We start from the raw sequence: 57,671 nt of genomic DNA, 5'->3' as shown, positions 1-57,671 counted from the left end.
GATGCCCTTGGGCGCGTATACGTCCACGACGGCGCCGGTCGAGCCGTTCGCCTTGATCCAGCCAAGCCCCGATATGAATATGTCCTTCGGTCCGCCTGGCGGAATGCGCAAATTGTGCCGTACGAGCGGCGGCATGTCCGCGAGTTCTTCGCGGGAAGGCGGAGACAGCATCTCGCCGCGATGGTTGTCGTACAGCTCGTCCGCCCGCTCCTGCTTGGTACGGTGAACGGGAATGCCGGACGACAGGTACGCGGTGAACGACTGACGCTCGCCAGCCGTGAAGTCGAAGCGGGCCAGTCCGCCGAAGAACAGCGTCTGCTTTTCATAGAATTGATAGGTCAAAGGCTTCAGCGGCTTGTCCGGCAGCAGCGCATGCAGCGTCTCGCGAGGAACGATCTCAGACAAGCGCGACTTGTACACGATGCCCGGCATGTCGATGATGCTGCGGCCGTCGTCCAGCGGAATGCTGATCGCGTCCAGCGTCGTGCCGGGATAACGCGACACCGTCAGTTCCCTGCGCAGATCGCTGTAATCGGCGATGAGCCGGTTGACGAGCGTGCTCTTGCCGACATTGGTCGCGCCTACGACATAGACGTCGCGGTCGCCCCGCAGCTGTCCGATCGCCTCGACGACCCGGTCGAAGCCGATGTTGCGCCGCGCGCTGCACAGGACGACGTCGACGATGCGAAGGCCGCCTGCCTTGGCTTGCTTTTGCACCCAATTGCGCAGGCGGTTCCAGTTGGTCACCTTGGGCAGCAAGTCGATCTTGTTCACGACGAGCAGCACCGGGTTGTTGCCCACGAACCGCTGCAAGCCCGAGATCGTCGAGCCTTCGAAGTCGAACAGGTCGACGATGTGCACGACGAGACTGTTCGTAGAGCCGATGCCGCCGAGCAAACGCAAAAAATCGTCCTGATCGACGGCGACCGACGAGGCATCGTTGTAATGTTTGATTCGGAAGCAGCGCTGGCAGATGATCGGCTCGCGCTCGCGGGCGGCTTCGGGCACGAAGCCCGGCCTCGATGCGTCCTGAACCTGCAGCGCTACGCCGCAGCCCGCGCATTTTTTCGTACTCCAATTATCTTCAAGTGTCGGCAATGCTACTTGTCCCCCTTATCCGGCCACAAGCCCTGCTTGGTCAGCCTTGACAGCGCGATCTTCTCGATGCGCCGGTTCATTCTCGTGCCCCAGCCTTCCTCCGTTCTCGCGATCGGCGTCACGAGAATCGTATGCAGGCCCATCCGGCGTCCGCCGAGCACGTCGGTCATCATCTGGTCGCCGACGACGACGGCTTGTTCGGCCTTCAGCTCCAGCAGGCTAAGCGCCTGCTTGAACGCCTTGTTGAACGGCTTGCGCGCCGCCGGGATAAACGGAATGCCGAGCGGTTCGGCGAACTTCGCCACGCGCATCAGGTTGTTGTTCGATAAAATGACGACCTTGAACCCGAGCGACTTGACCTTGTCCAGCCAAGCGATCAGTTCGGGCGTCGCAAGCGCGGTTCGCGCGCTGACGAGCGTATTGTCCAAATCGGTAATAATGCCGCGTACGCCCATGCTAGACAGCGACGCCAAATCTATATCGAAGACGGTGCCCACGAGTTGATGGGGCAGCAATCGTTCAAACATGCAGCAATGCTCCAGTCATTATCGGATTGTTCAAAATATACCACACCCGCCCCGGCCTTGCAAAAGGGAGCGCCGCAGCACGGCGCTCCCTTAAAGGCAAAACCTTAAAGTGACTTGCGGATCTTGTCGGCCATGAGGTTGAATTGCTCCACGTCGGCTTCGCCCCCGGCTTGGCCGCCATAGCGGGCAGACTCGAACTGGCGGAGCACGCCTTCGAATTCGGGCCGAAGCGAGGAGAACCGTCCGCTCCAGGCGGTAAACGACTCGCGCAGCGTATCGTGCTGGCTGCGCTTCAGCCCGCGTCTGCCGAGAAACGCGATCAGGCGCTCCATCTCGCGCACGATCCGCTGGTTCGGCGTCGCGCCGCGGTAACGGACGCGTCGCCATACCGTCGCCGTCCAGTCGCGCCGGCGGACCAGCAGCGCGCCGACGGCGACGACGAGCAGCGAGACGCCCCCGATCGTCCATGCCGTGCCTGCCCAGCCGCCGCTTGGCGCCGCCGTCTCCGCCTCTTGGGCCGCCGAACCGTCGGCGTCGACCGGCAGATCCGGCGTGGCGACCGGCGTGGGTTGAGCAATCGGCTGCGGAACGGTAAAGCCCGAGGTCGGTTCGAACGGAACCCAGCCTACGCCTTCGAAGTATACTTCGGCCCAGGAGTGGGCATCCGCGTTGCGGACGGTGTACGTACCGGCGCCGTTCGGATCCGGGACGTACCCGAGCCCGCTGCGGAACCCTTCTTCGTCCAGCCGGTTAGAGCCGGTGGCATAGCCCTTGACCCACCGCGTCGGCAAACCTAAGGAGCGAGCGAGCACGACGAAAGCGGTTGAGTAGTAATCGCAGTACCCTTCCTTGATCTCGAACAGGAAGGCGTCCGCGATATCTTTGCTTTTCTGAAGGCTTACGTCCGGCGTGTTCGTGTACGGATAATTATTTCTAAGATAGCTCTCCAGCGCCTTCGCGGCGTCGTAATCGTTGGCTGTATCCGCCGTAATCGAGGCGGCCAGCTCCGAAACCCGGCTCGGAACCTCCGGCAGCTGCTCGTCAGGGGCCAAGTCGATCGGCGCCTCGGCCTCCTTCGCCCGGGTCGTCCGCAATTTGTCTTCGTCGATGACGATCATGTCGGATACGACCGTATAGGATTCCACCGTCACGGAGCGCTGGAATTTGAGCTCCTGCTCTTCCTTGTTCCAGGTCAGCCTGGCGTTGCCGCTCACGCCCTGCCACTCCGGCAGGCTGCCGATCGCGCCGGCGCCGAACAGAACGGGAAGCCTGTCTTTGCGCAAAATGTGGAACGTCTGCGTAACCTGCTTCGTCTCGATGCCCTCGAGCGTCGGTTTGTCCGCTGGCAATTCGGCTTCTCCGGGAGCCGCGGACGTCGTTTCCATCCCCTTGCGGTCGGTCCATCCCTGTCCGGTGTAAACGGCCTTCGTCTCGCCACGCCAGTAGGCTTTTTGGCTCGTGTCCACCGTCATGACCGGCGAGTAGTCGAATTCGAAGCCGCCGCCGATCTTGGCGTCGCTTCGTCCGTAACCCGACTTGGAAGAAGGACCGGAACCCTTCCCGCTGCTGTCTCCGCCGCCGATATAGCCGCCCTCTCCGGAAAAGGCCGGCACCTCCTTGTTCTGTGCCTGGAGCCATAGGGTGTACGGATCCTCCAGCAGCACGGGGGCGCGCGGCACCGCGATGCCGGCGAGCATGAGCAGCCCGATGACGATGATGGCAGGCACGGCGAGCTCGAACGGGCGCTCGGCGAGCGCGCTCCAGCTATCAAAGTGTCTTTCTCTCAGCTGCCTGAGATGAAGGACGACGAGCCATCCGAGTCCGGCCACCACGGCCCAGGCGATATTCGTCCACAGCTCGAGCGGAAAAAGGAATCGATGATGGCCAGCGTGGCGATCGACATCAAAATAAAGCCGATGGCCCTGATCTTATTCGTGCCCAAGTACGCCATATAATGAATGATCAGCACGACGCCGGCCGCGATCTCGAAAAACGGATGAAACGGCTTGCCGTTCACGATCGCGAACGCGCGGAGCGCCTCCCACCCCTTCAAAGCTTCCGGCCAGCCGGTCCAGACGTAGGGCGTGAAAATCAGCACCGCTGCAAGCACCGCGGCTAACTGCAAAACGATCCTGAGCGCGAACGCGCGGCTGACCAGAAGTTCGATCGCCGCCGCCGCCGCTACGGAAGCGTAGACGACAGCGTACGTTTCCGGCCACCAGTAATTTTTAAAAACTTGAATCAGCTGAAGCACGATCACGATTACGAAAAGCCGGTGGAGCCGCTCCAGCACGAGCCTCCGGAAGTAGCCGCTCTCTACCCGCCTTCCTGCGCTTGCGATCATCGTATTCAAGCGGTGCCCGCCTCCAATGCCTTCGGAAGATCTTCCAGGCGCGTAATCGAGCAAAGCTCCCATTGCCGGCCGCGGAAAGTCCGCGCCCACTGCTGCAGACGTTCGGGCGGCTCGGGCGGCTGCGTCCGCTCCGCGATATGGATATGGCTCGGGCCGGTCCGTCGCGCCGACAGTCCCTCGAGCGCGAAAAGCGTCTCGTCCTCCATCGACGGACTGACGAGTACGTAGCTCGCCCCTGCTTCGAACTTCTCCGCCGTCTTGCGGAGCACGCGGTCAAGCGCGTCCTCTCCGTCGGCCTCGACGTCGACGAGATGCTCCATCAGCAGCTCCCGGTTCACCGGCGTCTTGCCGGCGCCGAACCATGCGATGTCCTTGCCGGCTGACACGAAGCCGACCGGCATTCCCCTTCGCAGCGCGAGATTCAGCAGCGAGGTCGCCGTCGATACGGCTAGCTCGAACGCGTCGGCGCTGCGGTACGCGCCCGCCCGCCGGTCCAGCACGATGACGAATCGGGGCAGCGCCTCGCGCTCGTATTCCTTGGATTTCCACTGCCCCGTGCGGGCGGTAGCGTTCCAGTGGATGCGAGACATCCGGTCGCCGTGGATGTAGTCTCTGACGCCGTCGATCTGCGTCGTCTCCCTCGCCCAGAGGGAGCTGGCGCGCTGTTCGATCTGGCCGGTGCGCGCCTTCCTCAGATGACGCCACTCCTGCAGCTCGACCGCGCGGGGGAGCACCTTGATCTGCAGCTCCTCCCGGAATGCGCCTTGATGCTCGAACAGCCCGAAAATGTCCCGGGTCGAGCATTTGGTCTCCAAAAACTTGTAGCGTCCTCTCCGGAGCGGGGCGGATTCGTATTCGACCTGGCCGCGCCGCTTGTAGTCGGGCACGAAGGACAGCTCGTACTCCTGGAGATCCGAGCCGCTTAAGCGGACCAGCCGCTCGCGCACGATGACGTAAGGCAGCGGCCAAAAGCCGGGAACATGCATCTGCAGGCGAACCTTGAGCCGAGACCCGGCCGCGAACAGGCCGTCTTGGCCGGAACCCGCGCCGAGCGCGCGCTTGCCCTGAATGCCGCCGATGCCGCTCCACCGTCCGAGCAGCAGATAAAGGCCGAGGCCGTTCATGATGACGAACAGCATCAACGACGTTTTGCCGCCTTGAAAAACGACGAACGATAAGGCCATTAAGTACAAAATCCCGCAGAACCAGCCGAAGCGGACCTGAGGCAGGCGCTTCATGCTCAACGCTCCAGCGCCACCGGCACCGGCAGCTGCTTCAGGACTTCCTGCAGGACGCCTCCGGCCGTAGCGCCTTGCATGCGGGCTTCGGAACGCAGGTGGAGACGGTGCGCGAGGACGAACGGCGCGGATATCTTGATATCGTCCGGAATGACGTAGCTGCGGTGCTGAAGGAAGGCATACGCCTTCGCGCAGGCCGCGAGCGCCACCGAGGCGCGGGGGCTGGCGCCGAGCAGCACCGAAGGATGCTTGCGCGTCGCGCGGATCAGCTGCACCAGATAGTCGGCCACGCCGCCGTCCAGGTGGCAGCCTGCCGCCAGCCGCTGAATGCTCACGACGTCCTCCGCCATGGCGACGGATTCGAGTTGATCCGCCGCGCGCGAACTGCCGGGCTCGAGCACCAGTCTTTTCTCCGATTCCTCGTCCGGATAGCCAAGAGAGATCTTCATCAAAAAACGGTCAAGCTGCGCCTCCGGTAAGTTGTAGGTGCCTTCGAATTCGATCGGGTTCTGCGTGGCGAATAAAATAAAAGGCTGCGGCAGCGGGTAAGTGACGCCGTCGACGGACACGTGGCGCTCCTCCATCGCCTCGAGCAGCGCGGACTGCGTCTTGGTCGTCGCCCGGTTGATCTCGTCGGCGAGCAGCAGGTTGGACATGACCGGTCCAGGCCTGAATACGAACTGCTCCTGCTTCGGATGATAGATGGATACGCCGGTAATGTCGGTGGGCAGCAGATCGGGATTGCATTGGATCCGATGGAACGAACCGCCGATCGATCGGGCGAGCGCCTTGACGAGCTGCGTCTTGCCGGTGCCCGGCACGTCCTCGATCAGCACGTGCCCTCCCGCGACCAGCGCGGTCAGCAGCCAGGCGATCTCGTCTTTTTTTACCGTATATGCAAGATTCCATGTTGCGTCTGATCGAATCTAACAGTTGCATGGCGGTCTGTTGTTCCATTGAGGTCCCTCCTAATGGGATCTGGCGGTAGTCGGACGCTACTCTACTATTATACTTGATGGGGATTCGGGACTACAATTTTGCAAAACTCCAAATAATCATAGAAAAAAAAGCCAATTCGCGCTAGGCGAACCGGCAGTTGGAAATAAGCATGGCGTCCCAAAAAGCGATACGGAGCGCGGCAACCCGCGCCCGCAGGCGAATCGCTTCGACTTGCGGGCAGGCGCAATTCAACGCCTCGTCTCTCCGACCGCAGCCGCCTAAAATTTACCTAAACATCGTTCATCCCTTCGGCTTGACCGCCAGCGCCGCCAAAAACGAGAAAATGATCGCCGCGGAAATGCCGGCGCTCGTAATCTGGAAGATGCCGGTGATGATCCCGATCCACCCGACCTCCTGCAGCTCGCTCAGCGCGCCGTGGACGAGCGCGTTGCCGAAGCTGGTGATCGGGACGGTCGCGCCGGCGCCCGCGAAGTCGACGAGCGGATCGTACAGGCCGAGGCCGTCCAGCACGGCGCCAGCTACGACAAGCGTAGCCATCGTATGCGCGGGCGTCAGCTTGGCAACGTCGAACAACAGCTGGCCGACGATGCAGATCGCCCCGCCGACCAGAAATGCCCACAAATATTGCATCGGAAGTCCTCCTTTGGATCGATTAGCGTTCGATGGATACGGCATGCGCGATGCAGGGAATGCTCTCGCCCTGCTGAAAGGACAGCGGCGAGAGCAGCGCGCCCGTCGCCACGACGAGCAGCCGCTTCAGCTCCCCCCTTCGCGATCCGCTTGAGCAAATGTCCGTACGCGACGGTCGCGGAGCAGGCGCAGCCGCTGCCGCCGGCTTGAACGGCCTGCTTGGCGAGGTCGAAGACGAGCAGGCCGCAGTCATTGAACTGCGTCTCCGCGATCGGCACGCCGTGCCGCTTGAGCAGGTCGGCGGCGATCGGATGGCCGACCGACGCCAGGTCGCCGGTCACGATCATGTCGTAGTAGCCCGGGTCGCGCCCGGTCTCCTGCAGATGCGCCTGAATCGTGTCCACGGCGGCCGGCGCCATCGCCGAGCCCATGTCGAACGGATCCTTGAGGCCGAGATCCATGATCCGTCCGATCGTGGCCGAGGTGATTCGAGGCCCGTCGCCCTCCGCCGCGACGACGGCAGCGCCCGCGCCGGTCACCGTATATTGCGCGGTCGGCGGTTTCTGGGAGCCGTATTCGGTCGGGTAGCGGAATTGCTTTTCCGCCGTGCAGTTGTGGCTGCTCGTACCGGCTATCGCGTAGCGGGCCGCTCCCGTAGACACGAGCAGCGCGGCCAGCGCCAGCGACTCCATCGAAGTCGAGCAGGCGCCGAACACGCCCAAGTAAGGCGCGCCCATCGTGCGGGCGGCGAACGTGCTGCTGATGATCTGGTTGATCAGGTCGCCGCCCACGTAAAAGTTAATCTTGTCCTTCGACAGCGCCGCCTTGGAAAGCGCGATATCGGAGGCTTGCTCGAGCATGAGCCGCTCCGCCTTCTCCCAGCTCGGCTGCTGGATCGTCATATCGGGATGCACGAGATCGAAATCGCTCGCCAGCGGCCCTTCGCCTTCGTCAGGGCCGACGACGGTACCCGTGCCGACGATGACCGGGGGGCTTTTCGAAGATCCACGTTCGCCTGCCCTGCAGCATCAGTGACTCACCCCCAGGATCCAGTAGACGATCCCGACGAAAAAGGCCGCGACGGTCCCGAATACGATGACGGAGCCCGCCAGCTTGAACATGTTGGCGCCGACGCCGAGCACGAGCCCCTCGCTGCGATGCTCGATCGCCGCCGAACACATCGAATTGGCGAAGCCGGTGACGGGAACCGCCGTCCCCGCGCCCGCCCACTGCGCGATCTTGTCGTATACGCCCAGGCAGGTCAAGATGACGGAGATCAGGATCATCACCGCGACGGTCGGATTGCCCGCTTGGCGGCTCGTCATGTCGAACGCGGCCATAAAAAAATGCTGCACGCCTTCGCCGATGAAGCAAATGAAGCCGCCCACCAAAAAAGCGCGGACGCAATTGGCGAAAACGGGCCGGGAAGGCTGCCGGCTTTTGGCGAATTGCTGGTATTCCTTGGGCGACATGGACAACGGCTTGTAAGAAGCTGGACCTCTTCCGGCCTCTTTGGTCGCCATGGCTGCCATCCCCTTTCCGGTTCGGACTGTAGTCCCAATCATTATTTGCCGAGGTGATGAAGGTTATGGATGGGAAAAGATGGGGAGATTCGCTGCGAAACGATCGGCGCTGCCGTCCTTTTTCCCCCTGACAGGCACGGATGGGCGCCGGCCCACATAGAATGGTAATGGTCGCGCGTCAACCTGAACTTACAACCGGAGGAGGCCTTCACGTGCCCGGATTCTTTACCTCGATAGCGCTCTTCATCAAGCAGCTCTCCTTGCTCGTCTCTTACGTCAAAAACAATGCATTCCCCCAGCCCTTGTCCGAGCAGGAGGAAAGCAAATACTTAGGCCTTATGGCAGAAGGCGACGCCAGGGCGCGCAACCTGCTGATCGAGCACAATCTGCGGCTGGTCGCGCATATCGTCAAAAAGTTCGACAATACGGGCGAGGATCTCGAAGACCTGATCTCGATCGGCACGATCGGCCTTATCAAGGCGATCGAGAGCTTCCAGGTCGGCAAAGGCACGAAGCTCGCCACGTTCGCGGCGCGTTGCATAGAGAACGAAATATTGATGCATTTGAGATCGCTCAAAAAAACGCGCAAAGACGTTTCCCTTCACGATCCGATCGGAACCGATAAAGAAGGCAACGAAATCACGCTGCAAGATATTCTGGGCAGCGAGCCCGACGACGTCGTCGAAAAGGTGCAGCTGAAAATCGAGAAAAGCAAAATCTATCAAAACCTCGATATTCTCGACGAACGGGAGCAAGAGGTCATCCGGGGCCGGTTCGGTTTGGACGGCAAAGGCGGGGACGAACGTACCCAGCGCGAGATCGCGCGGGAGCTCGGCATCAGCCGAAGCTACGTTTCGCGGATCGAAAAGCGGGCGCTCATGAAGCTGTACCACGAGTTTTACAAAGCAAAAAAATAAATGGACGGCAAGAAGGCTGCTCCCGCGCGGAGCGGCCCGCTTCGCCGATAAATCTCCATCGCGAACCTGCCCGCCACCGCCTGCTCCCGGCATAACCTGGAGAGACGACGGAGCGCTTCATGAAGCATCGGTAAAAGTAACGATCGTGTCGGCAAGCGCAAATAAGCAAAGCGCCGGTCGACGGGACCGGCGCTTTGGCGTGCTTTATAAAGTGCAGCGGAATCGCCGCGAAATCCCGGCTATTCCCGCTCTACATGGACCAGCGCGATTTTCTTTAACGCATAAGTTCCGAAAAGCTGCTCTTCTTTAAGAACGTTCAGCTTCACGAGCCCCGCCAGCTTCGACGGATCCGCGCGGGAAACGAGCCGCCACAGCTCGTCGTCGGGGAGCGCCGCCTTCAGCTTCTCGTCGTCGTATTCCCTTCGTTCCTGCTGCACGATCTTGACGTTGTAGCCTCCGATCTCCGCCTGAGACAGCCCCTCCGCCTCGCAATACGTCAGGATTTCCCCGCGCAGCTCCGACAGCTCTTTTTCGATTTCCTTCTGTTTGCTTTTGAGGTCGTAAAACCGCTTCACCGCAGCCTTGTCCAAACGTCCCACACCTCTCGTCTTTTTTGGTTCATATATATGACGGGGGGCGCCGGTATAGACAAATGTTGCCTGCCTGAGGCCGAATTCGGTTCAACTGATCCGGAACTTCGTATAGCTGCAGCCGTCGGCCGATTTTTTCACTTCGAGCACGGCCGGGATCGCCTGCTTGAGCTCCTGTACGTGCGAGATGATGCCGATCATCCGTCCGGTCTGCTGGAGCTGGACGAGCGTGTCGACCGCCTTGCTCAGCGATTCCTCGTCGAGCGAGCCGAAGCCCTCGTCGATGAACATCGTCTCGAGCGACACGCCGCCCTCGTAAGCTTGAATGACATCGGCCATACCGAGCGCCAAGCAGAGCGACGCGTTGAACTTCTCGCCGCCGGAGAGCGTCTTCACGTCGCGCAGCTGCCCGGTGTAGTTGTCGAAGACGTCCAGGCCGAGACCGCTTTGCTTGCCGTGCTTTTCCCGACGGTCGCTGCGTACGAGATAGAACTGTCCGCCGGATATCGTCCGCAGACGCAGGTTGGCCGCCGACAGGATACGATCGAGAAATTCGACGAGCAGGTAGCGCTCGAACGAAATCTTGTGGCGGTTGTCGCCGCGCACGACGTCGTACAGATCCTTGACGAGCTGGAACTCCCGCTCCGACTTCCGCCATTTGTCTTCGGCTTCCAGCAATTTGGCGCGACCTTCGGCGCCTTTGTCCAGATGCGTCTGCGCTTCGCGCAGCGACGATCGCGTCGCCTCCGCCTGCATCTCCATCCGCTCCGCTTCCTCTGCGAGCGCGGCCAGGTCGGCTCGTTCCTTGCCTTGGAGCTGGACGCCCAGCTCCTCGATCTGCCGCGCGACCGCCGCGAGACCGGCCAAAAATCGCTCAATGTCCGCCTTCATGTCCGCCATATCCCGCTCCGGCAGCTTGGCCGCCCGGTAGTCGGCCTCCGAAGCGAATCCCGCCCGAACCAGCTCCGCGCCAAAATCGCCCTGCGCCTCCGCTTGACGCGCATTCGCCTCGGTCAGCTGCCGCTCCGCGCCTTCCAGATGAGCCGCCGCCGCGGCCTGGCGTTCGCCCGCCTGCCGCAGCTGCTCCTGCGCAAGCCGCCACGCCGCGTCCAGGCGTTCCTTCTCCTGCTCCGCCTCACGGAGCAGCCGCTGCAGCGCCTCGAGCGTCCGGTGCCCCTCGGGCAGCCCGGCCAGCGTTCGTTCGTAGACCGCCTGCTCCGCGGCATGCGCCGTACGCCGCTCCTGCGCGACGGCCGTGCGGCGCTCCTTGTCCGCGACCGCGGCTTCTAGCGCGGTCTCCGCCTCCGCCAACTTGCGCCGCAGCTCGTCCAGCGCCGCCTGCTCCGCCTTGAGCCCGTCCACTTGGACGCGCATCCGCTTGCCGTTCTCGACGAGCTCCGCGTATGCCGTCTCGGCCTGCGCGGGGTCGCGTCCGCCGCGTTCGATCTCGCCCGCTTTGTCCCGCAACTGCGCATCCGTGTGCTCCCGCTTCGCCTTCGCCGCCAGATACTGCGTCTCCCGCTCCGCCTTGTCCCCGCGCTGGCGGTCCAGCGCCTCGCGCGTCGGCATGTCGGCCGGCGGCTCGGCCGGACGGGGATGCGCCTCGCTGCCGCATACGGGACACGGCTTCCCCTCGTGCAGATGCGCGGCCAGCTGGCCGGCCTGGCCTTCGAGCCATCCCGCCTCCATCGCCAGGTAGCGCTTCGCGGCTTCCTCGTGCGCGAGGCGAAGCCCCGCTTCCTCTTCCGCTTGCGTGACGGCCGCGCGCCCGAGCAGCACGTACTCGCGCAGCAGCGTCGCCTCCTGCAGCATCCGCTCGAAGCGCTCGGCGAGCTCCGGCAGTCCGCGCACCGCCGCCTCGGCCTGCCGCGCGCGCTCGGCCAGCGCCTTGCGCGCTTCCTGCCGGGCGGAGGCGGCGGCCTCTGCCGCCTGCTGCTCGCCCAGCGCCGCCGCGGCTTCGCGCTCGAGCCGGCCAAGCGACGCGCGACGCTCCTCCAGCTCGCGAACGGCCGGCAGGTCGCGAGAGAGCCGCTCAAGCTCGCGCACGAGCGCTTCGCGCCGCTCGCCGCGCCGCTCCTCCTGCGCATGGCGCTCCCCCGCGGCGGCAAGCTCGCGAGTCGCCCGCTCCGACGCTTCTACGGCCGACTGCCGTAGCCCCTCAGCCGCTTTCGCCTGCGCCTGCGCGCTCTCGCGAAGCCGCTCCCGGACCTCGAGCGGCAGCGTCTTCTCCGCCAGCGCGAGCCGTCGTTTTTTCCCTTCGACCTCCGGGATTCGCGCTTCGAGACGCTGGCGTTCCGCCGTCTTGCGGTCCAGCTCGCCGTAAAGCTCGTTCACGCGCGCGGCCGCATGATATCGCTCGACCAGCGTCTTGTGCAGCCGGCTCTCCTCTTCGAGCCTTGCTTGCCGGACGGTTTTTTCGCCTTCGTAATAAGCCATCTCTTCGTCCAGCGCCTCGAGCACCTGGTGCACGTTGAAGTGCTCTTGACCGAGCACGCGCACGAGCGCGGAGCCTTCCCGCTGAGCCAGCGACAGCTTCAGGTTGGCCGCCTGCATGTCCAGATCGCGCTTCGCCAGCTCCCATTCGGACTGGAACGCTTTGCGCTTCTCGTTCAAATACTCGGCGACGAACTTGAACAGGTGCGTGCGGAAGATCCGCCGCAAAATCTCTTCTTTGTTTTCGGTATCCGAAGTGAGCAGCTTTCGGAATTCGCCCTGCGGCAGCATGACGATCTGGCTGAACTGCTCCTTCGTCAACCCGAGCAGCGTCTGCATCCGTTCGTTGATCTGCCGGACGGCATGGCGATCGACCATCATCGTCTCTTCGCCGCCGGTCGTCTCGACGAACTCGTACTTTTCGCCGGTCGCGCTCTTGTTGCCCGTCTTCACGTGCGGCAGCTGCCGCAGGATGCGGTACGTCCGGCGCTTGAGCTCGAACTCGAACTCGACGGACGTGTACAGCTCGTCCGAGGCGAATTGGCTGCGCAGCATGCGGACGTCGCTGCGGTCCTCGCCGCTCGCCTCCCCGTACAGCGCAAAGCAGATCGCGTCGAAGATCGACGTTTTGCCGGCGCCGGTATTGCCGGACACCAGAAACAGGCGGTTGCCCGACAGCTCCGCGAAGTCGATGACCTCCTTGTCCTTATACGGCCCGAACGCCGTCATCGTCAGCCGTACCGGCAACATGTCGCTCATCCTCCTCTTTTTCGATATCCCGCAGCGCCGCAAGGAACAGACGCTCCGTCTCGTCCGACGCTTCTCCGCCCTTCGCTTCCAGGTAAAACGCGCGGAACAGCGTCAGCATGTCCATGCCGGCTTTGCCGCCCGGCGCTATCCCTTCCTCGGAAGAAGCCGCGACTTGCTGCATCGCCAGCTCCCGCTCCACGTGCATCGCGTTCGGGTAGACCGACCTTACGCGCTCCATCGGAGATAGCACCGGCTGCTCGTCCAGCAGCCTGACGTATATGTAATCCTCGCTAGGCGCCTGCCTTTCGATTTCCTCGATATATCCGGTTACCGTGCGCATGTCGCGCCGCGGCACGAGCGCCCGCTTTTCGACCGAGACGCCGCCCGTTCCGTCCATCTGCACGATCAGGTACCCCTTCTGGTGGCGCTCCTCGGAGATCGAGTACTTGAGCGGCGATCCCGCGTAGCGGACCGTCTCCGAACCGACGAAGTGAGCCTGGTGCAAATGCCCGAGCGCCGTATAATGAAAGCCGCGGAAATGCGCCGCGCTCACGTGCTCCGTGCCGCCGATCGAGAGCGGCCGCTCGGAATCGCTCGTATTGGGCTCAGACTCGCCGCGCGGCGTCACGAAAGCATGTCCGACGAGCACATGGCGCGCCTCGGGGTCCATAGCGCCGCGGATTCGATCCGCGATCGCGGCCATCGCCCCGTCGTAGGAGCGAATCGTCTCGTCCCTCAGCGCGAGGCGCACCGCTGCCGGATCTGCGAACGGCACGAGGTGGAAATGTACCGGCCCGTCCGCGTCGCGCAGCACGACCGGGCCCGTCGAAGGGTCGAACTCGCCGGCCATGTGCAGGCCCGCCGCCTTCATAAGGCCGCTCCCGAAGTTCAGCCGGCTCGGACTGTCGTGATTGCCCGAGATAGCGATCACCGGCGTCGCAAGCTCCAGCACGATGCGCTGCAGCGTACGGTCCAGCAATCCGACGGCCTCCGTCGGCGGTACCGCCCGGTCGTACAGATCGCCCGCGATCACGACCGCGTCGGGCCGCTCCTCCTCGATATCGCGCATGAACTGATCGAGTATATATCGCTGGTCTTCGGTCATGTATACGTTCTGGATCAATTTCCCGAGATGCCAATCCGCGGTATGGAAAAATTTCAAAGACGAACACCTTCTTGTCATTCTTTTTGTTCATTATACAACACCGTCGGCGCGCGAAGCGTCGCGGAAAGCATTTCTACTCCGTTACATTATCGGTTCGTCATTGCCATCCCCTCTATGACTCGTCATACGCGATTGTCATCGAAAATCGTGACTGCCGGGCGAATAATCCCATGCTAGCATGGGATTATTCCGTTTAATCGAGAGGAGAAAGAACAAAAAATGTCGTTAACAGGGTACGCTTATCTAAAGGAAAATTGGCTCGGCATTCTTGTCGCGATTCACGTGATCTCCGCGGTCGTCGGCATCGGACCGACCTACTTCGGCCATGTCCTGCTGCGCAAAGGCCAGACGCTCGGGCAACTGCGCGATTCGCTGAGGCTGTCCGCCAAACTTGAGATGTTCCCCAAAATTCTCGGCTCTCTTGCCGTACTTTCCGGTCTTCTGCTCGTCTGGCTCGGCGACTATGGCTGGGACCAGTTCTGGATCGTCGCCGCGATCGCCGATTACGTGCTCATCCAGATCGTCGTCATCGCCTTCATGTCCCGGGCTGCGGCCAACGTCGCGGCCAGAGCGCATGCCGACACCGGCCCTGCCGACCGGCAAGCTTCCTCAGAGCTCCAAGCCGGCGTAGCCAAGGTCAACGCGATCAACTACGCGGCAACCGTCCTCGGCATCGTTCTTTTTCTGCTCATGTTTTTCAAGCCCACGCTTTAGCGCCTATTTACCGTCCGGGCCCGATGCCGGCGATCGTCCCTTTCCGGGGACGGCCGCCGGCATTTTGCCGTGAACACCATGACAAATAATTGGCGGAGGTCTATAATACGTTAAGCCGGACTAATAACTACGCGATGTTCCGCGAGGCGCACCGCCGCGCGGACGGCCCGAGGTGTGATTCATTGACTTACATTGTATATGACCTGGAGATGACCGTTCGCCGGAAAAAAGGACAGATCGCCGAGATCATCGAGATCGGCGCGGCCAAAGTCGGCCTCGTCGAAGGCGTTCCGGGCATCCTCGATACGTTCCAAGCGTTCGTCCGTCCGACCGTCGTGCCGACGCTTTCTAACGATACGACCGCCTTCACGGGCATCACCCAGGACGACGTGGACGCCGCGAGCCGACTTCCGGAGGCGATAGCCGCCTTCGTCTCCTGGATCGGTCCCGACGAGTATTTCCTGTGCGCTTGGGGACCCGACGACTTGCGCCAGCTGCTGCAGGAATGCCGTCAGATGCAGATCGACACGAAGTGGATGATCAATCACAACAACCTGCAGAAAATGCTGTCCAAAGTGTTCAAGCTGGAAAAGCACCAGCAGATGGGGCTCAAGGCGGCGCTCGAAATGCTCGAGATTCCGTTTTCCGGCTCCCATCACCGGGCGCTCGACGACGCGCTCAATACGGCGCAGGTGCTCGTAAAGCTTTACGACCGCTTGTCCTTCCGGCGCAACAAGCCGGCCGAGGAGCCGCAGACCGAGTCCGAAGTCGTCTACAAAACGGGCCACTTCGAGAACTTGCCGTTCGCGGCGCTGTCGGGCCTGTTCCCGCCCGACTCCGACCAATGACGCGCCGTCGTCGACCCCCGCCCTCTGCCTCCCGGCAGGGGGCGTTCGCGCAGTGTCTGTCCGCACGTCGTCAGGGTGCGATCGCCTTGGCGGCACAGTAGCCGTTTGACGTCATCATGTGATAAAATTGTTTCTATTCGCACTTGTCCTACCCAAGTCCTAGCACGGCATTCATAAGAAACGGGGGATTATCACCATGGCTTCCAAAATGCGCTCCGATATGATCAAAAAAGGCTTCGACCGCGCGCCGCACCGCAGCTTGCTGCGCGCGGCCGGCGTCAAGGAAGAAGACTTCGGCAAACCGTTCATCGCCGTCTGCAACTCCTACCTCGACATCGTTCCGGGTCACGTTCACCTGCAGGAGTTCGGCAAAATCGTCAAAGAAGCGATCCGCGAAGCCGGCGGCGTCCCGTTCGAGTTCAATACGATCGGCGTCGACGACGGCATCGCGATGGGTCACATCGGCATGCGCTATTCCCTCGCGAGCCGCGAGATCATCGCCGACTCCGTCGAGACGATGGTCAACGCCCACTGGTTCGACGGCATGGTCTGCATCCCGAACTGCGACAAGATCACGCCCGGGATGATGATGGCCGCGCTGCGCGTCAACATCCCGACGCTGTTCGTCAGCGGCGGCCCGATGAAGGCCGGTCGCACGAAGGACGGCCGCGCCATCTCCCTCACCTCCGTCTTCGAAGGCGTAGGCGCCTACATGACGGGCAAGATCGACGAGCAGAGCCTGACCGAGCTCGAGCAGTTCGGCTGTCCGACCTGCGGCTCGTGCTCCGGCATGTTCACGGCGAACTCCATGAACTGTCTCGCCGAAGTGCTCGGTCTCGCGCTGCCGGGCAACGGCACGATCCTGGCCGTCGCGCCCGAGCGCCGCGACTTCGTCCGGAAGTCCGCCGCTCAGCTGATGGAGCTCATCAAGAAGGACATCAAGCCGCGCGACATCGTCACGCTCGATTCGATCGACAACGCGTTCGCGCTCGACATGGCGATGGGCGGCTCGACCAACACCGTGCTGCACACGCTCGCGCTGGCGCACGAAGCCGGCATCGAGTACCCGATCGAGCGCATTAACGAAGTGGCCAAGCGCACGCCGTATTTGTCCAAGCTGGCGCCGGCTTCCGATCACCACATCGAAGACCTGCACAACGCGGGCGGCGTGAGCGCCATCATCAACGAGCTGTTCAAAAAGGAAGGCACGCTGAAGGGCGACGTCATGACGGTGTCGGCCAAGACGCTCCGCGAGAACGTAGAAGGCGCCGAGATCACCGACCACGCCGTTATTCGTCCGATCGACGACCCGCATACGAAGGAAGGCGGCTTGTCCGTCATGTTCGGCAACCTCGCGCCTGGCGGTTCGATCATCAAGGTCGGCGCGGTGGACAAATCGGTCGGCGGCTATCACCGCGGCCCCGCCATCTGCTTCGATTCGCAGGACGACGTGCTCCGCGGCCTGGCCGAGGGCAAGGTCAAGGAAGGCCACGTCGTCGTCATCCGCTACGAGGGCCCGAAGGGCGGCCCTGGCATGCCCGAGATGCTCGCGCCGACGTCGCAGATCGTCGGCATGGGCCTTGGCACGAAGGTCGGCCTGATCACCGACGGCCGGTTCTCAGGCGCTTCCCGCGGCATCGCTATCGGCCATATCTCGCCGGAAGCGGCCGAAGGCGGCCCAATCGCGTTCGTCGAGGACGGCGACATGATCGAGCTGGACATGAACAACCGCACGATCACCCTCGAAGTCAGCGACGAGGAGCTGGATCGCCGCCGCGCGAACTGGCCTGGCTTCGAACCGAAGATCAAGCGCGGCTACCTGGCCCGTTACTCCGCGATGGTTACCAACGCCAGCCGCGGCGGCGTGATGAAGATGTAACATCGATATCCGCGATTCCGATCATACGGGATTCGCCCCAAGAAGCGGGAGCCGACGGCTCCCGCTTTTTTTGCATGTCTGCCGCTCCCCCATACTCGCCTGTCTGATCCATTGCATATTTACCTCTTCTTAACGCTTACTCCGTCATCGCCTGAATTTGAGCATCACCCATACGTTCCCTCCTTCCGCCGCATCTCCTATAGCATCACAGTGAAGGTGGTGGCGGCACATGCCCAAAATCAGTCGAAATAGCCGATTGCAGCGCCCCTGCAAGTTCGTCCGTTCCGACAAAGTGCAAGGCTCGGCTGTCGGCTGGACGTCCAGCAACTGGAGCGGTTACGCGCAGTCGGGTCGCGCGGGCGCATACAACCGTATCTCCGCGAATTGGACCGTTCCGTCCGTATTCCCGTCTGCGCAGCCGGTTTACTCGTCGGCGTGGGTCGGCATCGACGGCTACAGCAACAGCAGCTTGATTCAAACCGGCACGGCGCACGACTTCGCGAACGGCGTCGCGAGCTATTATGCCTGGTGGGAGATCCTGCCCGCCGAGGAGACGGTCATCCCCTGATCCTGTCCGTCCGGGGGATCGCATGCGCGCCGTCATTGCGAAGCTAAATCACGGCAAGTGGTCGATCTCGCTGCGCAATTTGACGCAGGGCTGGCGGTTCCATACCGTCCAAGCCTACAAAGGGCCCCAGACATCCGCGGAATGGATCGTCGAAGCCCCGCAGGTAGGATCTTCGATCAGCAGTCTCGCGCGACTGACGCCCGTCGTCTTTTCTTGCTGCCGCGTAAACGGACGCAACCCCAGACTCAAGCTGTCTCAACGCGGCATCATGATTCAAAACGGCAAAAAAGGTATCCATTCCTTCGCGTCCGAACCGGGCAGGCGATGCTTTTCTCGTTAGAGGGAGGCGGTTGTAAGAACGCTTGAACGCAAAAAAGCCGCAGGAAGAAGGCGATACGCCTTCCCTGCGGTCGGTTAAAGTCCTATATCGACACGGTAGCCGATCGACGATCTGGATTAAGCCCTGTCGCCGGTTCGCCCCTCGCTGCCGAGCCTGGCTTCGGTATCGCCGTAGCCCGCGGCCCCTACTGACGCCATGCCTTGCTCGATCTCGGCCTTCGAGGCGCGCGCCTTGGCGGGCGAATAAGTCCCTTTTTCCCATTCCATCAACTTGATTCTCGACATGATGAGCATGCGCGGCTCCATTCGTTCGCCGTGCGCCTTGACCCGCGTCCTGCCCTGAGGATGAATAATGGCCGTCAATAGTCGCAGATAGCGATTCGTAAACCAGGCAAAAACGCCCTTCCGAAGCGCGAATGTCTCGAAGCCCAGCCCTTCGGAGCCCCGATTGATCATCGAGATGCCGTACAGCCCCTTGACGTCTTCGCCGCCGGGCAGCGAGCGGAGCTCCTTGGCCAAGAGCGGCAGCGCCTTTTTTGACGGACTGGATGACACGGATGGCGATCTGCATCTCCGAACGGGAGGTCATGCCGATATCCAGCATCATTTTATTGACGAAGTGAAGCTCCAACACCCGGTCTCCCCGTTCGATCCGGCCGCCGTCATCAAGCGTGATCGCCGGTCCGCCATACCGGATGATCCGATAGTGAAACGATTTGCCGTCTCCGACCGGGCGAAGACGGAAGATCCAGCCGAACACGTCCTCCCACAGCATCCAAGCCGCTACGACGATCCGCTTGAACGGTCCCGTCTTCGGCGCCGCAGCCGTCTTGTCCCGCCCCTGCTGAACGGTTTCTCCGGAAGAATCGGCGCTCGGACCGTCGCTTCGCGCTTTGGCTTCCTCCTTGTTCAGCTTGGTCTGCCGCATCATCTCGCCAATGCCGACGAAGCGCAGCCCCTCTCGCTTGCCGTCCTCGAGAATGCGGCCGACGGCATCGATCGTATTGGCCGGCGCGTCGGGGTCGGCCCCGAACGTATCGCCGCAATCGTGGAGCAGCAGCACCGCGCCAGGCTGAAGCTTGCGCCGGATCTTGCCGTATAGGCGCTCGGCGCCCACCTTGAGCTTCCAATCGCCGAACAGCGCGGTCCACAAGACGATCTGCGGCTTGCCTCGCCCGATAAAATCGAAAACGTTGACGATGCCCCATGGCGGGCGGTAATATCTCGGCCGCGTCCCCGTGATGCGTTCCACGATATCGCCGGTCCGCACGACATGCCGCCTGACGCTGACCGGCCCCATGATCCAGTTGCTTCGGTGAACGTAGTTGTGGATGCCGATGTCATGCCCCTCTTCATGCATCCGCCGCACGATGTCCGGGTGCTTCTCCGCATGCGCGCCGACCACAAAAAAAGTTCGCGTGCGCGCCGTGCGCTTTAAGCAAATCGAGCAGCTTCGGCGTGTAGACCGGATGCGGCCCGTCGTCGAACGTCAGCGAGATCTCGCGGTCGGCGATGCCCCTCGAAAAAACCCGGAATCCGAACATCCGGCTGATAAATCCCGGCAAAAACGCGTAAAAAGTCAAAAAATAAAAGCCCCACCAAAGGATGACGTCCATGTGCTTACCACCAACTTGCTTTCTGTTATGAATGTTGCCGCCGTTCAACTTCTCTTATTTTAACATAGGTCGTACGAAAATTGACGATGCGTCGTATATCTTTTTTGGAGCCGAACGCGATTTGAAAAACCGCCCTTCAGATGTTGAGACGCCGTAGCCTTGTCCGCGTATTATCGGTTAATATAGTAACCATAGCCTCATCTAACCAATAAAGGAGAAGTACATAATGCTCTCGCTGTATCAAAAATACTGGAGAACCGCGTTCGACATCGCTTTGGTCGTTTTAACCGTCTGGCTTATCATGTTCGCTTTTAGTTATTTGTATAAGATTGCTACGCCGGTATTCCTTTCCTTTATTATTTTCCTCTGCATCGAGCCGCTTGCCCGCAGGCTGCACAAGCTGGGCATCCGCAAAGCGATCGCTTCCGGCATCAGCGTGCTGCTGTTTACGGCCATCCTGCTCGCGGTCCTCGCCGGCATCGGCTTCATGTTTTACCACCAAACATCCGAGCTCGTCGAAAAGCTGCCCAAATACCAAGACCAGGTCGAAGCTCAAATCCGATCGATCACGGCCGAGGTTCAGCAGCGATCCGACAGCCTGCCGGACGGCCTCGCGGACAAGCTGCAGGGCGCCGCCGAAAATATCGTCAAATTCGGCACCGGGCTCGCCCAGGATCTGTTCAACGGCACGGTCGGCTTTGTCAGCTCTTTTTCCTCGTTCGTGCTGAACTTCTCGATCGCCTTGATCCTGGCTTACTTCTTAAGCGTCGAGATCGATATGTGGAAACGGCTGGCGGGCCAGCGTTCGCCGAAAACGCTGAAAACCGCGTTCACCTTCTTGCGCGAAAATGTGTTCAAAGGCATCGGGGCCTACCTCAAATCCCAGCTCAAGCTGATCAGCATCACTTTTCTGGTCATCCTGATCGCCCTGCTCGCGCTGCAAGTGAACAACGCGTTCACGATCGCGCTGCTGGCCGCCTTCTTCGACGTCCTGCCGCTGCTTGGCGTCAGCACGTTGTTCATTCCTTGGATCTTGTATTTGTTCATCGTCGGACAGACGGGCCTCGCCATCTGGCTCACCGCGCTGCTGCTCGCCGTGACGCTGACCCGCCAGTTTCTGGAGCCGCGCATCACGGGCCAGACCGTCGGCGTCTCCGCCTTTACGATGCTCGCTTTCATGATGATATCTTTGTCCTTCTTCGGCTTCGCGGGGTTGATCGTGGCGCCGATCCTGATGATCCTGCTCAAGGCGCTGTACGATCAAGGCTACTTCCACAGATGGATTCGCTGGCCCAAAGAGGAATTCATCGTATCGCCCTTTAATCCCCTCGCGGAGACTACGACCGTGCCGGGGGGACCGGGTCCGTCCGCTCCAACTGACGAAGCGCGTCCATAAGGTCGCCGAACACGGCCGGCGCCGCATTGCGGACGCCGGCCGTTCGATTTTCCAGCAGCACGGCGACCGCATATCGAGGACGGCCCTTGGCCGGTCCGTATCCCGCGAACCATTGATCGTTCATCGCCGGCCGCTTGCCGGCAAGCTCCGCCGTGCCGGACTTGCCGGCGAGCGGCCATTCGTTTGACTCGAGCGCCTGCTCGGCCGTACCTTCCGTGACGACCGCGCGCATCGCTTCGCGCAGGGCGGCCGCCGTAGCCGGCTTGATGCTGCCGAATTCGGACGGCGCTCCGCGCGCAGGCATGCTCGCCAGCAGCCCGCCGTCGGCGTAGCGGATCTCCGTAGCGATCCGCGGCGACTGCACGCGACCGCCATGCAGCAGGGTCACGACCAGGTTGGCCGCTTGCAGCGGCGTCACCCGGACGTCGCGCTGGCCGATGCCCGTCCCCGTCCGTACCCCGCCGTCCTTGCCGGCCATAGGCGTTGCGAAAATCGCGCCCGGCTGTTCCTCCTCCAGCAAGCGCAGCGGCTTGCCGTCGACGAAGGCGCCGGTCTGCCAGCCGATCTGACGGCCCAGCCCGAGCTTGTCCGCCGTCTCCGCGAGGAGGGCGGGATCGAGCCGCTCCGCGAGCGCGGCAAACACGACGTTGCATGATTCCGCGTACGCCTCCTTGACCGTCAGCACGCCGTGGCCGCCGTGCAGCCAACAGTTCAGACCGTACCTGCCGTACGTCCCCGTACAGCGGAACGTCTCGTCCAACGTCGTGACGCCGGCTTCCAGCGCCGCAGCAAGCGTGACCGTCTTGAATACCGAACCTGGCGGAACGGCGATGAGCGCATGGTTGCGCGCCTCCGTGCCGGCGATGCCGATATGCGACGGGTCGAACGCGGGCAGCGAAACCATGCCGAGGATGTCCGCGCGGTCCGCGTCCAATACGACGACGGCGCCTTCCTTGATGCCATGCTTTTTCATTGCCGCCTCTGCCGCAAGCTGCACGTCCGTATCGATCGTCGTTCGCACCTGAAGCGGATAGTGCGGATTCGCCGGTCCAGAGATTCGCATGCCGATGCCGGCGAGCGGACGACGGGCGCCGTCTGTCGTCGCTACCGCGTAGGTGCTGCCGATGCCCCGGATCAGCCGGTCAAGCGATAGCTCGAGTCCCGCCTCCCCGACCCGGTCTGTCGTACTTGCTTTTCCCGAAGCCAGCTCCTTGCCGTACAGCTTCGCCAACCGCGCGGGATCCTGCGCCGTATAGCCGATCGCATGCAGCGCCAAGCCGCCCTCGGCATCCGTGCCGTAGCGGTCGACATCAGGGCACCACGGCCACGCCGGTCAGGCCAAGCGCTCCGATTCGCCACTCTTGCGCTTCCGTCAGCGCAACGACCTTAGCCAACTTCCCCGTTTTCCATACGAGCGGCTCGCGAATCGCGTCGAGCCAGTCGCCTACTTGCTCGACGCTTGCCCCAAGCGTATCCGCCAGCGCCTGCAACTGACCGTCCGTGCCGCGCGGCATCCCCCCCGGTCGGATACGCCGCGAGCGCGCGGATCGTCTTGCCGGACAGGGGCCTTCCTTCGCGGTCGACGAACTGTCCCCGGCCGCTATCGAGCTCCAGCGGATCCGAATGCTGCAGATAGGCTTGCTTGGACAAGCCTGCCGCCGCATTCTCGCTTCGGCCGCCTCCCCCAAGCTGTACCCACGCCAGCCGCGCCTCCATCACGCCGAAGACGGCGGCCAGCACGATCATGAGTTTAAAAATCCGAGCAGGCACCGGACCGTTCAACGGTCATCCCTTCCCCGTCTACGTATTGTAACGCCGTTATTCCCCATTGTTGCCCGGTCGCCTAACCGCTAACCTGCTGCCGCGTACAGGAACCTGTTTTCTCGCAAAAATAAAAATGCCGCCCCCATACTTGGGAGCGGCATTCGTGCCTGGATACGATGCGATTCGAATCGATTAAGAGACGGTGAATTGCGACAACGACTGGCGCAGCTGCTGGGACACCGTCTCCAGCTTGTTGGACAGCTGCACGAGACCGTCGCTGATCCCCAGCTGCTCGTTGCTCAGCGAGGCAACCTGCTCGCTCGTCGCCGAAGCTTGCTGCGCGACGGCGCTGACGTTCGTCATCGTCATCGTCAGCGTCTCCTGGGCTTGCTCGAGCTGAGATACCGATGCGGTCGCGGCATGGAGGCGCTCATTGAAGTCGCCCATGTGCGTTTGCACGTTTTCGAAAATTTTGTTGGCATCCCGGACGGCTTCGATCTGCTCCCTGAACAGCGGGTAAGCGTCGGAGAGCACGGATACCGTCTCGTCGATCTCCTGGCCGATCCGGTCGACGATCTCGCCGACGACGCCGATCGATTGGCGCGACTGGTCCGCCAGCTTGCGGATCTCGTCCGCGACGACCATGAAGCCTCTGCCGGCAGCGCCTGCCCGGGCTGCTTCGATCGTGGCGTTAAGCGACAGAATGTTCGTTTGCTTCGTCATGTTGCCGAGCACGTCGAGAATCTTGCTGATCGAGCCGGTGCTCTCCTTGAGCTTGTCGACCTTGTCGACCATCGAGCGTGTCATCTCTTCGGTGTGCCCGGTTTTCTCCATCAAGCCGGCCATGTACTGCGTGCCCTTACGGCCGGCTTCCTCGACCTCGTAGGCCGACTTGCCCATTTCAACGTTGGAATCGATGACCGAGACGACCTTGTCGCCGATCTGTCCCGTCATCTCGCTGCCGCGTTCGGACTCGACGGCCAGGTTCGTAGCGCCGCTCGCGATCTCTTCGGTCGCGACAGCGATTTCCTTGGCCGCGTTGGCCGTCTTCGTGGACGCCAGCGTCAGCGAGCTCGCGGTCTCCAGCACCTCGCTCGCGGACTGATTGGTCTGGCGCACGAGCTCCGTGATGCGCTCCATCATCCGGTTGAAGCTGTCGGATACTTGTCCGATCTCGTCCTTCTGACGGATGGAGCTGCGCACCGTCAGGTTGCCCCGCTCGCCCTCGTTCATCAGATGGCGGAGCTGGCCGAGCGGCTTGCCGACGGTCCACATGATGAACAGTCCGATGAGCGCCGCGATGAGCACGGACAGACCGCACATGAGGAACGTCAGGTTGCGGATGACCTTTGCGTCCTTGACGAGCGAGGAGGTCGGGATGTTCCCGACGACGGTCCAGCCGCTCGTGCCGGCCGATGCGGAGCCGACGGAGAGCATCTCTTTGCCGCCCGACTTGATCTTGACTTCGCCGGATTCGTCCGGCAGCTTTTGTTCGTACTTCGTGCCCATCAAAGCGGCATCGGCCGCATAGACGATTGTGCCGTCCGGCGCGACGATATACGTCGCGCTGCCGTCGCCGAAGTTCACGTTCGCCAGCATGTCCTGCAGCGCCTTGATGTTAAGCTCGATGACCAGCAGGTAAGGATTGCCGGAATTGACGTTCATCAATGCGCGTCCGACCGCGATCGTCGGCGCCGACTGTTTGCCCGTGATGCCCTTCGGCATCGTCGGCACCCATACGACCTTGCCCGCCGCTTGCTTCATCGTGTCGACGAATGCAGGCGAGTTCTCCTTCATGTCGGGAATGCCGCCCGAATTGGAAGAACCGATCACGGTCATGGAAGGATCGGTAGGCAGCAAGAAAATGCTGGCGATCGCATTGTCCGAGATCATGACGTTGGACAGCTTCGTCGTAATCGTGCGCTGATTGTCGAAGCGTTCGAAATCGTCCGTAGACGAAATAGCGGCGCTTACCTGCGAGATGAACTCCGAGTCGGACAAGAACTCCATCGATTTGCGCTCGTACCCGGAGAGCAGCAGGTCCATCCGTCCGGATACCTGCTTCGCCGTCTCCATGCTGGATTCGGATACTTTGTTTTCAATGACGGAACGGGACTTGGAATAGGAGAATAGTCCGAGTGACACGACGCACAGCAGGATCCCGCAGAACACAAGAATGAACAGCTTCACGCCGACAGAACGAATCGGGCTTTCCAGCTTCGTTTCTTTCATTTGTTGCCCGAATTTCTTCGCGAACCCTCCCAGCGTGTCGGCTCCTTGCTTCCACTCCACCGACTTGACACGATCGCGCCAACTTTGCTTCATCTGACACACCCTCCGAGACTTAGTTAAATGACTCTTGGCCGTCGAGACTGCGCCTAAAGGCGCATCTAATCCCGAACGGGAACACGTTACTACGTACCATCGCGGACAGCGGACAAACAAAAAAGCTTGCCGAACATCCGACGGTGCAGAATCATCTCCGAATATATATCGGTCATCTGCACTATCAGTGTTAATTCGACAAGCTGTTTTAATATCCTTTTTGAAACGCTTTCTTGTCCAAACTATTTATTTTTTTGTCGAAATCAGACGGAGCCGATCTTTTTTGCGCATCATGTCAAGCGGGGCGACCGGTTCGGAAGTCCGGATCCGGAGCAGCTGGAGCGGATGCCGCGCTACGTCGACGGCAGTCCCCTCCATATCGGCGAGCGGTCCCGCGACCTGCTTGAAGCTGCGTCCGCCCGGGCCGACGAACTCGACCTCCGTGTTCGGCCGAAACGGACTGCGCTGTTCGACGACGGCGATGCCGGTCTCCGGATCGTACTCCCTGACAATGGCGGCGAAGTCGTAAGGCGCCGGCTTTTCCTCGGGCTCGTATATATGCTCGGAAGCGCCTGGCGTGCTGTAGAAAAAGCCGGTATTGAGCGGACGGTTCGCCGCCTTGCCGATCTCTGCTTCCCACTCCGGGCGAAGCGCGTAGCCCGCCGGATCCGCCATGTAAGCGTCGATCGCCTGGCGATAGGCGCCGACGACCGATGCGACGTAGTGAATGCTCTTCATCCGGCCTTCGATCTTGAAGCTGTCCACGCCCGCTTCGATGAGATCGGGGATATGCCGGATCATGCACAGATCCTTGCTGCCCATCGTAAACATATGATCGCCGGGATCGCCGACAGGCCCGTGGTCCTGGTGCAGGTCGTACTTCCAGCGGCACGACTGGCAGCACCCGCCGCGGTTCGAATCGCGGTCGGTGAAATGGTTGGAGAGTACGCAGCGTCCCGATACCGAGGAGCACATGGCGCCGTGAATGAACACTTCGAGCTCCAGGTCTACGTTGGACTTGATCTCGCGGATCTCCTCCATGGACGTCTCTCTCGCGAGCACGACGCGGGGCAGTCCCACTTCCTTCCAGAATTTCACGGCCTGCCAGTTCATCGTCGACTGCTGCGTGCTCAGGTGTACTTCGAGTCCCGGCGCATGCGCCATCGCCGTCTCGACGATGGCTGGATCGGCGGTGATGATGGCAGCGATCCCGGCGGCTTCAAGTTGTTTCAAATATTCGGCGATGCCCGGGAGATCCTCTTGATGGGCATAAATATTGGTTGCCACGAATACTTTCGCACCGTAGCGCGCGGCGAATTCGACGCCTTCGCGCATTTCCTCGAAGCTGAAGTTGTCCGCGTTCGACCGCAAGCCGTAGCTTTGACCGCCGATATAGACGGCATCGGCGCCGTAGTGGACGGCGAACTTCAGCTTTTCGAGATTGCCGGCGGGCGCGAGCAGCTCGGGTCGGTCTAGCCGGTACCGGCGGCCCTTCCCCGCGGCGGATTCGGCGTCATGGACGGCAGTGCCGTTCATCGTCAACACCTCCATTAGTAAACTTGCTCCTTGTATAAAAAAGCCGAAGCTGAGCTCGCGGCAGGGATCTTGAAGAGCCCGGATCGGCTCCAGCCATTCCTCGTCGAATTCGTACCCTTCCGGATCGCGATGCCAGGCGTCGATGACATGCCGGTAGCTGCGAAGCGCGGCGATGTTGTACGCCTCGGACTTCAGCAGCGGCTCGATATAGAAGCTGTCGATGCCCGCCTCGAGCAGCTCCGGCAGTGCCTCCAGAAGGCAAATGTCGTCCGCGCTCATCACGTGGGTGCCGTCCGCGTCCTCGTAAACGGGCAAGCGCTCGTCCGGACGTTCGGCCTCGATCAGGAACCGGCCTTCGCTTGGTCCCAGATCGACCAGGCTCGCTTCCCGGCCCAGATAGTCCATATAACTCTGCAGCAGGTTGCGCTGCGAATGGTAAATATTCGTCATGCCGTGCACCTGGACTTGAACCTCGATCGACCCGCTCCTTTTGAAATCGGCGATCTCTTCGCCGTTGAGCTCGCGCGCCAGGACCGCCCGGGTCACGCCGCGCTTCGCCCAGAAGGCCGCCGCCGCGGAATTCGTGCCCGTCATCTCGACGTTCCAGTGCAGCGCGATGCCCGGCGCCGCGTCGCGGGCGGCCATCCATACGGCCGGATCCCCGAACGTGACGCCGTCCGCGCCCGCTTCGGCTGCCGCGCGAAGATACGCCGGCAATCCGTGCAGCTCATGATTGCGCAGCAGCTTGCCCGCCGAGATATAAGCCTTGATGCCGAGCGCATGCGCGCAGGCGACGGCTTCCTTCAGCTCCTCTGCCGCGATCGAACCGGGCAGACGCGCCCCGAATCTGGCATCGCCGATGAGCACGGCGCTCGCGCCGGCTTCGGCATAGGCTTTGATCTGGGCGAGCGAGCCCGCCGAGATCAACAGCTCCGTTGTCATTTCCCTCACCTCATCCAAACGTGAGGCCCGGCGCTTGCCTCCGCCGTCGCGCATCCGCAGGGGATGACGCGCCGGACGATAGCCGCCGCCGGGCCGTAATATCGGTCGCAAGCCTTCGCGTACGCCGCTTTACTTCTCGTTCTTTTCGCTCTCTCGAATGTTTCTCTGATGCTGCTTGTACGTCTCCGCGAACAGATGCGTGTTGGAGCCGTCTTTTTTTGGTTACGTAATACAGATAGTCGGTATCGGCCGGATACAGCACCGCTTCGATCGACTTGAGGCTCGGACTCGAGATCGGCCCCGGCGGAAGCCCCTTGTTCTGATACGTATTGTAAGGGCTGTCCACCTTCAGGTCGTCGTTCGTCAGCTTCTCTTTTTTGCTTGTCCAGCAAATACTGGATCGTCGCGTCGATTTGCAGCGGCATCTTCTTGTCCAGTCGATTCAGGATGATGCCGGCCACGATCGGCCGCTCTTCCTCAACGACGACCTCTCGTTCGACGAGCGACGCCGCGGTCAGCAGCTCGTGGAGCGTCCACCCGCGCTCTTCCAATACGCTTTGCCAATCTTCCGGCAGCGTACCCAGCTTGCGGTCGAGTTCTGCGAGCATCCTGTCGATGATGTCCGACTCCGTGCTCCCCTTTTTCATCTCGTACGTTTCCGGGAACAAGTAGCCTTCGATCGGGTAGCGCAGGTCGCCGTCGGCCGGGATCTGCTTGGTCCAAGTCGAATTCGAGAACTGGGCAGGACTCCGCACCGCGTTCATGAACTTGTCCTTGTCGACGATCCCTTCCTTCGCCAGGCGGTCCGCGATCTGCACGACCGTGAATCCCTCGGGAATCGTGAAGCGGATCGTCTCGGCTGCGACCGTCTCGCCGTTGTTCAGCTTGGCCACGATCTCGCCGTTCGTCATGCCTGGCTTGAAGTCGTAGTCGCCGGCCTGGAACCTGGAGCCTTCGTTTTTATATTTGAGCCACATGCTGAATAAGAAGGTGTTGCGGATAAGTCCTTTCGCTTCCAGCGTCTCGCCGACTTTTTTGGCCCCCATCCCCTTGCTGATGGTGACGCGTACCGCTTGATCCGAGGACCCGGGCGGCCGAAGTCCGTTCCATACGTAAAAAAAGAATCGAGGCGGCGGCGATGACGACGAGTCCGAGCGCGATCAGGAAGGACCAAAGTCCGGCGTGCCCCTTCTTCGGCGGCTCGTCGTCTTCGTCCTCTTCTTCCTCGGGTTCGGGCGCGGATTCGGGCTTGACTGCGGCGGCATTGCGCGCGGGCGCCGCCGACGGCCGATCGGGCGGCGATGGCGATACCGATCGCGCCCGCGGCGGCAGCGGCGCGATCGCAGGCTGCTCTTCTTCGTCGCGCACCCGGGCAGGCTCCGCATCGGGGTCTTCGCGGTCTTCCGGAAGATTGCCCGAATATACGGATTTCCACCCGTTGTTGTCGTCGTCTTTACTCACGCTCTCGTCCCTCCTGCTTGAATAAAAAGCGGCCGAATAGCCGTGAAGAGCGGTCGCCCGCTCTCCACGAATGCCCCGCCTATGGCCCTTAAGGCCGGTCGTCCGACCCGAACTGCAAGTCGTCGTAAGCTTCGGCGACGTCTTCCCACTCCTCGTCGTCGTCCACCGACTCGAGCTTCGGCTCGCCGGCGTCCTCGGACAGCACGCGGAACACCTCGATCTCGCCTTCCTTGCGCATCGCATCGCTCTGAAGCACGGCATAAGGCTTGCCGTTCACGCTAAGCTCCGCCAAGATCCGGTAGACCTGCGTCGAACCGCTCTCGCCGGTCAGCTCGATCTCGGCGCCGAACGCCTGCTGCAGCGCGCCGCCCGGGGAGGCGTGACCCTGCTTCCCGGCTTCGCTCATTGCTCTTCACTGCCGCCGAATTCGGCCGCCAGCGTGTTGAACGTCTCCTCGACGATCTCCCACTCTTCTTCGCTCTCGATCGGATACAGCTTGATCTCGTCGTCCTCTTCGTCGAAGCGGAACGCGTATACCTCTTGCTCTTCGTCCTCGGCGTCGGCCGGCACGACCATCATATACTTGCGGTCGGTGCCGTCGTCGAGCTCGAAGCGCATGATCACTTCGAACGCCTCGTCGTTGCCGTCGTCGTCCGGGATATAAATAATCTCCGCTTCGTCTTCAGGGCGGATCGTATCGTCAGCCATGCAGATTAACCCCTCTCGATCTGGAATCCAAATAGCTCTGAAGCAGTATGGCCGCGGCCATCTTGTCGATGACCTGCTTGCGCTTCGCCCGGCTCACGTCGGCTTCGAGCAGCGCGCGCTCCGCCGCGACGGTCGTCAGTCGCTCGTCCCACAACTTAACGGGGAGCTTCAGCGTCTCCTCGAGCCTGCCAGCGAACGCGATGCACAATTCGCCTCTGGGGCCGACGGAGCCGTTCATGTTCTTGGGCAAGCCGAGGACGATCTCGTCGGCCTCGAGCTCCGCAGCCAGCTCCGCAACCCTGCGAAGGCAAGCGTCCTCGGTCTTGTGCTGGATGACCTCGACGCCCTGGGCCGTCCAGCCGAACGCGTCGCTGACGGCCACGCCCGTGCGCCTGTCTCCGTAGTCCAACGCCATGATCCTCGGCATCAGCGGTGCTGCTGAAGATAAAAGCGGACCATCTCTTCGATGAGTTCGTCGCGTTCTTTCTTCCGGATCAGACTTCTTGCGTTGTTGTGCCGCGGAATGTAGGCCGGATCGCCGGACAGCAGATAGCCTACGATCTGATTGATGGGATGGTATTCCTTCTCCACCAGCGCGTCGTGCACCGTCAGCAGGATATCCTTCGCGGAGATCTCCTCCGGGTCGGGCATGACGTCGAATTTGACCGTCTTATCCATTTGATTCTTGTCGGACGAGCTCATTTTCGCAGCACCTCGCTTTATGCCAACATCATATCATATTCTCCGCTGGACGGGAAATGGAAGCGCGCTCCCGGCCCGTGCGGAGGACGCGTCGACCGGCCTGCCGAACCGGCGCATCGACGCCGTAACCGCTGCAGCCGCGTTCGCTATCAGGCGCCGGCGCCGGCGCCGGCGGCCGCCACCAAGTCTTCGGCCGCGCGCAGCGCCTCGCCGAGCTTGGCAGGCTCCTTGCCCCCGGCTTGCGCGAGCTCCGGCTTGCCGCCGCCGCCGCCGCCGCAGATCGCGGCCAGCTCCTTGATCAGCTTGCCCGCGTGCAGGCCGCGCTTCACGAGCGCAGGCGATACGGACACGACAAGGCTTACCTTGTCGTCGTGCACCGCGCCGAGCACCAGCACGGCCTCCGGCAGCTTCGCCTTTAGCTCGTCGGCGACGCCGCGCAGGGCGTCCATGCCGCCGACGTTCACCTGGGCGGCGAGCAGCGTCAGGCCGCCCACTTCCTTGGCGCCGCCGAGCAGTTCGGCGGCCTCGAGGCGGCCAAGGCGGCCTTGCAGCGACTCCACTTCGCGCTGCGTCTGGCGCAGTTCGCCTTGAAGCGCCTCGACGCGGCGCGGCACCTCGGTCACGCCCGTCTTGAGCAGCGCCGCTGCGCCCTTCAGCAGGCCGATCTGCTCATCCATGTAAGCGTAGGCGTGACGGCCGGTCACGGCTTCGATCCGGCGGACGCCAGATCCGATGCCGCTTTCCGCCACGAGTCGGAACAGGCCGATCTGCGCCGTGTTCGAGACGTGGCAGCCGCCGCACAGCTCAAGGCTGTAGTCGCCGACGCGCACGACGCGCACGATGTCGCCGTATTTCTCGCCGAACAGCGCCATCGCGCCGAGCGACTTCGCTTCGTCGATCGGCTTTAGGCTGATGTCGACGTCTGTGCCGAGCCAGATCTGCTCATTGACCCTGCGTTCGACGTCCGCCAGCTCGGCTTCCGTGATCGCGCCGAAGTGCGAAAAGTCGAAGCGCAGCCGGTCGGGCTCGACCAGCGAGCCCGCTTGGTTGACGTGCTCGCCCAGCACTTGCTTCAGCGCCTTGTGGAGCAAGTGCGTAGCCGTATGGTTGCGGACGATGTCGGCGCGGTCCACCGCGTCGACGCTCGCCGTCACCTTGTCGCCGACCTTCAGGGTGCCCGAAGTGACCGTCACTTGATGCAGCGGCTGACCGTGCGGCGCCTTGCCCATGCCGGCGACGGCCGCGACAAGGCCGCCCTCGCCGACCAGCATGCCGGTGTCGCTCACCTGGCCGCCGCTCTCGGCGTAGAACGGCGTCCGGTCAAGGATAACCGATACCGTCTCGTCGGCGCCGGCCGCGTCGACGAACCGGTCGCCCGACACGATCGCCGCCACGGTCGCGCCGAGGGTCAACGCGCCATAGCCGTCGAACTCGCTCTTGACCGTGTAGTCGGCGAGCGGCCCGCCCTGCACCTTCATGCTCTCCGTCTCCTGACGGGCCGCGCGCGCCCGCTGGCGCTGCTCGTCCATCGAAGCGTCGAAGCCTTCGCGATCGACCGTCATGCCTTGCTCGGCCGCGTAGTCCTCGGTCAGGTCGAACGGGAAGCCGTACGTGTCGTACAGCTTGAACGCGTCCGCGCCTGCGATCGTCTTCTCGCCTGCCGCAGAAGCCTTCGCGCATAGATCAGCCAGCAGGGACAGCCCCTCGCTGAGCGTCTCGTGGAAGCGCTCCTCCTCGGTGCGGATGACGCGCTCGATGAATTCGGCCTTCTCCACGACGGCCGGGTAATAGCCGCCCATGATGTCGCCGACCCTCGGCACGAGCTCCCACAGGAAGGGACGGTCCACGCCGATGACCTTGCCGTAGCGGACCGCGCGGCGCAGCAGGCGGCGGATGATGTAGCCGCGGCCTTCGTTCGACGGCATGACGCCGTCGCCGACGGCGAAGGCGACCGTGCGGATATGGTCCGCGATGACCTTGAGGGCGACGTCATGATCGGCATTCGCCTTGTAGGAGACGCCGGCGATGCCCGCAGCCCGCGCGATGATCGGCTGGAACAGGTCCGTGTCGAAGTTCGAATCGACGTCCTGCACGATCGAAGCGAAGCGCTCGAGTCCCGCGCCCGTATCGATGTTCTTGTTCGGCAGCGGCGTGTAGCTGCCGTCCTTGTTGTGATTGAATTGCGAGAAGACGAGGTTCCACACCTCGAGGAAGCGCTCATTTTCGCCGCCCGGGTAGCATTCCGGATCGGACAGGTCGCCGTACGCGTCGCCGCGGTCGTAGAAGATCTCGGTGCAAGGTCCGCAAGGGCCTTCGCCGATGTCCCAGAAGTTGTCCGTCAGCTTGACGATGCGCTCGGCCGGAATGCCGATCTTTTCGTTCCAGAATTTGAACGCTTCCTCGTCCTCCGGATGCACGGTGACGGACAGGCGATCAGGGGCGAAGCCGATCCATTCCGGACCGGTCAGGAACTCCCAAGCCCAAGTGATCGCTTCTTCCTTAAAATAGTCGCCGATCGAAAAATTGCCCAGCATTTCGAAAAACGTATGGTGCCGGCGCGTCTTGCCGACGTTCTCGATGTCGTTCGTGCGGATGCACTTCTGGGAGTTCGCGATGCGCGGGTTTTCCGGCTTTTCGCGGCCGTCGAAGTAGGCCTTCAGCGGCGCCATGCCGGCATTGATCCACAGCAGCGACGGATCGTTGTGCGGCACGAGCGAGGCGCTCGGCTCGACGCGGTGTCCTTTGGAAGCGAAAAAACGGAGCCATCTGTCGCGAATCTCGGCGGCTTTTAACGGTTGCATAATGAGTGTCCTCCCTTGTCATTGCGGCGCTTCGGCCAGTTCCTTACCTGTAAAAAAATAAAAAACGCCCCTGAAATTCAGGGACGAATCGATCGCGGTACCACCCTGGTTATTCCGCCTGACGCCGGCAAGCAGCCGGGGTAATCGGCGCGGAATCGCCTTATTCAGGCTGTAACGGGCCTGCCCGTCGGATTGGGTCCGAAGCTCGGAAGCCGGCTTCCCCCGCCCTTCGCACGAAGACGCTCGCAGCCTGGCCGGTACCGCTTGTCCGCATAGCCGAAGGGCTCGGGGGCGATCTGGCAAGGCGTCTTCTCTCTGCACTGCGGACTCTCGGGGTACTCTTGCTTCTTCAACGCTCGATGGCTATGTCTTGCTGAAGCTTTTCATGCGACGTTATCATTATAGGGTTGCGCTTTCGGCGGTGTCAAACGGTTTTTCGCCGGATGTAGTACGCGAACAGATGCTGGACGACGACGCGCAGCGCCGCGTATAAAGGCACCGCCAGCAGCAGCCCGACGACGCCGGCCAGCTCGCCGCCGATCAGCAGGACGAAGATGATCGTGAGCGGATGCATTTTCATCGATCGGCCTACGACCTGCGGGCTGATGACGTTGCTCTCGAGCGTCTGGCACAGCGTATTCACGATGACGACGAACAGCGCCATTTTCCACGAGATCGTGCTCGCCATGACGAGCGCGGGCAGCGCGCCGAGGAACGGTCCGAGATACGGGATGATATCGAACAGCGCGACGAATGCGGCCATGAGAAGCGGGTACGGCATGCCGATGATCAGATAGCCGATATAAGCGGCGAGCCCGATGCACAGCGACACGATGAACTGTCCGCGGATGTAGCTGCCCAGCGCCATGTCGATTTCCTTGAACAGCCGGATCGTGCCCTGCCTTCTGGCACGCGGCAAATATTTCAGCACGGCCCGCTCGAAGACGTCCATGTCCTTCAAAATATAAAATACGAGAAAAGGAACGATCATCAGGAGAAAGATGACGTTGACGACGGCGCCGATATTGTTCAAAAAAATCGGATATGCGCATCGAGACCTGCTTTTCCAGCCCGAATACGGCCCGGTTGATGCCGCTTCGCACCGTATCGGGCAGCGAGTCGTTCTTGTTGAAGCTGTCCACCAGGCTCTGCGCCCGCATCGTCAGCTCCGGCATATGCTCGTTCAGCTCCCGCACCTGCGCGGCGAACATCGGGGCCACGTTCACGAGCACGACGACGCTGCTGCAGACGAACACCGCGTAGATCAGCAGCACGGCGGCGGTCCGCGGCATTCTCCGGTGATGCAGCATGGCGACGATCGGATTGAGCACGTACGCGATGATCATCGCAATGAGAAATGGCGCGGATACGGCCTTGGCGAAGCGCCACACCGACAGCAGCATCGGCCTGACGAGCGTCGCCAGATACAGCGCGAGAAGCGCCAGCACGATATAGACGAGCACGGCCAGCAGGCGGCTTTGCGACAGCCGGTTCATCTTTTCACCCCCCCGACCGTTCTTGTCCGGTCCACCCTCCAGTATATGTACAACCGCGCCGGCATAAACCTGTATCAAAGGACGAACTCCGGTTATCCGGCCATACAAAAAAAGCCCCTGCGCTCGATGAGGAGCGCGGGGGCCGTCAGGGGGTGATGATAATCCGATCGCCCGGAATGAATCGTCACATGCCGCCTGCATGAATATGCGGGGGTATCGGCTCTCCGAAAAACAGATCGTCGAGCGAGCTCAGCGTGCCGTCCTCCTCGACCTGATAAACGGACATCTTGTCTCCGTTCACCGTCAATTCGATGAAGCAGCTCCAGCAGTAAAACTGATGCGATCCGATCTTGCCGATATCTTTGGAATTGCAGTTCGGGCATCTCATCATCGGTTATCACCTTTCACTTTCCGCGTTAGGGTCTCTATCCATAATTCGCTCATATGATGCGGGTACGAGGATCGCATCCTCGCCCAATGTCAAGTCCTTGGGGCCGTCCGGCAGGTACATGCGCCGCCGTCCTTCGAACACGTCCGCGAGTAATCCGTCCGTCAACTCATAGCCTGCTATTTGTGTACCCGCGGTCTTGCGAAAATAAACATCGGAGATACGGCCAAGTTCCTGGCCTTCCAATGTATAGACGGGAAGCTCCCGCATCCGGATCAATCCCGTGTGAAACGTCCGCTGCAGGCTCTTGCGAGGCAGGCTTCGGATCGCGTCCTTGTCCTTGACGACCAAGGCGTCTTCGCCGCTCGTAAGAACGTCCGTCCACTTCGCGATGCGGACTTTGCGCCCGAGCCCGAACCCGCCGTCCAGGACGACGTACTCGGCTTCCCAAAATTCGTCGAATCCGATGTCCAGCACGCGGCCTACGCGCTTGCCGTTCGGGAGCAGCACCGGCAATCCGATCATCTGCTGCAGGCTACGATTCATCTCAACCTCGCATGTATAGGCGGCTGCCTGTTATCTCTTACGCAAGCGGGCGACAATGGTTGCAACAATTTCTGCCGCTTTGTCCGCTTGAGAGATAGTATTGCCCATTCCGAAGCTAAATCTTACCGAATTTTTGCAAAATTGAGGCGATAGCCCCATCGCGGTCAGCACGTGCGACGGCTGCAGCGAACCGGACGTGCATGCCGATCCGCCGGATACGGCAATCCCCTGCAAATCTAAATTCATCAGCAAGGTCTCATTAGAAACGCCCTCGATGCCGATATTCAGAATATGAGGCAGCCGCCCCGACGGGTCGGGATCGCCGTTCAAGGTCACCGCTTCGGGTCCGAGCCGTTCGCGCAAGCCTGTCAACAGCGCGTCGCGAACGGCTTCGGCATGCGCTCGCCGCGCGTCTACCGTGCGCGCCGCAAGAGAAGCGGCGACGCCGAACGCCGCGATCCCCGCGACGTTCTCCGTGCCTGCGCGCCTGCGGCGCTCCTGCGATCCGCCGTACAGCAGCGGCTGCCATGGCGTGCCCGTACGCACATACAGCGCGCCTACGCCCTGCGGTCCGCCGATCTTGTGCGCGGACAGGCTGAGCAGGTCGACCGGCAGCGTGCCGACATCGATAGGCGCGTAGCCAAGCGCTTGAACGGCGTCGACGTGCATGACGGCGCCATGGCGGCGGGCCAGCTCGCCGATGTCCCCGATCGGCTGCAGGGTGCCGGTCTCGTTGTTCCCGTACATGACGCTGACGACCGCGGTCGTATCGTCGATCGCGGCTTCGGCGTCATGTAAAGAGACGCGTCCGAGGCGATCGACCGGCAGCACGGTAAGCGCGAAGCCTTCGTCGGCCAGCCGCCCCGCGGCATGAAGCACCGCGTGATGCTCGACCGCAGTCGTCACGATGCCGATCCGACGCGGGTCCTTGGCGCGCTGCGCCCGGGCCGCGCCGAACAGGGCGGCATTGTCGCTCTCGGTGCCGCCGCCGGTGAACGTCAGCTCGTCCGGCCGGCAGCCGATCGCGCCAGACAGCGCGTCGCGAGCTTCGGTCACGCGGCTGCGGGCGCCGCGGCCGAACGCGTGGAGGCTCGACGGGTTGCCTGGAGCATCGCCGGCCGCCGACACGTAAGCGGCGAGCGCCTCGGGGAGCATCGGCGCCGTCGCGGCGTAATCCATATAAATGCGTTCCATATCCATCACCGTCTACATCTAAATGTAGAACATGTAGCTGTCCGGCTTGCCCTCATCCTTGAAATTGATGAGATCCGACAGCGTCGTAGAGTCCAGCACGCTCGCGATGCTGTCGCGGATGCGCAGCCACAGGTCGCGCTTCGCGGCGTCGTCCTCTTCGGTAAAGTCGACCGGGCTGATCGGCCCTTCGAGTATGCGAATAATGTCCCCTGCCGTGATCCCTTCCGGATCCTTCGAGAGAATATAGCCGCCGTAAGCCCCGCGAATGCTCTTCACCAGTCCCGCGTTGCGCAGCGGAGCGATCAGTTGCTCCAGGTAGTGCTCGGACAATCCGTTTTTTTCGGCGATGCTTTTCAGGGAGATCGGGCCCTCGCCGAACTTGGAGGCCAGTTCCATCATGATCGTCAGTCCGTAACGGCCCTTCGTCGAAATCTTCAAATCGGCACCTCGTTCCACGCAGACAGCGGCGCAGTCGTCTTTTATATTGATAGGTCAGTATCATGGATGCAAAAAAAAGGGAGTATCCCCATATCACATCTATGTTATCACATCATCCATCGTTGTGGTCAAAAAATCGGTGACATATTCATGTAATTTAGAATGCGCCATCTTTCGACTGAATCTCCTCGCCGGCCCGCGGCGCAGCTCCCCCGCTCGGCGCATGCCGCGAACTTGTGCTACAATGGGGAATGCCGGTTAGGCCACATCCCATTCGCTTGCGCAGGAGTGATTATTATAATGAAAGATTTAAGGTTTGCCAACCCCGCGGACACCCGGGTCGTCGTCGGCATGTCCGGCGGCGTGGACTCATCCGTCACGGCGCTGCTGCTCAAGGAGCAGGGCTTCGACGTGATCGGCGTGTTCATGAAAAACTGGGACGATACAGACGAGTCCGGCGTATGCACCGCCGACCTCGACGCCGAAGACGTGCGGCGCGTCTGCGACCAGATCGGAATCCCCTACTATACCGTCAACTTCGAAGAGGAATACAAGGATAAAGTATTCGCCTACTTCCTCGACGAGTATCGCAGAGGCCGCACGCCGAATCCCGACGTCATGTGCAACCGGGAGATCAAGTTCGGCGAATTTCTCCAGAAGGCGCTGGATCTCGGCGCGGACGTCATTGCCACGGGACACTACGCCCGCGTCGCGTTCGAGAACGGCGAGTACAAGCTTCTTCGAGGCGTCGACGCCAACAAGGACCAGACGTACTTCCTGCACGCGCTGGATCAGGACCAGCTGTCCCGCGCGATGTTCCCGATCGGCCACCTGCCCAAGCCCGAAGTAAGGCGCATCGCCGAAGCCGCGGGCCTCGCGACCGCCAAGAAAAAGGACAGCACGGGCGTCTGCTTCATCGGGGAACGCAACTTCAAGCAATTTTTAAGCCAGTACCTCCCCGCCCGTCCCGGCGACATGATCGACGCGGCTACCGGCGAAGTCAAGGGCCGCCACGACGGCTTGATGTACTACACGCTGGGACAACGTCAAGGCCTCGGCATCGGCGGATCCGGCACGGGGGGAGCCCTGGTTCGTCGCCGACAAAGACTTGGAGCGCAACGTGCTGTACGTCGTCCAGGGCGAAAGCGATCCGATCTTGTACTCTCATGGCTTGACCGCGGGTCAGGTCAACTGGATCGCGCCCGCCAAGCTTGAGGCGCCGATGCGCTGCACCGCCAAGTTCCGCTACCGCCAGCCGGATCAGGGCGTGACGCTGACGCCCCAAGCGGACGGAACGGTCGAGGTCGCCTTCGACGCGCCGCAGAAAGCGATCACGCCGGGCCAAGCCGTCGTCTTCTACGACGGAGAGACTTGCCTTGGCGGCGGATCGATCGAACGCGTGCACAAGGCGGCGCTGTCCGAGCGAAGCTAAGATTCGTCAGCGCATGCACGGTCATATGAAACCCCCCGGCTGCCTTGTCCTAATAGACGAGGCAGCCGGGGGTTTGGTTTTGGGAAAATGGAGCGTAACCGCAAAAAAAGAGCCTCCGGCATCGGCCGGAGGCTCTTCGATACGCTGTCGTGCTATAATGAGCGGCCGCGCGGGCGGTGCTTACAGCTTAACGACGTTGGATGCTTGCGGTCCGCGGTTGCCGTCGGTGATCTCGAATTCTACCGCTTGGCCTTCGTCCAAGGTCTTGAACCCGTCGCCTTGAATAGCGGAGAAATGAACGAATACGTCGTTGCCGTCTTCGACCGAGATAAAGCCGTAGCCCTTCTCTGCGTTAAACCACTTAACTGTTCCTCTCAAATGAAAAACCTCCTAAAATCTCGCCGTAAATCGGCGAATGACATTATTATATCCGAATCCTTGTCAAGACGCAATATGTGAATTTTATGTCTCATTTTGTCCCGTTATTGTTCCGCGGCCGCGATCGTCTTTTTGCGGAGGACCAGCACACGGCTCTCGCGCGGCACGAACGGCAGGCCGCAAGGGATGAACGAAGCTTCGGCTTCGGCCTCCAGCGCGCGGAGCAAGCGGTCCAGGTAAGGTACCGGCTCCCATGCCAGCGTGACGAGCGGATAGATTCGGACCTCGCCGCCCGGCTTCGACGTGCGCAGCAGCTCGCGGAGCGCATCTTCGTGGAACCGTTCGCCGAATTGATCCGCATACAAAAATAAGAAGTGGCTGCATACGACAAGCGAAAAGGTACCGTCTTCGAACGGCAATCGCGGCAATGACGCGGCCAGGTACTTCCCTCCGCCCGCTTCCGACCGGAAATGGGCGGCGAAGGACGCGAGCGACGCCTCGCGAATGCGCCTGTGGCGCTCCGGCGAACCGTAATAACGCCAATCGTATACGTGCGACATGGCGGCGATCTTGGCGGAGGACGTATCGATCTCCTTCGCCGCCGCGGCGACGATCGCTTGCCGGTCTCCCGCGTAAAAAAGGATCCGCCGCGTAAGCGTCGATGCCTTGCGCGCAAAGATGCGCCGTGAACGAAGATGCGCCCCCCGCCACGTCCAATACTTTTTCTCCAATAAGCTCGTCGGCCTCGATCCCGAACATCCGCTCGTACTCCTCGTAAGAACGGCATGTCGAAGCGACCCCTGTCTGGGGGTATGCAGGCATTTTTTCCATGTTGCGCTAGTCTCCTCTCGTCTCTTCAAGCTATTCTCGTCTCTGCTTTAACCCCTGCGGGTTAATGCTACTTTGCCACCTCGGTCATCGGCTGTCAACCTTTTCCTTGCGACTCGTTTTTCCCGTCGCTACGCGGGTCGACATTGATTTCTGCCTTCATCTCTTCTATAGTCATGAATAACGGCTTCGCCGTATCAGAATCGGCGCATATGCTGCCGCACGGGAGGCGTTAACCATGTTTGCCAAGCACGTCATTTACAAAAACGACCATTACAACATGCTGACCGTGGAGGTCCAGGGCAAGACGCTCGTCGTACGCCAGATTTCGGACCAATGGGGCGAGGAATGCCACAAGTTCCTTAGTCGCCCCGAGATGATGCACTGGGCCGAGAGGCATCTTGTCGCGGAGGACTTCCCGGGCGGAGAGCAGCAGCTGGCCGAAGTGATGAACAGCCTGCGCAACGTCTAGATCCGGCAAGCGCCGGCCGTCGGGAAAGGAGGACGCGACCTATATGGACTACAGCGCCACGCTGATTTACGCCATCGCGGCATTCGGACTCGCAGCCGTGCTCATCTGGCAGCGCGACCACGTGCCGGCCAAGCTCCGCAGAGGTCTCGCGACCGTATCGCTGTTGCTCGTGGCGTTCGCATTTTTTTTGATCGTTTACGCCTTTTTCTCCGCAGGCAGCGCCTGAAGCCAGCCTCATGAAGCGCGCGGAGACAGGATATACTATCTCGGATTGCCATTCGTTGCTAAACGGAGGTCCGTCCGATGAGAATATCCGCGAAGCCGCTGGCCGCGCTGCTCTCGGCTGCGATGCTGTCCACGGCATGCGCGCAGGCGCAGTCCGAAGAAGCCGCCGCGCAAGGCGGCAGCAAGACGACGATCGCGCAGGCCTACGCCCGCGAAGAATCCAACGTACCGAGGAGGCTAACCAAGATGAACGAAGTGCTCAAACGCGGCGAAGTGCCCGCCGAACATCGCTGGCACCTGGAAGACATTTACCCGGACCAGGCAGCCTGGGACCGCGAATACGCGCAAGTGCGCGCGCAGCTCGGCGAGATCGCGTCCTACCAAGGCAAGCTTAAGGACGCTGCAACCATTTCCGCCTGCTTCGCCAAGGACGACGAGCTGTCGCTTCTCACGGAACGCCTCTACGTCTACGCGAACATGCGGAGCCACGAGGACATGGCCGACTCGAAGTATCAGGCGCTCTCCGAAAAAGCCAAAAAAGCTGAGCGTCGAGGCCGGCGAAGCGACTTCCTATATTACGCCGGAAATTTTGGGTCTTTCCGAGGAGACGCTCGAGGGCATCGTCGCGGATCCTTCGCTCAAGCCTACATACCGGCGCACGCTCGAAGAGATGCTGCGGCGTAAGCCGCATACGCTCTCCAAGAGCGAGGAGTCGCTGCTCGCCCAGGTCGGCAACCTGTCCCAAGCGCCGACCACGATATTCGGCATGCTGAACAACGCGGACATGAAGTTTCCGAAGGTGAAAAACGAAAAAGGCGAGGAAGTCGAGCTGACGCACGGCCGGTACATCCAGTTCCTCGAAAGCCGCGATCGCGGCGTGCGCGAGGCGGCTTTCAAGGCGGTGTACGACACGTACGGCAAATGGCGCAACACGCTCGCCGCGACGCTGAACGCGAACGTGACCAAAAACCTCTTTTACGCGCATGCCCGCCATTATCCGTCCGCCCTCGAGATGTCTCTCTTCGGCGACAACATCCCGGTGAGCGTCTACGACAACCTCATCTCGACGATTCACGAGCATCTGCCCCTTATGCACCGATACATGGCGCTTCGCAAAAAGCTGCTCAAGGTCGACGAGCTTCATATGTACGATCTGTTCGCGCCGCTCGTCGACGAGTTCGACATGGACATCGGTTACGAGGAAGCCAAGAAAACCGTGTACGACAGCCTAAAACCGCTCGGCGAAGACTATCGCAAGGTGCTGCAGGAAGGCTTCGACAAGGGCTGGATCGACGTCTACGAAAATGAGGGCAAACGCAGCGGCGCGTACAGCTGGGGCGCCTACGGCACGCATCCGTACGTGCTGCTCAACCACAAGGACAATCTGAACAGCATGTTCACGCTCGCGCACGAGATGGGACACGCGCTGCATTCGTACTACTCCGACGAGAGCAACGAATACCGCGACGCGCAGTATACGATCTTCCTCGCGGAAGTCGCCTCTACGCTGAACGAAGCGCTTCTAATGGATTACCTGCTGGACAAATCGAAAGACCCGAAAGAAAAAATGTACCTGCTCACGTACTACGCGGATCAGTTCCGCACGACGGTGTTCCGCCAGACGATGTTCGCCGAGTTCGAGAAGATCGTTCACGCGAAGGCCGAGAGCGGCGAGTCGCTCACGCCCGAAGAGCTGTCGGCGATCTATTACGACCTGAACGTCAAGTATTACGGCGCCGATATGGTCGTGGACAAGGACATCGAGATGGAATGGGCGCGCATCCCCCACTTCTATACGAGCTTCTACGTATACAAGTATGCGACGGGCTTCTCGGCGGCGACCAGCTTCGCCAAGCAGATTCTGAGCGAAGGCCAGCCCGCGGTCGACCGTTATCTCGGCTTCCTGAAGAGCGGGGGCAACGACTACTCGATCAACATCCTCAAAAAAAGCCGGCGTAGACATGTCGACGCCGGCCCCGATCGAGCAAGCGCTTAGCGTGTTCGAAGGATTGATCGAGCAAATGGAGCAGTTAACTGAGAAATAAGACCTAAATTGCATGCGCCTTTGGAACGCCCGCCGATCGCGGGTGTTCTTTTTTATACTATCGAACCAAAACTCGGCAGGAATCGAGCCCTATCGACACGAATAGATACACGGAATGTTGACGGGGAGTGGGATAGGATGCTGCGGAAGGACTTGTCGTCCGAACAATTGCTGACCATTATATTCGAATATATGGCCAAGATCTCCAGCGAATCCAAGCTGGACAAGGTCCTCGTGCTGATGGCCAATATGGGCCGCGAGATGATCGTGGCCGATCGCTGCACCGTCTGGCTCATCGACGAAGCAAGCGGCGAGCTGTACACGACGGTCGCCCACGGCGTCAAGGAAATCCGGATCCCCATCGGATCGGGCCTCGTCGGGCACGCCATCGCGACCGGCGAACCGGTCGTCATCGAGGACGCCCGCCACGATCCGCGTCACAACGCAGAAAACGACCGCAAGACGGGCTACCAGACCAAATCGATCATCACGATTCCGTTCAGGAACAACGACGGCGAGACGATCGGCGCCTATCAGGCGATCAACAAAATGACCGAAGCGGGCAAGTTCACGGACTACGACATGAACCTGCTGTCGCTTGCCGCCTCCTATGCCGGCAAGTCGCTGGAGTCGGTCATGCTGCACCAAGAGATCGCGGACACGCAGCGCGAGATCATCTCCACGATGGGCGAGATCGGCGAGATCCGGTCCAAGGAGACGGGCAACCACGTTCGGCGCGTCGCCGAGTATTCGTACGTGCTGGCGAAGGCGTACGGGCTGTCCGATCGCGAGGCCGAGACGCTGCGCGACGTGTCGCCGATGCACGATATCGGCAAGGTGGCCATTCCCGACGCCGTGCTGAACAAGCCGGGCAAGCTGACCGACGAGGAATACGACATCATCAAGTCGCACACCCGGATCGGCCACCAGCTGCTCAAGGGCTCGCGCCGCGAGCTGCTCGCCGCGGCCGCGATCATCGCGGAGCAGCATCACGAGAAGTGGGACGGCACCGGCTACCCCAACGGGCTCGCTGGCGAGGACATCCACATTTTCGGGCGGATCACCGCCGTTGCCGACGTGTTCGATGCGCTTAGCGCAGAGCGCGTTTATAAGGCTGCCTGGCCGCTCGACCGCATCGAAAAGCTATTCCGCGAAGAACGGGGAAGGCACTTCGATCCCGCCGTCGTGGACGTCTTTTTCGACAAGCTCGACCACTTGGTCGATATCCGCGACCGATTGAACGACCGGCTTAGCGAAGAAGTCGGTTAATCGCCTCACGCATCCCGCCGCGGCTGCGCGAATGGCGCCAGCGCATCAAGCCAAGCCGTGGCCTTCTCCTCGAGTCCCTTATGCTGCCGCGTCGGGATCGGACTCGTCGAAGGCAGCTTCAGCACGGTCCGCCTGCGCACCTCCGGATCCTTTCCGTGATACTTGTTCAGCGTGTCGTATGACTTCCCTCCGTTGCATACGATGACCTCGATGTTCGGGTAAGCCCGCAGCAGACCCGGAATATCCGTCGGCTCGGCCTCCCGGATATCGGCATCCAGACTCCCCTCCCGCTCGCAGACCGCGATCGTATCCCAGAGCGCGCAGCCGTGCACCAACGCAAAACGAAGCCGATCCTCATAGGACTCGTCCGGCGCGCCTGCGCCGTGAAGCCTGTAGAGGATCGGCCAAAAGTGGTTGCGGGCATGTCCGTAATAGCGGCTCGCGGCGAGCGATGCCGTCCCCGGCATGCTGCCCAGAAAAAGAATCCGCGAATGCGCGTCAACGACCGGCGGCAAGGCATAAACCTTGTTTGGCGTCGTCATGTCGGCTCACCTCCGTCCCCCCCCATTTTGTCATAGCGGAGCGCCGGAAGGCAAATCGATAGCGCTGTTGGATGAGCCAAGCCAGTCGGTTCAGGCATCAGGCTTCAGGCTTCAGGCATCAGGCTTCAGCCCTTGACGCTGCCCGCGGTCAGGCCTTCGATAATCTGCCGCTGCAGGAACGAATACAAGAGAAGCACAGGCAGCACGCTGAACACGATGCCCGTGCAGACGAGCGCATAGTTCGTCTGGAACGCGTCGCGGAAGCCGACCATGCCCGTAGGCAGCGTGCGCAGCGCATCGCGGCTGATGAAGAAGTTGGCGAGCAGGTACTCGTTCCAGTTGCCCAGGAAGTTCACGATGAAGACGGTGACGAGCGCCGGAATCGTAAGCGGCAGGATGATCTTCCAGAACATCCGGATCGCGCCCATGCCGTCGATCGTCGCGGCCTCCTCCAGCTCGTGCGGGATGTTGTGCATGAAGGCGACGAGCAGCAGTACGCTGAACGGCAGCGCGCCTGCCGTGTAAGGCAAGAACAGCGCCCAGTGCGTATCGAGGATGTGAAGGTCGCGGACCAGGAAGTATTGCGCGATAAACAGCACGTTGCCGGGAATCAGCATGCCGACAAGCACGAGCTGATAGATCCATTTGCTGATCCGGGTCAGCTTCATCCGCGCCATGGCGAATGCCGTAGCGGCGGCCATAAGGACGCCGACTACCGCCGCGCTGGCGGCCAGGTACAAGCTGTTGAAGAAGTAGACGCTGATTTTCGCCTTGACCCAGGCTTCCTTGTAATTCTCGAATACCCAGGTTTTCGGCAGGCCGAACGGGTGTAGCGCGATCTCCGTATTGTTGGCCTTGAGCGAGGAAAACAGCACGAACAGGAACGGTACGAGAATGATGACGACGTAGATGATCATGAAGAAGTGCGGAATGGATTTTTTTGACGGCGACCGGCATCAGAACTCAATCCTTTCCTGTCTTCTCGCGATGAGCAGCTGATACAGCGCGGTGAGGATGAGCGCGATGACGAAGATGATGATGGAGAGTGCGGAACCGTAGCCGTAATCGCCGTACTTGATCGCCTTGTTGACCATGTACGAGGCCATGACCTCGGTGCTGCCCGCGGGACCGCCGCCGGTCATGACGAGGACGATGTCGACGACGCGCAGCGCGCCCGCGATCGACAGCATGATGACGACGTTGATGATCGGCCGGATCAGCGGAACGGTCAGATACCAGGCACGCTGGACGCCGGTCGCCCCGTCGATCATCGCGGCTTCGTCGATGTCTTTGGGGATGCCGAGGATGGCGGCCAGAATCAGTACGATATAGAAGCCCATCCACTGCCAGGCGTTCGTCAGCAGGATCGAGAACATCGCCCACTTAGGCTCGGCCAGCCAGTAGATCGGTTCGATGCCGAATAGGTTCAAAAAGTTATTAAGCAGTCCCACGTCCGGATCGTAAATATAGCCCCAAAGGATCCCGATGATCGAGGTCGAAAGTATGGACGGCATGAAAACGGTCGTCTTGTAGAAGCCCTGGAATCGCTTGACGTTGCTGATGAGCAGCGAAAAAACGACGATGAGCGGCACCTGGATGCAGCAGGAAAACAGCAAAATGATCAGGTTGTTCCAGATCGAGCTGCGGAACTCGGCGTCTTTGAAGGCATTGACGAAGTTATCCAAGCCGATGAACTGCCTGGCGTTCAGTCCGTCCCAGTCGGTGAAGCCGAACACGAACGACGTGATCGTCGGATAAATAAAGAACAAAAAAATACATCGCTACGGTTGGAATTACGAAAAGCATGTAGACATAGGGATTTTTTAGCGTAGTTTTCATTCCGGATCCTCCCCAGCCGTCTTCATTGGTATAGAGAAAGCGCCGCCTACGCTGGGCGGGCTGCGCTTCTCGTTCGCTTCGGCCGGCGGCTTACTTTGCGGAGGCGTTTTCCGCGTCTTGCACTTTTTGGATGGCGTCGCCGACTTGCTGCGGCTTCGCCTTGCCTGCGATGAGCTTCTGCAGCTGCGTCTCGGTCTCGGTGTACACCTTGGATTGCACGACGGAGTCGAAGTGCGGGAACGTCTTGCCGGCGGACTTCAGCACGTCGAGCACTTGCTTGAGCAGCGGGTCCGTCACTTGCGCGATGGACGCGTCGGACAGCTGCATCGAAGGCAGGACGCCGTCTTCGAGCAGGCCGCGAAGCTGCATTTCGTCGGAATACATGTTTTTGATGAATGCTTTGACTGCGGCAAGCTCGTTGTCGTTAAGGTCTGCGGAGAAGCCATAGCCTTCGCCGTAGTTAGCGTTGACGGCCGTCTGGTCGCCCTTGCCGTTCGGGACGGCCGGGAGCGCTACGTAAGCCACCTTGCCTGCGATCGCCGCGCCGACCGCGTCGTTCTTAAACGCGGAGTTCCGCCAGGAGCCGTCGAACATCATACCGGCTTTGCCCGCGACGAAATCGTTCAGCATGTCGCCGTACTCCTTGCCCAGCTCGCCTTTCGTGAAGTAGCCCTTCTTTTCCCAGTCGGCGTACAGCTGATATGCGGCCACGACGTCCGGGGAGTTCCACTTGGCTTCGCCGGATTTGAAGCCCGGAATGGCGGCTTCGCCCGCGACGCGGCCGATCAGCGTATTCACGAGCATGTTGGGCACCCAAGCGCCCTTGGAACCGACGGCGAACGGCGTGATCTTGTTTTGCGCCAGCGTGTCGGCGGCTTTGACGAGATCGTCCCACGTGGTCGGCGGATTCAGGTTGTATTTCGCAAACAAATCGGTATTGTAGAAAATGCCTTCGGTGTTGCCGCCGATCGGCAGTCCGTACACCTTGCCGTCTACGGAGAAGGAGTCGAGCACGTTCAGGAACTTGTCTTTGATGCCCAGCTCGCCCAAGATCGGGGTCAGGTCGAGCAGACGGCCGGCTTTGGCGTACTTCTGCGCGTCGCCCGCGCCGCCGAACAAGGAGAATACTTTAGGCGGATTGCCCGCGGCCATCTCGGCCGGCAGCTTCGTGAAGCGATTGACGCTGTCTTCGACGCCGTCCAGCTCGAACTTCAGGCCCGGCACTTCGCTTTCCGTCTTTTTGACGACGTCGTCGAGGATCGCTTTGCGGAACTTTTGCGGTTCGCCGATCTGAATGTGACGGAGGGAAACCGTGAAGTTCTCGACCTTCGCCGGTTCGGAAGCGCTGGCGGACGGGGACGCGGAAGCGGATGCCGAAGCCGATGCGCTGGGGCTGGCGGATTCGCTTGCCGAAGGAGACGCGGCGCCGTTGTTGTTGTCGTTGTTCCCGCCGCACCCTGCCAGCACGGCTGACATGGCGACCGATGCAGCCAATACGGAAGTCCATTTCTTTTTCACTCGTTGACCCTCCCAAGGTTTGGTTTGCTTTGACTTCTTCATTGTAGAATGAATCGGCCGGTATGTAAGGACGCCAAACCCCTAACCGGGGGGATACAATCCTATAGTAGGCTAATGGCAGTCAAAAAGGACGCGTCCGGACGAGCCCGCATGCGGCCTTCGTCCAGATTCGCGTCCTTCTTAATTAAGCTTGATTGCGGTCGGGCTAAAGGCGGAACGTGCCTGTGCCGATCGTATCGTCGCCCCACAGAACCTCGACCTCGTCGCCGTCGGATAGACGGCCTACGCCCGCCGGCGTCCCCGTGAAGAGCAGATCGCCGGGGCCGATCCCATACAGGCCGCCGACATGCGCGGTCAGCGCGGGGAGGTCGAACACCATGTCGTTCGCGTCGCCCCGCTGAACCTCTTTGCCGTTCAACCGCATGGCGAAAGTCCGCCCCTGCTTTTCCGCTTCTGCCTCGTAGGAGAGCCAGCGACCCAGCGGCGCCGAATGTCGGAAGCCCTTGGCCGCGAGCCACGGGTAACCTTTTGCCTTCAACTCGTCTTGCACGTCGCGCAGCGTCAGGTCGAGGCCGACGGTGAAATGCGAATACAGTTCGTGCAGCGCGATGCCCGGCTCATAATGCCTTCCGGCGAGCCAGACGAGTTCGGCTTCATAATGAACCGCGCCGCGATCGCCGGGTAGTTGAACGGTCGATCCGTCAAGCCGCACGGCGGCATGCGAAGGCTTCGTGAACATCATCGGCGAATCGGGCACCGCGTTGCCGAGCTCTGCGGCATGCAGGCGATAGTTGCGTCCGACGCAGTAAATATTGCGGCAATCGACCGTATTGGAAATCGTCATGCTGCTGTCTCCTTATCTAACGGCCGCCAGCCAGCGGTCCGGGTAATTCGTGCAGAGCTGAAAAGATTGCGCATAGGTCGCCAGCTTGTTCAAGTCCCGCTGCTCGTTCACCGTCCAAGCCATGACCTCGATGCCGGCGGCTTCGGTCTGCGCGAGCAGCGCGACGTTTACGTACTTGTGGTTAAGCGATAGCACCTTGGCGCCGAGCGAATCGAGGACGGCCGCGATGTTGGACGGCCGCTTGTCCAGGATGAGCCCGGTCCGCGTGCGCGGCGCATGGCGTCTCGCGGCGAGCAGCAGCGCATGATCGAAGGACGTCAAAATCGAATCCTCCTCGCGTTCATGCGCCTGCAGCAGCTCTCCCACCTTGCGCGCGAGCAGGTCTTTGTCTGGCTCCCCGTCCTTCAGTTCGATGTTAAGCCTGCATCTGCCTCGCGTGAGCTCGAGTACTTGCGATAAAGCCGGAATCCCTTCGCCCGCATACATGCGGTGGAACCAGCTGCCGGCATCGAGCGCGGCCAGCTCGGCCGCGGTCTTGTCTCTTACCCTGGCCTTGACGCCTGTCGTTCGCTTGAGCGACGCGTCGTGAATCACGACAGGCACCTCGTCCTTCGACAGATGCACGTCCAGCTCGATCCGCTGGACCGCAGGCTCGCTGAGCGCCAGCCTGAACGCGGCCATCGTGTTCTCCGGGGCGGCGCCGGACCAGCCGCGATGCGCGACGCACGGATGCAGGGCTGCCTTTTCGGTCACATTCATGCGATTCGTCCTTTCTTTCCGTGCTCCTTTTACTTAGCCGTAATGCGGCCCTTCGAATCGACGCTCGCGCCGTACGATACCTTACTCAGCCTGGCCAGCAGCGCTTCGGCTTGTTCAGGCGCCATCGGACCGGGCTGCGAAGCCTTGGCGTACATCGGATCGAACTTGAGCCGGCACTTGCCGTCCGCCGTGCAAGTCGCGGTTAGCACGCCGGTATCCTGCGTCTTGGAATACGCCTGCTTCGTCGTAAAAACGAAATTACCCAAGCTGTAGGCGATCCACTTGCCCTTGTAAGCCTCAAAGCCTTGCAGCACATGGGGATGGCTGCCGACGATCAGGTCGGCGCCCGCGTCGATCAGCGTATGGCCGACGTTAAACTGCGCGTCCTTGGGGGTATCCGCGCGCTCATTGCCCCAATGGACCATCACGACGACGATATCCGCGAGCTCGCGCGCTTTCTTGACCGTAGCCACGGCACGGGTCGTATCGTAAGTCTCGGCGACGCCGGGATGATCGGGGCCCGCCTTCCACGAGCCGTCCGGCACGACGTTGGAGACGCCGATATAGGCGACCGTGATGCCGTTATGCTCGATATAGACGGGCTCGAACGCTTCTTTGTCGTCCGCGCCCGAACCCATATGCTTGAGCTTGATGTCGTCGAGCGCGTCCATCGTGTCGCTCAGACCCTCCCAGCCCTGATCGAGCGTATGGTTGTTGGCGAGGCTGACGACGTCCAGCCCGGCGTTTTTGAGTCCGGCCAGGTATTCCGGCTTACCCTTGAATACGTATTGCTTGTTCTCGGCGGGCGTGCCGCGCGTCGTGATCGGCGCCTCCAGGTTGCCGGCCGCGATATCGGCCGACTCCAACAACGGCTTTGCCAGCTTGAACGGATAGTCCACGCCGTATTGCTCGATCAGCTTGCCGACGGTCGACGCCGGCAAAATATCGCCGACGAAGGCAAGCGAGACGGATGCGCCCGATGGCGCCGAATCGCTAGGTTCAGCCGTTCCTGCGTCGGGCGTGGCCGCAGGCGCTTCGGTCGACGGGGAAGGCGCTGCAGGCGTCTCCTCGTCCGACGGCTCCCCTTGCCCTTCGTCGTCCGGTTCGGACGTAGGGGCTGAATCGGGCGTCTCCGCAGGCTCGGACGATTCGGCCGGCGAGGCAGCAGCGCCGGAAGGTTGCGGCCCCGCGGACGCGGAGGCAGACGAAGATGCGGAAGAGACCGGCGGCGGCGACGCGCCGCCGTCCCCGTTGCCCGCCACGAATGCCGCATACGCGCCTACGGCCGCGATCAGCGCGACGGCCAGCACGGCGATGGCGACGATCGGAAAGCGGCGTTTCCGCTTGGCTTTTTGCTTGGATTGAACACGGGAATAAGGCATTCAGATGAGACCTCCGACGATCGCTTAATGCCCGTTATTATAACATAGACTCGAACGCCGAGGCGAAACCCCCCATGACCCGCGACAGGCGGGTCTAAGCAAGAAGCCGCCGTCAGCGCTGAGGCTGAACGGCGGCTTCGCATAATAAAGAAGATCGGTCAGAAACAAGGGTAATCGCCGATCGTTACCGGCAGCCGTCCGACGGCAGGCAGCCTGCCGGTCAATACGCCCGCTAAAGCCGACATCATCGACGGCTTGTTCTCGTATGCGCAAATATATACGGGAACCGCCGGAACCTCAAGCAGATCGTACGGCGTACGCAAGGACGCCAGGACGAACGTCCGGCCCGCCGCCTCGGCCGATTCATGCAGCACCCGAATGAGTGCCGCCTGCCCGGGGTAGAAGCCCGCATCGTAGGAGCAGAACACGATGCTTTCCGCAGCCACGGCTGACGACGTCACTTCGTTCTTTTCCGCCTCCGTCGGTTCGAGACCGATCGCGATTTCGGTTACGTCCACCACTCCTCCGCTAAGCGCCGCGCCGAGCGTCCAGCTCTGTTCGACCGCCTCGACGACCTCCGTGCTCGTGCGGGCTTCCGTCCAGACGACCAGCGTCCGGCCGTCGGCACGGAGCGGCAGCCGCTCCGCGCCTTTCACGACCGTCACCGCTCGTTCGCTCAATCTGCGCGCCACCGCTTCTGCCAGCGCGGCGTCCGGCGCCGCAGCCGACGTACCAGCGAACAGCCCGCGCTTCTCCTTCAGCGACCAGACGCGCCGGACGGCTTCGTCGATGCGGGACGCGGGGATTTCGCCCGCCAGCACGGCCTCGTACACTGCTTCGAGCGCCGAGATCTGCCGATCGAGCCGATGGCTCACGAGGATCAGGTCCGCGCCTCCTTTGACGGCCTCGACCGCCCCCCTTGCGACGCCGATCGTTTCCGAAATGGCGTTCATCTCCAGGCAGTCTGTGACGACGACGCCATCAAAGCCGAGCCGCTCGCGCAGCACCCCCCGTCAGGATCCGCTTCGACAGCGTCGCCGGCACGCCGTCGGGCTCATACGCCGGGAAAACGACATGCGCCGTCATGATCGCGTCGACGCCGGCCGCGATGGCAGCCCGGAAAGGCACGAGCTCCACCGCATCCAGACGATCGCGCCCGTGCGGCACGACCGGCAGCGCGTGATGCGAGTCGGCAGCCGTGTCCCCATGTCCGGGAAAATGCTTGGCGACGGCCGCGATGCCGCCCTCCCGGTAGCCGAGAACGACCGCCGTGCCGAGCTTGGCCACTTTCTGCGGATTCTCGCCATAAGACCGGACGCCGATAACGGGATTGCGGGGATTGTTGTTCACGTCCAGGCAAGGCGCGAAGTTCATGTTGACGCCGAGGGCCCGCAGCTCCGCGCCCGACCGCATCGCGGCCTCGCGGGCCAGCTCGGCGTCGCCGGCTGCGCCGATGGCCATCGCGCCGGGCATGACCGTCACGCCCTCCTCCAGGCGCACGACCATGCCGCCTTCCTGGTCGATCGACACCAGGAGCGGCACGGCCGCCCTCTCCTGAAGCGCCTTCGTCAGGCTAGCGACCTGCACGGCGTCCTTCAAGTTGCGCCTGAAATAAATGACGCCGCCGAGCCCGTAATCCTCGATCAACCGGCGAATACCGTCTGCAGGCTCATGACCGTCGAATCCGCACATGAACAGCTGGCCGACTTTGCTCTTGAGGTCCAGGCCGTCCGGACCGCGATTAAGGTTCGACATTTCTTTTCTCCTTCGTTGCTCCGCGCGATTATCGTCCGGAATCGTTTTTGTCCTGCGCCAACGTCCTGCCCTGCGTTTGCTCCCTGTACTCCGAAGGCAGAAACCCGGTATATTTGCTGAATACCCGGGTGAAATATCTTCGTTCGGCATAGCCGACCATCAAGCCGATCGCCGTAATGCTCTTATCGCTGATGGCGAGCATCGACTTGGCCATTTCCATCCGCTGCTTGGTGACGTATTCGACGAACGTCTCGCCGAAGTGCTGCTTGAACAAGAGGCTGAAATAGCTGCCGCTGATACCCAAATAATCGGCCATCGCATCGATGCTAAGATCGGAGGACAGATTCCGTTCGATATAATCGCGCGCCGACAGCATCAGCACGTCGCTCGTCTTCTTTTTCATTACATTGTCGATCGAACGGTCGACCAGCCGATTAATGACGGTCAGCGTCTCGCGAATGCCCGGGTTGCGGTCGAGCTGCTTCCAAAACTCCGTCTCGTCCTCCCCCCTGTATGACGTCCATCGAACGCATCTCCCGCAGCAGATGCAGGCAGAGATAGTGAAGGATCGGTTGCACGCGCTCATACGAATCGTCGGGCAGATGACGGAAGCTTTCGTTCAGTTCCCGCAGCGCGCCCTCCGTTTTCCGGCGGTCGCAGCGCTTGAGCCCCGTGACCATTTCCTCGATCCGATCCCACAATCGCTGCGAATGCTCCGATTGCTGCTTCGTCCGCTCGGGCACGATAACCGCATCGTCTGTTCCGGCGTTCAGGCTGAGCGAACGCTGCAGATTCTTGTAAACCCGCGCCAGCTTTTCCAGCGATACGGGCGCCGGATGGAGCGCGACGCGTATTTGGATCTTGATATACCGCTCCACGGCTTCCCTCAGTTGGCGGCTCCATTCCTCGCACTCCGCCCTGTCGAACGCGGCTGCGGGCATGCGTTCGATCAGCACGCACCACTCCCCGTTTCGAACCTGCAACGCGGTATAAGGTATTTTAAGCGATGTCAAATATTCCTGAAGAACGTTGTGGACCGCGAAATTCCATAGCTTTCGCTCCTTATCGTCCCAATTGCGTTCCTTCTGCGAATAATCCGCCACGTCCACAAGCAGCATTGCGAACGACACCCCCCCCGCCCGACAGCTCATGTTGTTTCAGGAAAGGCTTTGCCGAGCCGCCCCCTACTTCCATCAGAACGTCGTAGAGCACTTTTTCGTAGGCCAGGTGAAACACCTGGTGCCACTCCCGCTGAATGCTTTGCTGCTCTGCCTTGCGTTCCCGAATGCCGTCAGCCAGCCTGCTGATCGTCTGACCCAACTCGTCGTAGTCGAGCGGCTTCAAAATATAATCCTTGACCTCGTACCGAATGACGGATCGGACATAACTGAAGTCCTGGTAGCCCGTCATCATGATCACCTCGGCGTCGGAACCCATCTCGCGCAGTTCCTCCAAAAACTGAATGCCGTCCATAACCGGCATGCGGATGTCGCACAGGATCAACTCGGGCGAATGCTCGCGGGCGAGCGCAAGCGCCGCCTCGCCGTTTTTGGCCGTACCCGCGACGTCGACGCGAAGCTCTTCCCAAGGAATGACGGCTTGAAGGTTTTTTAAAATGTTGATCTCGTCATCCACCAACAGCGCCTTTAATCTCACGTTCGCCGCCTCCCGTCTCGCTAGGTATGACGCACTTGATGATCGTTCCTTGCCCAGGCGCGCTGCACAGCATCAGTCCATAGTTGGCGCCGTAGTGAATGCGCAGCCGATCGGCGACATTCCCGACGCCCATCCCGCGCCTCTCGCCCGTCTCCGGCGATTCCTCATAGAGCTGTTCGAGCGTCGTCACGCCGCTTGAGGCGAACGAGGCGAGCCGCTCGTCTGAGATGCCGATACCGTTGTCCTCCACGTAAAATACGATTTTTTCGTCTTCTAACGCCGCCGATACGGTAATCTTGCCTGAATAATCGATGCCCTCAAACCCGTGCTGAATGCTGTTTTCGACGAGCGGCTGGATCGTTAGCTTCAGAATCGAATGCCCCATTAACGCCGGCGGGACTTCGATCGTATATTCGAACAGCTCTTCGAAACGGAACTTTTGAATTTCCAGATAGCTGCGAAGATGCTCCAGCTCCTGCTCGATCGTGATTTCTTCCTTTTGCGTGATGCTGATGCGGAAAATATTGCCTAGCCGCTGCACCATTTTGCTAACTTTGCGCCCCTCGTTCTGGACCGCCAAAATGTTGATCGATTCCAGCGCGTTAAACAAGAAGTGCGGCTTAATCTGCGCTTGGAGCAGCATCATCTCCGCCTTCCGCTTGCGCCGCTGCTCCATCGTCACGTCGCTGAGCAGCTCCGACACCCGCTCGACGAGACTGTTAAAGCCTTTGGCGAGGATAACCGTCTCGTCGTTGCCCGTCACCGGCACCCGCGTCGTGAGATCGCCTCGCTCCACCTTCCGCATCGCGCCGACGACGCTCACGATGAAGCTGATGGTCCGCCGGACGAACATCAGGTTGAACACGAGCGCGCAGGCCAGACAGCCGATCGTGATCATCACGACGTACCGGAGAATCGAAGCGAGATCCCCCGACAAATACCCCCAGTCCGTCACGGTGACCAGCGTCCAGTCTCCCGTGCCAAGGCGCTTGATGTCGCCCAGATTGTGGACGGAGACGAGGCTTTTCTCGCCGTCGAACTTCATCTTTTGGGTCTGGAAGTTACGCGATAGGTCCAGCCTGCCGTCCGGGTCGGTCTCCGCGAACGACCGGCCTTCGTTCTTCCCGGCACTGTCATATACGACGACGCCGCCTCTGCCAACGATAAGATACCGCCTGTCGCCGTCCCCTTCCGTATTATAAAAATTAAAAGTCCGCGCCAATTCGGTCATGCCGAAGCGCATGACCAGCACGCCTTTAGGCTGAAGCGTATCGATGTCGAGCAGCACCCGGATTTGCGTGAACAGGTTGTTCGCGCCCGTCAGTCTCGCATCCTCGTTCGGACCGATCCATACCGGCGCGCCGTTTTTTTTCAGCACTTCAGGGTAGATCGGATTGCTCTCCAGCACGTCCCTCGGGATCGGCTCGTCGACGACGAACCGGAGATTCACGACTTTGCCGTCGATATGGTACAGCGTTACCGACTTAATCCCGGGGTACGTGAGCAGCACCCGGCCCGTTAGCTTTTGTTTCTCGAGCAGCTCCTCGTAATCTCCGCTTTCGGTCTCCTTGGACTTGTCTTGCTTGCCCCCGGTACTCTGCACGCCCGCGCCGAGCGCCTGCTCCACGCTCTCCACGCTGTCCTCCGTCGTCACCCAGAAGTCCGAGAAGTAGTTCGCTTCCTTGATCATATTGTTCAGATTGCGGCCGATCGCGTTCATCGACAGCTCCATCTGATCCGAATACTTCTGCTCCGTTATATGCTGGAAGGTCAAATAAGAGATCGTGCCAAGCACGACGAGCGGCATGATGATAAAGAAAAAAAGGCGGTAAACACGCGCTTGCCCAGACTCATCGGACCCAGCCTTTCTCTTTCCCGCATAAGGGATAAATGTTCGTCTAACTTCCTGGTGTCATTATAGCAGGATGGAAGCGGGCCGTAGTCACATTATAGAGCGCGGCGGAGGCATACATAAGCAGACATTCATAGGGTCAAGGGATAAAATCTTCTACAAGCTGGCACAGGCGCTATACACCTCTTTTTTTGATTTCATGCCATTATCCCCGTCGCTCAGGAAAAGCGATTTTTTAACTTTCGACTAACATTTACATTTAACATAAATTTGGAATTCAACGATTGAATTAAGAACATATGTTTGGTATTATTTAATCATTGGAATGAGCTTTTTTTAAAGGAGCGCCGTGGCCATGCTGGAAGCCCCGATGACAAACGACGAGTTTCTTGCCGCTTTCGGCACGGAGCAAGCTTGTATCTCTTCCTTGTTCGACGCTCGCTGGCCAGGCGGGTTTCGCTGTTCGGCATGCGGCAGTACCCGATATTATGAAATATCGACTCGACGCCTGCCCCTGTACGAATGCGCTTCATGCCGGCTACAGACGTCCCTGATCGTAGGAACGGTTATGGAAGGCAGCCGCACGTCCTTGACCCGATGGTTTCATGCGATCTATTTGTTATCCCGCACGGATGGCATCAGCGCTCTGCGGCTCAGCGGATTGCTTCAGGTCACCTACAAAACCGCCTGGCTGATGGCTCATAAAATCAGAAACGCCATGTCCGAAGCCGACGCTTCCATCCTGTTAACCGGCGATGTCCGCATCGACCGATGTTATTACGGCGATCCGACCTTCGATGACGCACGTCAGCCGTTGCTCATCGGCGCTTCGTTCAACGACGAAGGCCTGCCTGCCGTTATCAAGATCAAACAACCTGATCCGAGCCACGTTTACCAAAATAAACGATTTGTCAAACCCGAAGGCGTCCAAGCATTTCACGAAGCGCATACCAATTGTTCCTCTCTGCCCGAGATCCACCGGTATCGTAAAAATCATCCTGCCCTAAGCTTGGTTGCTCGACAATTGAACG

At 61.0% G+C, this 57,671-nt stretch carries 52 protein-coding genes and 8 pseudogenes (2 of these 60 only partly in view); 13 read left to right on the top strand and 47 right to left on the bottom strand.

Annotation, left to right across the window (positions count from 1 at the left end; all coding sequences use genetic code 11):
- From yqeH to spoVAC, 9 genes and pseudogenes are all read right to left on the bottom strand, one after another.
- On the bottom strand, positions 1-1,098 hold the 5' portion of the coding sequence (gene yqeH / locus OMP38_RS21535; protein ID WP_277566973.1) for a ribosome biogenesis GTPase YqeH. 30 nt of this gene lie to the left of the window's left edge; the window shows 1,098 of its 1,128 coding nt (coding positions 1-1,098); its start codon is at positions 1,096-1,098; its stop codon lies off the left edge, out of view.
- Between the two features lie 2 nt (positions 1,099-1,100).
- A complete protein-coding gene (locus tag OMP38_RS21530; RefSeq protein WP_277566972.1) occupies positions 1,101-1,625 on the bottom strand; it encodes a YqeG family HAD IIIA-type phosphatase in 525 nt (174 codons plus the stop codon).
- A 104-nt stretch (positions 1,626-1,729) separates the two neighbouring features.
- The gene (locus tag OMP38_RS21525) at positions 1,730-3,457 is read right to left on the bottom strand and encodes a DUF4129 domain-containing transglutaminase family protein (RefSeq protein ID WP_277566971.1); all 1,728 of its coding nucleotides are present in this window, start codon (positions 3,455-3,457) and stop codon (positions 1,730-1,732) included.
- The gene (locus tag OMP38_RS21520) at positions 3,409-3,978 is read right to left on the bottom strand and encodes a hypothetical protein (protein ID WP_277566970.1); all 570 of its coding nucleotides are present in this window, start codon (positions 3,976-3,978) and stop codon (positions 3,409-3,411) included. The genes OMP38_RS21525 and OMP38_RS21520 overlap by 49 nt, the downstream gene beginning before the upstream one ends.
- Positions 3,975-5,216 (bottom strand): DUF58 domain-containing protein, encoded by a 1,242-nt coding sequence (locus OMP38_RS21515; RefSeq protein WP_277566969.1) that lies wholly within the window; start codon positions 5,214-5,216, stop codon positions 3,975-3,977. The genes OMP38_RS21520 and OMP38_RS21515 overlap by 4 nt, the downstream gene beginning before the upstream one ends.
- 2 nt (positions 5,217-5,218) lie before the next feature.
- Positions 5,219-6,173, bottom strand: a pseudogene (locus tag OMP38_RS21510) (AAA family ATPase).
- 282 nt (positions 6,174-6,455) lie between these two features.
- The gene (gene spoVAE, locus OMP38_RS21505; RefSeq protein WP_090114878.1) at positions 6,456-6,806 is read right to left on the bottom strand and encodes a stage V sporulation protein AE; all 351 of its coding nucleotides are present in this window, start codon (positions 6,804-6,806) and stop codon (positions 6,456-6,458) included.
- A 22-nt stretch (positions 6,807-6,828) separates the two neighbouring features.
- Positions 6,829-7,835 (bottom strand): annotated as a pseudogene (spoVAD, locus tag OMP38_RS21500) (stage V sporulation protein AD).
- Positions 7,835-8,329, bottom strand: coding sequence for a stage V sporulation protein AC (gene spoVAC, locus OMP38_RS21495; RefSeq protein ID WP_090114875.1), 495 nt, complete (start codon positions 8,327-8,329; stop codon positions 7,835-7,837). Before spoVAC ends, spoVAD begins: the two are co-directional and overlap by 1 nt.
- A 212-nt stretch (positions 8,330-8,541) precedes the next feature.
- Here spoVAC and sigK point away from each other — a divergent pair, with 212 nt between their 5' ends.
- Positions 8,542-9,246, top strand: coding sequence for an RNA polymerase sporulation sigma factor SigK (gene sigK / locus OMP38_RS21490; protein ID WP_090114873.1), 705 nt, complete (start codon positions 8,542-8,544; stop codon positions 9,244-9,246).
- Between the two features lie 239 nt (positions 9,247-9,485).
- Here the strand turns inward: sigK and OMP38_RS21485 are convergent, their stop codons facing one another.
- From OMP38_RS21485 to OMP38_RS21475, 3 genes are all read right to left on the bottom strand, one after another.
- Positions 9,486-9,845 carry a hypothetical protein gene (locus tag OMP38_RS21485; RefSeq protein ID WP_338130600.1) on the bottom strand — a complete coding sequence of 120 codons (360 nt, stop codon included), beginning with the start codon at positions 9,843-9,845 and terminating at the stop codon, positions 9,486-9,488.
- An 81-nt stretch (positions 9,846-9,926) separates the two neighbouring features.
- A complete protein-coding gene (locus OMP38_RS21480) occupies positions 9,927-13,019 on the bottom strand; it encodes an AAA family ATPase (protein ID WP_277566967.1) in 3,093 nt (1,030 codons plus the stop codon).
- Positions 12,976-14,181, bottom strand: coding sequence for an exonuclease SbcCD subunit D (locus tag OMP38_RS21475; protein ID WP_277566966.1), 1,206 nt, complete (start codon positions 14,179-14,181; stop codon positions 12,976-12,978). The genes OMP38_RS21480 and OMP38_RS21475 overlap by 44 nt, the downstream gene beginning before the upstream one ends.
- Before the next feature lie 222 nt (positions 14,182-14,403).
- Between OMP38_RS21475 and OMP38_RS21470 the strand changes: the two genes are divergently transcribed.
- The 5 genes from OMP38_RS21470 (at position 14,404) to OMP38_RS21450 (ending at position 18,533) form a co-directional block, all read left to right on the top strand.
- The gene (locus tag OMP38_RS21470; RefSeq protein WP_277566965.1) at positions 14,404-14,898 is read left to right on the top strand and encodes a DUF2269 family protein; all 495 of its coding nucleotides are present in this window, start codon (positions 14,404-14,406) and stop codon (positions 14,896-14,898) included.
- A gap of 182 nt (positions 14,899-15,080) precedes the next feature.
- On the top strand, positions 15,081-15,746 hold the full coding sequence (locus OMP38_RS21465) for a 3'-5' exonuclease (protein ID WP_277566964.1): 666 nt from the start codon (positions 15,081-15,083) through the stop codon (positions 15,744-15,746).
- A 208-nt stretch (positions 15,747-15,954) separates the two neighbouring features.
- Positions 15,955-17,625 carry a dihydroxy-acid dehydratase gene (gene ilvD / locus OMP38_RS21460; RefSeq protein WP_277567611.1) on the top strand — a complete coding sequence of 557 codons (1,671 nt, stop codon included), beginning with the start codon at positions 15,955-15,957 and terminating at the stop codon, positions 17,623-17,625.
- Positions 17,626-17,854: 229 nt separating this feature from the next.
- Positions 17,855-18,193 (top strand): G1 family glutamic endopeptidase, encoded by a 339-nt coding sequence (locus tag OMP38_RS21455; protein ID WP_277566963.1) that lies wholly within the window; start codon positions 17,855-17,857, stop codon positions 18,191-18,193.
- Complete coding sequence (locus tag OMP38_RS21450) at positions 18,147-18,533, top strand: G1 family glutamic endopeptidase (protein WP_338130641.1); 387 nt, start codon at positions 18,147-18,149, stop codon at positions 18,531-18,533. The genes OMP38_RS21455 and OMP38_RS21450 overlap by 47 nt, the downstream gene beginning before the upstream one ends.
- A gap of 116 nt (positions 18,534-18,649) precedes the next feature.
- Here OMP38_RS21450 and OMP38_RS36120 read toward each other — a convergent pair whose 3' ends face one another.
- From OMP38_RS36120 to OMP38_RS21440, 3 genes and pseudogenes are all read right to left on the bottom strand, one after another.
- Complete coding sequence (locus tag OMP38_RS36120; RefSeq protein WP_420869716.1) at positions 18,650-19,087, bottom strand: YkoP family protein; 438 nt, start codon at positions 19,085-19,087, stop codon at positions 18,650-18,652.
- A gap of 43 nt (positions 19,088-19,130) precedes the next feature.
- Positions 19,131-19,937 (bottom strand): annotated as a pseudogene (locus tag OMP38_RS36115) (polysaccharide deacetylase family protein); the annotation flags it as partial.
- Positions 19,885-20,148, bottom strand: coding sequence for a polysaccharide deacetylase family protein (locus tag OMP38_RS21440; RefSeq protein ID WP_277566962.1), 264 nt, complete (start codon positions 20,146-20,148; stop codon positions 19,885-19,887). The gene OMP38_RS21440 and the pseudogene OMP38_RS36115, both read right to left, overlap by 53 nt.
- A 226-nt stretch (positions 20,149-20,374) precedes the next feature.
- Between OMP38_RS21440 and ytvI the strand changes: the two genes are divergently transcribed.
- Entirely contained in the window at positions 20,375-21,544 is a 1,170-nt protein-coding gene (ytvI, locus tag OMP38_RS21435; RefSeq protein ID WP_277566961.1) for a sporulation integral membrane protein YtvI, read from the top strand.
- Here ytvI and OMP38_RS21430 read toward each other — a convergent pair.
- From OMP38_RS21430 to cymR, 17 genes and pseudogenes are all read right to left on the bottom strand, one after another.
- Complete coding sequence (locus OMP38_RS21430) at positions 21,486-22,820, bottom strand: peptidoglycan D,D-transpeptidase FtsI family protein (protein WP_277566960.1); 1,335 nt, start codon at positions 22,818-22,820, stop codon at positions 21,486-21,488. The genes ytvI and OMP38_RS21430 overlap by 59 nt on opposite strands.
- Positions 22,821-22,930: 110 nt before the next feature.
- Positions 22,931-23,326, bottom strand: a complete 396-nt coding sequence (locus OMP38_RS21425; RefSeq protein WP_277566959.1) for a hypothetical protein — start codon at positions 23,324-23,326, stop codon at positions 22,931-22,933.
- A 174-nt stretch (positions 23,327-23,500) separates the two neighbouring features.
- A complete protein-coding gene (locus tag OMP38_RS21420) occupies positions 23,501-25,633 on the bottom strand; it encodes a methyl-accepting chemotaxis protein (RefSeq protein WP_277566958.1) in 2,133 nt (710 codons plus the stop codon).
- Positions 25,634-25,879: 246 nt separating this feature from the next.
- Complete coding sequence (locus OMP38_RS21415) at positions 25,880-27,169, bottom strand: peptidase U32 family protein (protein ID WP_277567609.1); 1,290 nt, start codon at positions 27,167-27,169, stop codon at positions 25,880-25,882.
- Between the two features lie 45 nt (positions 27,170-27,214).
- Positions 27,215-28,111, bottom strand: a pseudogene (locus OMP38_RS21410) (peptidase U32 family protein); the annotation flags it as partial.
- Between the two features lie 5 nt (positions 28,112-28,116).
- Positions 28,117-29,157 (bottom strand): endolytic transglycosylase MltG, encoded by a 1,041-nt coding sequence (gene mltG / locus OMP38_RS36650; protein WP_477100080.1) that lies wholly within the window; start codon positions 29,155-29,157, stop codon positions 28,117-28,119.
- Positions 29,072-29,572, bottom strand: coding sequence for a hypothetical protein (locus OMP38_RS34900; RefSeq protein ID WP_338130599.1), 501 nt, complete (start codon positions 29,570-29,572; stop codon positions 29,072-29,074). The genes mltG and OMP38_RS34900 overlap by 86 nt, the downstream gene beginning before the upstream one ends.
- Positions 29,573-29,660: 88 nt before the next feature.
- Positions 29,661-29,978, bottom strand: coding sequence for a DUF1292 domain-containing protein (locus tag OMP38_RS21400; protein WP_277566957.1), 318 nt, complete (start codon positions 29,976-29,978; stop codon positions 29,661-29,663).
- Complete coding sequence (locus OMP38_RS21395) at positions 29,975-30,280, bottom strand: DUF1292 domain-containing protein (RefSeq protein WP_090114837.1); 306 nt, start codon at positions 30,278-30,280, stop codon at positions 29,975-29,977. Before OMP38_RS21395 ends, OMP38_RS21400 begins: the two co-directional genes overlap by 4 nt.
- Positions 30,273-30,707, bottom strand: coding sequence for a Holliday junction resolvase RuvX (ruvX, locus tag OMP38_RS21390; protein WP_277566956.1), 435 nt, complete (start codon positions 30,705-30,707; stop codon positions 30,273-30,275). Before ruvX ends, OMP38_RS21395 begins: the two co-directional genes overlap by 8 nt.
- A complete protein-coding gene (locus tag OMP38_RS21385; RefSeq protein ID WP_177244236.1) occupies positions 30,707-30,982 on the bottom strand; it encodes an IreB family regulatory phosphoprotein in 276 nt (91 codons plus the stop codon). The genes ruvX and OMP38_RS21385 overlap by 1 nt, the downstream gene beginning before the upstream one ends.
- Positions 30,983-31,131: 149 nt before the next feature.
- The gene (alaS, locus tag OMP38_RS21380; protein WP_277566955.1) at positions 31,132-33,783 is read right to left on the bottom strand and encodes an alanine--tRNA ligase; all 2,652 of its coding nucleotides are present in this window, start codon (positions 33,781-33,783) and stop codon (positions 31,132-31,134) included.
- Positions 33,784-34,207: 424 nt separating this feature from the next.
- Positions 34,208-35,279 (bottom strand): annotated as a pseudogene (locus OMP38_RS21375) (AI-2E family transporter).
- 184 nt (positions 35,280-35,463) lie between these two features.
- Positions 35,464-35,670: a hypothetical protein gene (locus tag OMP38_RS21370; protein ID WP_090114827.1), complete on the bottom strand. Its 207-nt coding sequence runs from the start codon at positions 35,668-35,670 to the stop codon at positions 35,464-35,466.
- A gap of 6 nt (positions 35,671-35,676) precedes the next feature.
- Complete coding sequence (locus tag OMP38_RS21365) at positions 35,677-36,213, bottom strand: PRC-barrel domain-containing protein (RefSeq protein WP_277566954.1); 537 nt, start codon at positions 36,211-36,213, stop codon at positions 35,677-35,679.
- A gap of 30 nt (positions 36,214-36,243) precedes the next feature.
- Positions 36,244-37,407, bottom strand: a complete 1,164-nt coding sequence (locus tag OMP38_RS21360; RefSeq protein WP_277566953.1) for a cysteine desulfurase family protein — start codon at positions 37,405-37,407, stop codon at positions 36,244-36,246.
- A gap of 18 nt (positions 37,408-37,425) precedes the next feature.
- The gene (gene cymR, locus OMP38_RS21355; RefSeq protein ID WP_090114823.1) at positions 37,426-37,845 is read right to left on the bottom strand and encodes a cysteine metabolism transcriptional regulator CymR; all 420 of its coding nucleotides are present in this window, start codon (positions 37,843-37,845) and stop codon (positions 37,426-37,428) included.
- 300 nt (positions 37,846-38,145) lie between these two features.
- Between cymR and mnmA the strand changes: the two are divergent.
- Positions 38,146-39,277 (top strand): annotated as a pseudogene (mnmA, locus tag OMP38_RS21350) (tRNA 2-thiouridine(34) synthase MnmA).
- Positions 39,278-39,457: 180 nt separating this feature from the next.
- Here mnmA and OMP38_RS21345 read toward each other — a convergent pair.
- A complete protein-coding gene (locus OMP38_RS21345; RefSeq protein ID WP_090114820.1) occupies positions 39,458-39,655 on the bottom strand; it encodes a cold shock domain-containing protein in 198 nt (65 codons plus the stop codon).
- Between the two features lie 104 nt (positions 39,656-39,759).
- Positions 39,760-40,386, bottom strand: coding sequence for a class I SAM-dependent methyltransferase (locus OMP38_RS21340; protein WP_277566952.1), 627 nt, complete (start codon positions 40,384-40,386; stop codon positions 39,760-39,762).
- A 335-nt stretch (positions 40,387-40,721) separates the two neighbouring features.
- Here OMP38_RS21340 and OMP38_RS21335 point away from each other — a divergent pair, with 335 nt between their 5' ends.
- The 4 genes and pseudogenes from OMP38_RS21335 to OMP38_RS21320 all read left to right on the top strand — a co-directional run bounded on the left by OMP38_RS21335 (position 40,722) and on the right by OMP38_RS21320 (position 44,493).
- On the top strand, positions 40,722-40,955 hold the full coding sequence (locus tag OMP38_RS21335) for a hypothetical protein (protein WP_090114816.1): 234 nt from the start codon (positions 40,722-40,724) through the stop codon (positions 40,953-40,955).
- A 43-nt stretch (positions 40,956-40,998) separates the two neighbouring features.
- A complete protein-coding gene (locus tag OMP38_RS21330) occupies positions 40,999-41,181 on the top strand; it encodes a hypothetical protein (RefSeq protein WP_090114814.1) in 183 nt (60 codons plus the stop codon).
- A 245-nt stretch (positions 41,182-41,426) separates the two neighbouring features.
- A pseudogene (gene pepF, locus OMP38_RS21325) lies at positions 41,427-43,225 on the top strand (oligoendopeptidase F).
- A gap of 137 nt (positions 43,226-43,362) precedes the next feature.
- On the top strand, positions 43,363-44,493 hold the full coding sequence (locus OMP38_RS21320; RefSeq protein WP_277566951.1) for an HD domain-containing phosphohydrolase: 1,131 nt from the start codon (positions 43,363-43,365) through the stop codon (positions 44,491-44,493).
- A gap of 5 nt (positions 44,494-44,498) precedes the next feature.
- On the opposite strand, the gene OMP38_RS21315 is transcribed toward OMP38_RS21320, so the two are convergent.
- From OMP38_RS21315 to OMP38_RS21260, 13 genes and pseudogenes are all read right to left on the bottom strand, one after another.
- Positions 44,499-45,035, bottom strand: coding sequence for a DNA-deoxyinosine glycosylase (locus OMP38_RS21315; RefSeq protein WP_277566950.1), 537 nt, complete (start codon positions 45,033-45,035; stop codon positions 44,499-44,501).
- Between the two features lie 125 nt (positions 45,036-45,160).
- Positions 45,161-45,952 carry a carbohydrate ABC transporter permease gene (locus tag OMP38_RS21310; RefSeq protein WP_277566949.1) on the bottom strand — a complete coding sequence of 264 codons (792 nt, stop codon included), beginning with the start codon at positions 45,950-45,952 and terminating at the stop codon, positions 45,161-45,163.
- A 39-nt stretch (positions 45,953-45,991) separates the two neighbouring features.
- Positions 45,992-46,874, bottom strand: a pseudogene (locus tag OMP38_RS21305) (carbohydrate ABC transporter permease).
- A gap of 90 nt (positions 46,875-46,964) precedes the next feature.
- Positions 46,965-48,392, bottom strand: a complete 1,428-nt coding sequence (locus tag OMP38_RS21300) for an extracellular solute-binding protein (protein ID WP_277566948.1) — start codon at positions 48,390-48,392, stop codon at positions 46,965-46,967.
- A gap of 205 nt (positions 48,393-48,597) precedes the next feature.
- Positions 48,598-49,236, bottom strand: coding sequence for a fumarylacetoacetate hydrolase family protein (locus OMP38_RS21295; RefSeq protein ID WP_277566947.1), 639 nt, complete (start codon positions 49,234-49,236; stop codon positions 48,598-48,600).
- Positions 49,237-49,248: 12 nt separating this feature from the next.
- Complete coding sequence (locus OMP38_RS21290; RefSeq protein WP_277566946.1) at positions 49,249-49,995, bottom strand: glycerophosphodiester phosphodiesterase; 747 nt, start codon at positions 49,993-49,995, stop codon at positions 49,249-49,251.
- A 29-nt stretch (positions 49,996-50,024) separates the two neighbouring features.
- Positions 50,025-51,377, bottom strand: a complete 1,353-nt coding sequence (locus OMP38_RS21285) for a CapA family protein (RefSeq protein WP_277566945.1) — start codon at positions 51,375-51,377, stop codon at positions 50,025-50,027.
- A gap of 158 nt (positions 51,378-51,535) precedes the next feature.
- Positions 51,536-52,384: a glycoside hydrolase family 3 N-terminal domain-containing protein gene (locus OMP38_RS34895; protein WP_338130598.1), complete on the bottom strand. Its 849-nt coding sequence runs from the start codon at positions 52,382-52,384 to the stop codon at positions 51,536-51,538.
- Positions 52,359-53,132 (bottom strand): glycoside hydrolase family 3 N-terminal domain-containing protein, encoded by a 774-nt coding sequence (locus OMP38_RS34890; protein WP_338130597.1) that lies wholly within the window; start codon positions 53,130-53,132, stop codon positions 52,359-52,361. Before OMP38_RS34890 ends, OMP38_RS34895 begins: the two co-directional genes overlap by 26 nt.
- 28 nt (positions 53,133-53,160) lie before the next feature.
- Entirely contained in the window at positions 53,161-53,535 is a 375-nt protein-coding gene (locus tag OMP38_RS21275; RefSeq protein WP_277566944.1) for a helix-turn-helix transcriptional regulator, read from the bottom strand.
- Positions 53,536-53,566: 31 nt separating this feature from the next.
- Positions 53,567-54,250 carry a hypothetical protein gene (locus OMP38_RS21270; protein ID WP_277566943.1) on the bottom strand — a complete coding sequence of 228 codons (684 nt, stop codon included), beginning with the start codon at positions 54,248-54,250 and terminating at the stop codon, positions 53,567-53,569.
- A complete protein-coding gene (locus OMP38_RS21265) occupies positions 54,195-54,788 on the bottom strand; it encodes a response regulator (RefSeq protein WP_277566942.1) in 594 nt (197 codons plus the stop codon). The genes OMP38_RS21270 and OMP38_RS21265 overlap by 56 nt, the downstream gene beginning before the upstream one ends.
- Entirely contained in the window at positions 54,760-56,595 is a 1,836-nt protein-coding gene (locus OMP38_RS21260; protein WP_277566941.1) for a cache domain-containing sensor histidine kinase, read from the bottom strand. Before OMP38_RS21260 ends, OMP38_RS21265 begins: the two co-directional genes overlap by 29 nt.
- Before the next feature lie 400 nt (positions 56,596-56,995).
- On the opposite strand from OMP38_RS21260, the gene OMP38_RS21255 reads away from it, so the two are divergent.
- On the top strand, positions 56,996-57,671 hold the 5' portion of the coding sequence (locus tag OMP38_RS21255) for a transposase (RefSeq protein WP_277566940.1). The gene runs 254 nt beyond the window's last position; the window shows 676 of its 930 coding nt (coding positions 1-676); the start codon lies at positions 56,996-56,998; its stop codon lies beyond the right edge, outside the window.

The organism is Cohnella ginsengisoli, from assembly GCF_029525555.1.
Classification (GTDB): domain Bacteria; phylum Bacillota; class Bacilli; order Paenibacillales; family Paenibacillaceae; genus Cohnella; species Cohnella ginsengisoli.
This window is presented reverse-complemented; position numbering and strand designations above follow the sequence as displayed.

Coding starts and splice junctions, on each gene's coding strand:
- OMP38_RS21530 (WP_277566972.1), bottom strand. CDS start 1,625: ATGTTTGAACGATTGCTGCCCCATCAACTCGTGGGCACCGTCTTCGAT.
- OMP38_RS21515 (WP_277566969.1), bottom strand. CDS start 5,216: ATGAAGCGCCTGCCTCAGGTCCGCTTCGGCTGGTTCTGCGGGATTTTG.
- spoVAE (WP_090114878.1), bottom strand. CDS start 6,806: ATGCAATATTTGTGGGCATTTCTGGTCGGCGGGGCGATCTGCATCGTC.
- spoVAC (WP_090114875.1), bottom strand. CDS start 8,329: ATGGCGACCAAAGAGGCCGGAAGAGGTCCAGCTTCTTACAAGCCGTTG.
- OMP38_RS21480 (WP_277566967.1), bottom strand. CDS start 13,019: ATGTTGCCGGTACGGCTGACGATGACGGCGTTCGGGCCGTATAAGGAC.
- OMP38_RS21470 (WP_277566965.1), top strand. CDS start 14,404: ATGTCGTTAACAGGGTACGCTTATCTAAAGGAAAATTGGCTCGGCATT.
- ilvD (WP_277567611.1), top strand. CDS start 15,955: ATGCGCTCCGATATGATCAAAAAAGGCTTCGACCGCGCGCCGCACCGC.
- OMP38_RS21455 (WP_277566963.1), top strand. CDS start 17,855: ATGCCCAAAATCAGTCGAAATAGCCGATTGCAGCGCCCCTGCAAGTTC.
- OMP38_RS21450 (WP_338130641.1), top strand. CDS start 18,147: ATGCCTGGTGGGAGATCCTGCCCGCCGAGGAGACGGTCATCCCCTGAT.
- OMP38_RS21440 (WP_277566962.1), bottom strand. CDS start 20,148: ATGGACGTCATCCTTTGGTGGGGCTTTTATTTTTTGACTTTTTACGCG.
- ytvI (WP_277566961.1), top strand. CDS start 20,375: ATGCTCTCGCTGTATCAAAAATACTGGAGAACCGCGTTCGACATCGCT.
- OMP38_RS21420 (WP_277566958.1), bottom strand. CDS start 25,633: ATGAAGCAAAGTTGGCGCGATCGTGTCAAGTCGGTGGAGTGGAAGCAA.
- OMP38_RS21415 (WP_277567609.1), bottom strand. CDS start 27,169: ATGAACGGCACTGCCGTCCATGACGCCGAATCCGCCGCGGGGAAGGGC.
- mltG (WP_477100080.1), bottom strand. CDS start 29,157: ATGGGGGCCAAAAAAGTCGGCGAGACGCTGGAAGCGAAAGGACTTATC.
- OMP38_RS21400 (WP_277566957.1), bottom strand. CDS start 29,978: ATGAGCGAAGCCGGGAAGCAGGGTCACGCCTCCCCGGGCGGCGCGCTG.
- OMP38_RS21395 (WP_090114837.1), bottom strand. CDS start 30,280: ATGGCTGACGATACGATCCGCCCTGAAGACGAAGCGGAGATTATTTAT.
- ruvX (WP_277566956.1), bottom strand. CDS start 30,707: ATGCCGAGGATCATGGCGTTGGACTACGGAGACAGGCGCACGGGCGTG.
- OMP38_RS21385 (WP_177244236.1), bottom strand. CDS start 30,982: ATGAGCTCGTCCGACAAGAATCAAATGGATAAGACGGTCAAATTCGAC.
- alaS (WP_277566955.1), bottom strand. CDS start 33,783: ATGCAACCGTTAAAAGCCGCCGAGATTCGCGACAGATGGCTCCGTTTT.
- OMP38_RS21370 (WP_090114827.1), bottom strand. CDS start 35,670: ATGATGAGATGCCCGAACTGCAATTCCAAAGATATCGGCAAGATCGGA.
- OMP38_RS21365 (WP_277566954.1), bottom strand. CDS start 36,213: ATGAATCGTAGCCTGCAGCAGATGATCGGATTGCCGGTGCTGCTCCCG.
- OMP38_RS21360 (WP_277566953.1), bottom strand. CDS start 37,407: ATGGAACGCATTTATATGGATTACGCCGCGACGGCGCCGATGCTCCCC.
- OMP38_RS21335 (WP_090114816.1), top strand. CDS start 40,722: ATGTTTGCCAAGCACGTCATTTACAAAAACGACCATTACAACATGCTG.
- OMP38_RS21330 (WP_090114814.1), top strand. CDS start 40,999: ATGGACTACAGCGCCACGCTGATTTACGCCATCGCGGCATTCGGACTC.
- OMP38_RS21320 (WP_277566951.1), top strand. CDS start 43,363: ATGCTGCGGAAGGACTTGTCGTCCGAACAATTGCTGACCATTATATTC.
- OMP38_RS21315 (WP_277566950.1), bottom strand. CDS start 45,035: ATGACGACGCCAAACAAGGTTTATGCCTTGCCGCCGGTCGTTGACGCG.
- OMP38_RS21310 (WP_277566949.1), bottom strand. CDS start 45,952: ATGATCATCTACGTCGTCATCATTCTCGTACCGTTCCTGTTCGTGCTG.
- OMP38_RS21295 (WP_277566947.1), bottom strand. CDS start 49,236: ATGACGATTTCCAATACGGTCGATTGCCGCAATATTTACTGCGTCGGA.
- OMP38_RS21290 (WP_277566946.1), bottom strand. CDS start 49,995: ATGAATGTGACCGAAAAGGCAGCCCTGCATCCGTGCGTCGCGCATCGC.
- OMP38_RS21285 (WP_277566945.1), bottom strand. CDS start 51,377: ATGCCTTATTCCCGTGTTCAATCCAAGCAAAAAGCCAAGCGGAAACGC.
- OMP38_RS34890 (WP_338130597.1), bottom strand. CDS start 53,132: ATGTCGAACCTTAATCGCGGTCCGGACGGCCTGGACCTCAAGAGCAAA.
- OMP38_RS21275 (WP_277566944.1), bottom strand. CDS start 53,535: ATGAAAAAGAAGACGAGCGACGTGCTGATGCTGTCGGCGCGCGATTAT.
- OMP38_RS21270 (WP_277566943.1), bottom strand. CDS start 54,250: ATGCTGCTTGTGGACGTGGCGGATTATTCGCAGAAGGAACGCAATTGG.
- OMP38_RS21260 (WP_277566941.1), bottom strand. CDS start 56,595: ATGCCGCTCGTCGTGCTTGGCACGATCTCTTATTTGACCTTCCAGCAT.